The 57671-nt window shown below is 71.0% G+C and carries 42 protein-coding genes and 6 pseudogenes (2 of these 48 cut by a window edge); 21 read left to right on the top strand and 27 right to left on the bottom strand.

All coding sequences use genetic code 11. The features are described 5' to 3' along the window. Together IE263_RS03975 and lpdA are read right to left on the bottom strand one after the other, a co-directional pair. Positions 1–411, bottom strand: partial view of a DUF7144 family membrane protein gene (locus IE263_RS03975; RefSeq protein ID WP_189932233.1) — the 5' portion only. It extends 63 nt beyond the left edge of the window; the window shows 411 of its 474 coding nt (coding positions 1–411); the start codon lies at positions 409–411; the stop codon falls past the left edge of the window. Between the two features lie 112 nt (positions 412–523). Beyond that, complete coding sequence (gene lpdA / locus IE263_RS03970) at positions 524–1936, bottom strand: dihydrolipoyl dehydrogenase (protein ID WP_189932231.1); 1413 nt, start codon at positions 1934–1936, stop codon at positions 524–526. A gap of 84 nt (positions 1937–2020) precedes the next feature. Between lpdA and IE263_RS03965 the strand changes: the two genes are divergently transcribed. Next, positions 2021–2347, top strand: a complete 327-nt coding sequence (locus tag IE263_RS03965; RefSeq protein ID WP_189932229.1) for a DUF6980 family protein — start codon at positions 2021–2023, stop codon at positions 2345–2347. Between the two features lie 31 nt (positions 2348–2378). On the opposite strand, the gene IE263_RS03960 is transcribed toward IE263_RS03965, so the two are convergent. After that, entirely contained in the window at positions 2379–6296 is a 3918-nt protein-coding gene (locus IE263_RS03960; RefSeq protein ID WP_189932227.1) for a glycoside hydrolase family 2 TIM barrel-domain containing protein, read from the bottom strand. 160 nt (positions 6297–6456) lie between these two features. Next, positions 6457–10500 (bottom strand): bifunctional nitrate reductase/sulfite reductase flavoprotein subunit alpha, encoded by a 4044-nt coding sequence (locus tag IE263_RS03955; protein ID WP_373311880.1) that lies wholly within the window; start codon positions 10498–10500, stop codon positions 6457–6459. Between the two features lie 254 nt (positions 10501–10754). Between IE263_RS03955 and IE263_RS03950 the strand changes: the two are divergent. From IE263_RS03950 to IE263_RS03935, 4 genes and pseudogenes are all read left to right on the top strand, one after another. Then, a pseudogene (locus IE263_RS03950) lies at positions 10755–11026 on the top strand (helix-turn-helix domain-containing protein); the annotation flags it as partial. Positions 11027–11232: 206 nt separating this feature from the next. Next, positions 11233–11646 carry an SRPBCC family protein gene (locus IE263_RS03945; protein WP_189932223.1) on the top strand — a complete coding sequence of 138 codons (414 nt, stop codon included), beginning with the start codon at positions 11233–11235 and terminating at the stop codon, positions 11644–11646. Between the two features lie 82 nt (positions 11647–11728). Further along, positions 11729–12628 carry a polysaccharide pyruvyl transferase family protein gene (locus tag IE263_RS03940; protein WP_229910789.1) on the top strand — a complete coding sequence of 300 codons (900 nt, stop codon included), beginning with the start codon at positions 11729–11731 and terminating at the stop codon, positions 12626–12628. A gap of 67 nt (positions 12629–12695) precedes the next feature. Beyond that, a complete protein-coding gene (locus IE263_RS03935; protein WP_189932220.1) occupies positions 12696–13124 on the top strand; it encodes a DUF2267 domain-containing protein in 429 nt (142 codons plus the stop codon). Between the two features lie 345 nt (positions 13125–13469). Here IE263_RS03935 and IE263_RS03930 read toward each other — a convergent pair whose 3' ends face one another. Further along, a complete protein-coding gene (locus tag IE263_RS03930) occupies positions 13470–14312 on the bottom strand; it encodes a LysR family transcriptional regulator (protein WP_189932218.1) in 843 nt (280 codons plus the stop codon). 108 nt (positions 14313–14420) lie between these two features. On the opposite strand from IE263_RS03930, the gene IE263_RS03925 reads away from it, so the two are divergent. Next, the gene (locus IE263_RS03925) at positions 14421–15608 is read left to right on the top strand and encodes an MFS transporter (RefSeq protein WP_189933136.1); all 1188 of its coding nucleotides are present in this window, start codon (positions 14421–14423) and stop codon (positions 15606–15608) included. Between the two features lie 96 nt (positions 15609–15704). On the opposite strand, the gene IE263_RS03920 is transcribed toward IE263_RS03925, so the two are convergent. From IE263_RS03920 to IE263_RS03905, 4 genes are all read right to left on the bottom strand, one after another. Continuing rightward, complete coding sequence (locus IE263_RS03920) at positions 15705–16214, bottom strand: O-acetyl-ADP-ribose deacetylase (protein ID WP_189932215.1); 510 nt, start codon at positions 16212–16214, stop codon at positions 15705–15707. Between the two features lie 46 nt (positions 16215–16260). Continuing rightward, positions 16261–17673: a phytoene desaturase family protein gene (locus IE263_RS03915; protein ID WP_189933134.1), complete on the bottom strand. Its 1413-nt coding sequence runs from the start codon at positions 17671–17673 to the stop codon at positions 16261–16263. Between the two features lie 147 nt (positions 17674–17820). Then, positions 17821–18669, bottom strand: coding sequence for an inositol monophosphatase family protein (locus tag IE263_RS03910; protein WP_189932213.1), 849 nt, complete (start codon positions 18667–18669; stop codon positions 17821–17823). A gap of 86 nt (positions 18670–18755) precedes the next feature. Further along, the gene (locus tag IE263_RS03905) at positions 18756–20582 is read right to left on the bottom strand and encodes a gamma-glutamyltransferase family protein (protein ID WP_189932212.1); all 1827 of its coding nucleotides are present in this window, start codon (positions 20580–20582) and stop codon (positions 18756–18758) included. Positions 20583–20780: 198 nt separating this feature from the next. Here IE263_RS03905 and IE263_RS03900 point away from each other — a divergent pair, with 198 nt between their 5' ends. Next, complete coding sequence (locus IE263_RS03900; RefSeq protein ID WP_189932210.1) at positions 20781–21440, top strand: hypothetical protein; 660 nt, start codon at positions 20781–20783, stop codon at positions 21438–21440. Between the two features lie 120 nt (positions 21441–21560). Here IE263_RS03900 and IE263_RS03895 read toward each other — a convergent pair whose 3' ends face one another. The 9 genes from IE263_RS03895 to IE263_RS03855 all read right to left on the bottom strand — a co-directional run bounded on the left by IE263_RS03895 (position 21561) and on the right by IE263_RS03855 (position 32673). Further along, positions 21561–23087, bottom strand: coding sequence for an NCS1 family nucleobase:cation symporter-1 (locus IE263_RS03895; RefSeq protein ID WP_189932208.1), 1527 nt, complete (start codon positions 23085–23087; stop codon positions 21561–21563). A 127-nt stretch (positions 23088–23214) separates the two neighbouring features. Then, positions 23215–24237, bottom strand: a complete 1023-nt coding sequence (locus tag IE263_RS03890; RefSeq protein WP_189932205.1) for a TIGR03842 family LLM class F420-dependent oxidoreductase — start codon at positions 24235–24237, stop codon at positions 23215–23217. An 11-nt stretch (positions 24238–24248) separates the two neighbouring features. After that, positions 24249–25652 (bottom strand): dihydropyrimidinase, encoded by a 1404-nt coding sequence (gene hydA / locus IE263_RS03885; RefSeq protein WP_189932203.1) that lies wholly within the window; start codon positions 25650–25652, stop codon positions 24249–24251. Between the two features lie 97 nt (positions 25653–25749). Then, positions 25750–26592: a nitrilase-related carbon-nitrogen hydrolase gene (locus IE263_RS03880; protein ID WP_189932201.1), complete on the bottom strand. Its 843-nt coding sequence runs from the start codon at positions 26590–26592 to the stop codon at positions 25750–25752. Between the two features lie 182 nt (positions 26593–26774). After that, positions 26775–28358, bottom strand: coding sequence for a PucR family transcriptional regulator (locus IE263_RS03875; protein WP_189932199.1), 1584 nt, complete (start codon positions 28356–28358; stop codon positions 26775–26777). Positions 28359–28385: 27 nt separating this feature from the next. Next, positions 28386–29672: an aspartate aminotransferase family protein gene (locus IE263_RS03870; protein ID WP_189932196.1), complete on the bottom strand. Its 1287-nt coding sequence runs from the start codon at positions 29670–29672 to the stop codon at positions 28386–28388. Next, positions 29669–30511, bottom strand: coding sequence for a nitrilase-related carbon-nitrogen hydrolase (locus IE263_RS03865; RefSeq protein ID WP_189932194.1), 843 nt, complete (start codon positions 30509–30511; stop codon positions 29669–29671). The genes IE263_RS03870 and IE263_RS03865 overlap by 4 nt, the downstream gene beginning before the upstream one ends. A gap of 183 nt (positions 30512–30694) precedes the next feature. Beyond that, complete coding sequence (locus IE263_RS03860; RefSeq protein ID WP_189932192.1) at positions 30695–32266, bottom strand: hypothetical protein; 1572 nt, start codon at positions 32264–32266, stop codon at positions 30695–30697. A 155-nt stretch (positions 32267–32421) separates the two neighbouring features. Beyond that, the gene (locus IE263_RS03855) at positions 32422–32673 is read right to left on the bottom strand and encodes a helix-turn-helix domain-containing protein (RefSeq protein ID WP_189932190.1); all 252 of its coding nucleotides are present in this window, start codon (positions 32671–32673) and stop codon (positions 32422–32424) included. 32 nt (positions 32674–32705) lie between these two features. Between IE263_RS03855 and map the strand changes: the two genes are divergently transcribed. Further along, positions 32706–33509, top strand: a complete 804-nt coding sequence (gene map, locus IE263_RS03850) for a type I methionyl aminopeptidase (protein WP_189932188.1) — start codon at positions 32706–32708, stop codon at positions 33507–33509. 229 nt (positions 33510–33738) lie between these two features. After that, a complete protein-coding gene (locus tag IE263_RS03845; RefSeq protein ID WP_189933132.1) occupies positions 33739–36291 on the top strand; it encodes an ATP-dependent Clp protease ATP-binding subunit in 2553 nt (850 codons plus the stop codon). 15 nt (positions 36292–36306) lie between these two features. On the opposite strand, the gene ggt is transcribed toward IE263_RS03845, so the two are convergent. Continuing rightward, positions 36307–38106, bottom strand: a complete 1800-nt coding sequence (gene ggt / locus IE263_RS03840) for a gamma-glutamyltransferase (protein ID WP_189932186.1) — start codon at positions 38104–38106, stop codon at positions 36307–36309. 143 nt (positions 38107–38249) lie between these two features. Here ggt and IE263_RS03835 point away from each other — a divergent pair, with 143 nt between their 5' ends. Beyond that, complete coding sequence (locus IE263_RS03835) at positions 38250–39011, top strand: hypothetical protein (RefSeq protein ID WP_189932185.1); 762 nt, start codon at positions 38250–38252, stop codon at positions 39009–39011. 113 nt (positions 39012–39124) lie between these two features. Beyond that, on the top strand, positions 39125–40693 hold the full coding sequence (locus tag IE263_RS03830) for a CocE/NonD family hydrolase (RefSeq protein WP_189932183.1): 1569 nt from the start codon (positions 39125–39127) through the stop codon (positions 40691–40693). Positions 40694–40916: 223 nt separating this feature from the next. Here the strand turns inward: IE263_RS03830 and IE263_RS03825 are convergent, their stop codons facing one another. After that, the gene (locus IE263_RS03825) at positions 40917–41336 is read right to left on the bottom strand and encodes a DUF6278 family protein (RefSeq protein ID WP_189932181.1); all 420 of its coding nucleotides are present in this window, start codon (positions 41334–41336) and stop codon (positions 40917–40919) included. 315 nt (positions 41337–41651) lie between these two features. Between IE263_RS03825 and IE263_RS03820 the strand changes: the two genes are divergently transcribed. Next, on the top strand, positions 41652–42308 hold the full coding sequence (locus IE263_RS03820) for a TetR/AcrR family transcriptional regulator (protein WP_189932179.1): 657 nt from the start codon (positions 41652–41654) through the stop codon (positions 42306–42308). An 87-nt stretch (positions 42309–42395) separates the two neighbouring features. Here IE263_RS03820 and IE263_RS03815 read toward each other — a convergent pair whose 3' ends face one another. The 5 genes and pseudogenes from IE263_RS03815 to IE263_RS48230 form a co-directional block, all read right to left on the bottom strand. Continuing rightward, positions 42396–43175: an exodeoxyribonuclease III gene (locus IE263_RS03815; protein WP_189932177.1), complete on the bottom strand. Its 780-nt coding sequence runs from the start codon at positions 43173–43175 to the stop codon at positions 42396–42398. A 39-nt stretch (positions 43176–43214) separates the two neighbouring features. Then, entirely contained in the window at positions 43215–43850 is a 636-nt protein-coding gene (locus IE263_RS03810) for an MBL fold metallo-hydrolase (RefSeq protein WP_189933130.1), read from the bottom strand. 40 nt (positions 43851–43890) lie between these two features. Beyond that, positions 43891–45192: a bifunctional 3-oxoadipate enol-lactonase/4-carboxymuconolactone decarboxylase PcaDC gene (pcaDC, locus tag IE263_RS03805; RefSeq protein WP_189932175.1), complete on the bottom strand. Its 1302-nt coding sequence runs from the start codon at positions 45190–45192 to the stop codon at positions 43891–43893. 30 nt (positions 45193–45222) lie between these two features. After that, positions 45223–45771, bottom strand: coding sequence for an HNH endonuclease signature motif containing protein (locus tag IE263_RS48235; protein ID WP_373311879.1), 549 nt, complete (start codon positions 45769–45771; stop codon positions 45223–45225). A gap of 81 nt (positions 45772–45852) precedes the next feature. Beyond that, positions 45853–46005 (bottom strand): annotated as a pseudogene (locus IE263_RS48230) (transposase); the annotation flags it as partial. A 238-nt stretch (positions 46006–46243) separates the two neighbouring features. On the opposite strand from IE263_RS48230, the pseudogene IE263_RS49905 reads away from it, so the two are divergent. The 6 genes and pseudogenes from IE263_RS49905 to IE263_RS03780 form a co-directional block, all read left to right on the top strand. After that, a pseudogene (locus IE263_RS49905) lies at positions 46244–46348 on the top strand (hypothetical protein); the annotation flags it as partial. Positions 46349–46455: 107 nt separating this feature from the next. Continuing rightward, positions 46456–46583 (top strand): annotated as a pseudogene (locus IE263_RS03795) (IS5/IS1182 family transposase); the annotation flags it as partial. 657 nt (positions 46584–47240) lie between these two features. Continuing rightward, entirely contained in the window at positions 47241–50909 is a 3669-nt protein-coding gene (locus tag IE263_RS03790) for a S8 family peptidase (protein WP_189932171.1), read from the top strand. Positions 50910–50967: 58 nt separating this feature from the next. Further along, positions 50968–51969 carry a helix-turn-helix transcriptional regulator gene (locus tag IE263_RS03785; RefSeq protein ID WP_189932170.1) on the top strand — a complete coding sequence of 334 codons (1002 nt, stop codon included), beginning with the start codon at positions 50968–50970 and terminating at the stop codon, positions 51967–51969. Between the two features lie 106 nt (positions 51970–52075). Then, a pseudogene (locus tag IE263_RS48225) lies at positions 52076–52276 on the top strand (IS5/IS1182 family transposase); the annotation flags it as partial. Between the two features lie 717 nt (positions 52277–52993). Next, positions 52994–53612 (top strand): annotated as a pseudogene (locus IE263_RS03780) (serine/threonine-protein phosphatase); the annotation flags it as partial. A 311-nt stretch (positions 53613–53923) separates the two neighbouring features. On the opposite strand, the gene IE263_RS03775 reads toward IE263_RS03780, so the two are convergent. Together IE263_RS03775 and IE263_RS03770 are read right to left on the bottom strand one after the other, a co-directional pair. Next, on the bottom strand, positions 53924–54514 hold the full coding sequence (locus IE263_RS03775; RefSeq protein WP_189932169.1) for a DUF5994 family protein: 591 nt from the start codon (positions 54512–54514) through the stop codon (positions 53924–53926). A 246-nt stretch (positions 54515–54760) separates the two neighbouring features. Then, positions 54761–55594, bottom strand: coding sequence for a YhjD/YihY/BrkB family envelope integrity protein (locus IE263_RS03770; protein WP_189932168.1), 834 nt, complete (start codon positions 55592–55594; stop codon positions 54761–54763). A 160-nt stretch (positions 55595–55754) separates the two neighbouring features. Here IE263_RS03770 and IE263_RS03765 point away from each other — a divergent pair, with 160 nt between their 5' ends. From IE263_RS03765 to IE263_RS03755, 3 genes are all read left to right on the top strand, one after another. Continuing rightward, on the top strand, positions 55755–56111 hold the full coding sequence (locus IE263_RS03765) for a PRC-barrel domain-containing protein (RefSeq protein ID WP_189932167.1): 357 nt from the start codon (positions 55755–55757) through the stop codon (positions 56109–56111). A 36-nt stretch (positions 56112–56147) separates the two neighbouring features. Beyond that, the gene (locus IE263_RS03760; RefSeq protein ID WP_189932166.1) at positions 56148–56318 is read left to right on the top strand and encodes a hypothetical protein; all 171 of its coding nucleotides are present in this window, start codon (positions 56148–56150) and stop codon (positions 56316–56318) included. An 864-nt stretch (positions 56319–57182) separates the two neighbouring features. After that, positions 57183–57671, top strand: partial view of a ribonuclease J gene (locus IE263_RS03755; protein ID WP_189932165.1) — the 5' end (the start) only. It continues 1197 nt past the right edge of the window; only the first 489 of its 1686 coding nucleotides appear in the window; it begins with the start codon at positions 57183–57185; its stop codon lies beyond the right edge, outside the window.

Raw genomic sequence — 57671 nt, 5'->3', positions numbered from 1 at the left:
CACGACCGACCAGAGAGGTTCATGGGGCAGGAAGAGGAACTGGGCGACCAGGCTGAGCGAGGCGAGGAGGATGCCCGGGAGGCGGGCCCAGGCGGTGTCCTTGAGCAGGCCGGCGCCGGTGACGGCGGCGAGGACGCCGAGGACGAGGTGGAGGGTGCCCCAGCCGGTTCGGGTCAGTGCGTAGACGTAGGAGCCGACGCGGGCGTGCACGTCGTCCTCGGCGAGGGCCGCGATGCCCTGGAGGACGGCGAGGACGCCGCCGCACAGCATCAGGACACCGGCGAAGGTGACGCCGTCGGAGGCCCGGGCGTCGCGCGGGGAGGAAGTGCGGGGACCGCCGGGCGGCACGGACCAGGCGGTGCCGATCTCGCCCTGCGGGGAGCCGGTCGGGCGGCTCTGGTGGGAGGTCATGGACGGGCGTCCCTTCCGCGGGGCTCCGTTGCCCTCGGCATCCAGGACATCCCGGGCGTACGGCGGCGGCGAGCGCGGCGGGGCCGTCCGGGTGAACGGCCCCTTCACGCGCTCACATGTTGATCATGTGTCCGGCGAGGCCGTGGATCGCCTCCTGGATCGCCTCACCGAGCGTCGGGTGGCCGTGCACATTGCGGGCCACCTCGTGGACGGTGAGGTCCCACTTCTGGGCCAGGGTCAGCTCGGGCAGCAGCTCGGTGACCTCCGGGCCGATCATGTGGCCGCCGATCAGCTCGCCGTACTTCGCGTCGCTGATCAGCTTCACGAAGCCGGTCACGTCCCCGAGGCCGTGCGCCTTGCCGTTGGCGGTGAACGGGAACTTGGCCACCCTGACGTCGTAGCCGAGGTCGCGGGCCTGGGCCTCGGTGTAGCCGAAGCTGGCGATCTGCGGCTGGCAGTAGGTGGCGCGCGGGATCATCACGTAGTCGAGCTCCATGGTCTCCGCGTCCGCGAGGGTCTCGGCGGCGACCACGCCCATCGCCTCGGCGGCGTGCGCGAGCATCAGTTTCGCGGTGACGTCGCCGATGGCGTAGATGTGCGGGACGGAGGTGCGGCAGCGGCCGTCGACGTCGATGGCGCCGCGTTCGGTGACCTTGACGCCGGTGTTCTCCAGGCCGTAGCCGGTGACGTTCGGGGCGAAGCCGATGGCCTGGAGGACCTTGTCGGCCTCCAGGACCTGCTGGTTGCCGTCCTTGCCGGTGACGGTGACGCGGACCTGGGGGCCGGACTCGTCGATGGCGTCGACACGGGTGGAGGTCAGCACGTCGATGCCCAGCTTGCGGTACTGGCGGGCGAGTTCGGCGGAGACGTCGGCGTCCTCCAGGGGCGCGACGCGGTCCAGGAACTCGACGATCGTGACCTTCACGCCGTAGTTGTGCAGGACGTACGCGAACTCGATGCCGATGGCGCCGGCGCCCGCGATGACGATCGACTGCGGGAGGTCCTCGGCGAGGATCTGCTCCTCGTAGGTGACCACGCGGGAGGTGCGGCGGGTGCCGGGGAGGAGCTTGGGGGTGGCGCCGGTGGCGATGATGCAGTGGTCGAAGCCGAGGGTGCGGGTGTTGCCCTCGTAGTCGGTCACCTGGAGGGTGTGCGGGTCGAGGAAGGTGCCGCGTCCGTCGTACTCGGTGATCTTGTTCTTCTTCATCAGGTAGTGGACGCCCTTGACGCGGCCGTCCGCGACCTTGCGGCTGCGGCGGAAGGCCTCGCCGTAGTCGAAGGAGACCTGTCCGTCGACCTTGATGCCGAAGGTCTTCGCCTCGCGGGTGACGATGTGGGCGAGTTCGGCGTTGCGCAGCAGGGCCTTGGTGGGGATGCAGCCCACGTTGAGGCAGACGCCGCCCCAGTACTTCTCCTCGATGACGGCGACGCGTTTGCCCAGTTGGGCGGCGCGGATGGCGGCGACGTAGCCGCCGGGGCCGGCGCCGAGGACCACGACGTCGAAGCGTTCGTCCTGCTCGACCATGGGAGCTTCCTTTTCCGTGGAGTGCGTGACGGGTGATGCGTCGTTCCCGTCCGATTCTTCCGTGTCGTCGGGCAGAATGCGCGAGTGATCGAACACTGTTGTGACGCGATGAACAGGCAGGTGGACTGGCGGTGCGAGGTGCACGCCGATGTCTTCGAGTGTCCGGACGCGCTGGTGCGGTTCGTGCCGAAGTTCCAGGAGTACGGGCTGATCGTCCACGACGGGGGTACCGCGAAGATCGGGATCGACTACTGCCCGTGGTGCGGCGCGCGGCTGCCCGCGTCGCAGCGGGACCGGTGGTTCGACGAGCTGGAGGCGCGCGGGATCGACCCGTGGGAGGACGAGGTCCCTCCGGAGTTCGAGGACGGCCGGTGGCTGCGGGGGGACCTGGGCACGGTCACCGAGCGGTGACCGTGCCCGGGCCTGTTGCCGGAAGCAGCTGCTAGGACGTTGCCGTGGGGCGGCGTGAGGCCCTCATCGCCTCCGCGACGTCCTTCAGCGGGCGCAGCCGGTAGGTGTACGCGTAGTCGCGGTCGGCGAACAGCTTGTACTCGTCGTGGGTGTGCGCGCCCCAGCTGTTGTCGCCGCCGACGCCCATCTGCCGGTGGTTCAGGCGCAGGACGACTTCGGGGCGCGGGGTGAGCTGGTAGTCGTGGCGGGCCCCGACCGACAGGTCCTCGGGGGTGAAGTGCGAGGCGTTGACCTCCAGCAGGGGCTCACCGGAGACGAGCAGGCCGCGGCCGTGGCGGTCGGTGAGGGCGACCCAGCGGACGTCGGTCTTGTTGCCGTTCTCCTGGGGGCGCAGGTAGGAGGTCCACTGCCCGGTGACGGTGCCGGAGTACAGGCCCACGTCGGTGGCGTTGTTGCGGTCCCAGTGGTTCTCCTCGGGGCCGCGGCCGTAGTAGTGCAGGTGCTCCAGCCGCGCCGGCAGGAACAGCAGTGTGCCGACCTCCGGGATGTACGGCAGGTTCGAGGCGCCCGGGTGCAGGGTGTTGTCGACCTTGATCTCACCGTTTCCGAAAACGGTGTAGGTGGTGGTGTACGTCGATTCCGTCGTCGTGGGCAGTGTGCCGGCGACCTTGATCTCGACGGCCCGGTCGCGCACCGCCCGCACGCTCACGCCGGTGACGGTGCGGTGGGCTCCGGCGTCACGCCAGGTCTGGTTGCGGGTGTGGTGGCCGTTGCCCCGGTCGTTGTCGGTGGGGGCCCGCCAGAAGTTCGGGGCCGGGCCGGAGGAGATCAGGGGAGCGCCGCCGGCCTCGTACGACGTGATGAGGCCTGACTTCTTGTCGACGGTGACCGAGAAGCCCTTGCCGGTGACGGTGACCGACGTGTCGCCGTCCTCATGGCTGAGCGCCGGGACGCCGGCCAGGGACACGGGCGTGACGGCGGGGCTGCCGGCGTCGACGGCGAGTTGCTGTTTGGCCACCTCGAAGCCGGCCTTGGCCCACTTGGTGGTCTCCCTGGTGGTGAAGGACAGGTGCAGGAAGTACTCGGCGCCCGGCGCCGGGTCGCCCGGCACCTCGAACGGCACGATGATGTCCTTGCTCGACAGCGGTGCCACGTCCAGTTGGGCGCGGCTGAGCCTTCCGCGCCGCACCACCTTTCCGTCGCCGACGAGTTCCCACCGTCCGTCGAACGCGCGGAGGTTGGTGAAGAGGTACTCGTTGGTGAGGGTGACCGCCGCTCCGGGGGCGAGCCGGTCGCCGGAGGCCGGGGCGGCGTTGACGGCCTGGTAGATCTGCTTGACCTCGGCGGACTTGCCGGTGGGTCCGCGGTCGGCGGTGACGATGCCGTCCCCGGAGAAGGCCCCGTCGTTGGGGTTGTCGGCCCAGTCGCCGCCGTAGGCGTAGAACGTCCTGTCGTGGGGCCGTTTCTCGATGAGGCCGACGGTGGCGGCGTCGAACCAGAACCGTACGCCGTCGTCGCCGGGGCCCCGGCTGTCGGAGGCCAGCTCGGCGGCGCTCAGCGCGCGGGCGTACACGCGGGCCCGGCGGATGGTGCCGCTGAACTCCCGGGTCGGGTTGTCGACGTCGGTGGCCAGGGACAGGGAAGCGGTGTTGTTGCCGGGGCGCCGGGTGGTGGTCCGGGTGGCGCGCGCGGAGCCGTCGACGTGGAGGGTCAGAGTGCCCGTCTCCGCGTCGAAGACGCCCGCGACGTGGTGTTCGCGGCCGGTCCAGTCGTCCGGGAGCGCCCAGCTCACGGTGATCCACTGGCCGCCGCCGTGGATGAAGAACTCCAGCGTCCTGTCGGTCTGTTTCAGGGCGTACTGGGTGTCACCCTTGGCGAGGATCGGCTGATGGTAGCCGGTCACACGGGGGGTGATCCAGGCCTCGAGAGTGAGGGAGCCGGTGAGGTCGAGGCGCGTGTCGCGGGCGAAGACGGTGCCGCCGGAGAGGCCCTTGTCGCGGGTGAAGGTGCCGCTGGGGGCGATGATCTCGCCGCGGAGCGCGGCCGGCCCGGACTCGGTGAGCAGCTTGCGGGTCGGGGTGGGCCAGCTGAGGGCCTGGTCGACGAAGTCCCAGATCCAGCCGCCCTGCAGCACGGGGTAGCGGCGGACGAGGTCCCAGTACTTCTTGAAGTTGCCGTTGGAGTTCCCCATCCCGTGGGAGTACTCGATCATGACGTACGGCCGGGTGTCGGTCGTGTCCTTCGCCCGTGCCTCGACACGGGAGGGGCTGTCGTACATCTCGGAGCGGATGTCGCTGATCCCCGGGCGGTCGTCGCCCTCGTACTGGATGACGCGGGTGGGGTCGTAGGAGCGGATCCAGTCGTACATGGCGTTGAAGGTGCTGCCGCCGCCCGCCTCGTTGCCGAGCGACCAGATGACCACCGAGGCGTGGTTCTTGTCGCGGTGGACCATGTTCTGGGCGCGGGCCACGCACGCGGTGGTCCACTCGGCGTGGTTGCCGGGGTACTCGCTTCTGATGCCGTGGGTCTCGAGGTTGGTCTCGTCCACGAGGTACAGGCCGTACTCGTCGGCGAGTTCCAGCCACAGCGGGTTGTTGGGGTAGTGCGAGGTGCGGACGGTGTTGATGTTCAGCCGTTTGATGATCTCGATGTCCTGCACCATGTCCGCGCGAGTGAGGGCCGAGCCGTGGACCGGGTGCATCTCGTGCCGGTTGGTGCCCCGGAAGGAGACCGGCTTGCCGTTGATCCGCATCAGGCCGTCCTTGAGGGCGAACTCGCGCAGGCCGACGCGGTGGGAAAGGGTTTCGATCACCTTGCCGGCGGGGTCACGCAGGCGGAGGACGGCGGTGTAGAGGTACGGGTCCTCGGCCGACCAGAGCCGGGGCGCGGGGACGGCCCTGGCGGCGCGTACGGTCGCTTCCCCGCCGGCTTCGAGGTCGACGGTCTGCTGGAGGGGGCGGGGCCAGACGGGGTGACCGTCGGCGTTGTACAGCATTGTGTCGACTGTATACCGACTACCGGATCCCCCACCCTCCCCCGCCCCGTAGTCCCGCACGCTCGCCGTGACCGACAGCTCGGCCGCCTTGTAATCGGCGCTCAGCGGGGTGTCCAGTTTGAAGTCGCGCAGGTGCACGGTCGGTGTGGAGTACAGGTAGACCGAGCGGAAGATGCCGCTCAGCCGGATCATGTCCTGGTCCTCCAGCCAGTCGCCGTCGGAGTAGCGGTAGACCTCCACCCCGATCTGGTTGGTGCCGGGCTTGAGATGGGGGGTGATGTCGTACTCGGCGGGGTCGTAGGAGTCCTCGTGATAGCCGACCAACTCCCCGTTGATCCAGACGTAGTGGGCGGACTTGACCCCTTCGAAGTGGAGGAACGTCCGCCGTCCCGACCAGTCGCGCGGGACCGTGAAGGTGCGGCGGTACTGGCCCACGGGGTTGTAGCGGGTGGGGGCGACCGGCGGCTGGGCGTCCTCCCCCAGGCCGTTGGGACCCCACCACGGGTAGGTGATGTTGATGTAGATCGGGCGGTCGTAGCCGTGCAACTGCCAGGCGGAGGGGACGGGGATGGTGTCCCAGTCGCTGTCGTCGAGGTCGGTGCGGTGGAAGTCGACGTCGCGGTCGTCGGGGCGGTCGGCGTACGCGAATTTCCAGGTGCCGTCGAGGCTCAGCCGGTACGGGGAGCGGGTGCGGTCGGCGGCGAGGGCCTGGCCGACGGTCGCGTACGGCATGAGCGTGGTGTGCGGGGGTTCGGCGCCGAGGCGGAAGACGTCGATGTGGCCGTTCCACTCGGGGGTGCCGTCGGCCGCGGCGGCCCGGTGGACGGTGGACGGTGCGGAGAGGGCGAGCGCGCCGAGGACGGCGGCCGATCCCTCCAGGAGACGACGACGGCTGACGAGCGCCCGCTGGGGGCGGTCCGGCCGGTCCATGGGCGACACGTGCGGGTGCGACATGACCATGACCTTCCTCGGGGCGAACCGTGCGGCTGCACGGACGGAGGGTGCGTCAGATCTTGTCGGATAGTGTTGAGAAATCGAACAGGGGCGCGCCGCGATGGCCGAATATCAACTCTCTTCGGCGCAACGCGACTTGGCTCACTCCCGTCACCGACCGTCAGTACACGTCCCGCACGTACCGCTTCTCGGAGGCGAGCTGCTTGACGTACGCGGCGGCCCGCTCCTCGTCCAGGCCGCCGTGGACGACGGCGATGTCGTGCAGCGCCCGGTCGACATCCTTGGCCATGCGGGAGGCGTCGCCGCAGACGTAGAAGTGGGCGCCGTCCTGGAGCCAGGACCACAGCTGGGAGCCGTGCTCGCGCATCCGGTCCTGCACATAGACCTTGGCACGCTGGTCGCGGGAGAAGGCGGTGTCCAGACGGGCGAGGCTGCCGTCGGCCAGGAGGGAGGTCAGCTCCTCCTCGTAGTAGAAGTCCGTCGTCCGGCGCTGCTCGCCGAAGAACAGCCAGTTGGGCGCCCGGTGCCCGCGGGCGCGGCGCTCCTCCAGGAAGCCGACGAAGGGTGCCACACCGGTGCCGGGGCCGATCATCACCATGGGCGTGGCGGGGTCGGCGGGCGGCCGGAAGTGCGGGGAGCGCTGCACGTGCACCGGCACCTCGGTGCCCGGCTCGGCGTCCGCGAGGAAGGGCGAGCAGACGCCCTGGCGGGGGCGGCCGGCCAGGTTCTCGTAGCGCACGACGGAGACGGTGAGCGAGACGAGGTGGGGGTCGGTCAGCGGGCTGGAGGATATGGAGTACAGGCGCGGCTGGAGCCGGCCCATCACCTCGGCCCATTCCTGGGCGTCGGCCCGGATCCCGAACTCGGCGGCCACGTCGACGGCCTGCCGGCCCCAGGACCACTTCGCCAGCTCGCCCTTGTTGTCGGGGCGCAGCAGTTTGCGCAGTTCGCGCGGGTCGCGGGTGCGGTCGGCGGTGAAGCGCAGCAGGGCGGGGCTGACGCGGGTGATGTCGAGGTGGCGCAGCAGGGCCTCGCCGAAGCCGACGTCACCGACCCCGTTCACCTGCACGCGCGCGTGCGCGTCGAGACCGGTGACGGCCAGCCACTCCGCCACCAGCTCCGGGGAGTTGAGGGGGCGCACGCCGAGAGCGTCGCCGGCCTCGTAGACGAGCGGGGTCTCGCTGTCGCGGGTGTCGAAGGTGAAGCGGCGCACCTCCTTGCCGGAGCCGGGCAGGCTCAGCAGCCGGTTGCCGACGAGGCGGGCGGTGACGGGGGCGGGACGCCTGGAGCGCGCCGGGGCGGCCGGCGCCAGGGCCACGGGCGCCGGGCTCACGGCCTGCGTGGTGGTCTCCTCGGCCTCCTCGGCCTCCCCGGACTCCTCCGCCTCCTTGAGCGCGATGAGCACCTGTTCCAGCCAGGCCTCCGCCTGCGGTTCGTATTCCGGCTCGCAGTCCGTGCGCGGCGCCAGCCGTACGGCGCCCAGCTCGTCCATACGACGGTCCAGCCGGCGACCGTGCCCGCAGAAGTCGTCGTAGGAGGAGTCGCCGAAGGCGAGGACGGCGTACCGGCGGCCTTCCAGGCGGTCGGCGTCGGATGCGGCGAGGCCCGCCCAGAAACCGGCGCCGTTGTCGGGGGCGTCGCCGTCGCCGAAGGTGCTGGTGATCAGCAGCAGGTCGGCGTCGGAGGGCAGCGCGGCGGGGTCGGCCTCGTCCATGGCGACGAGGGAGGCGGTGTGGCCGCCCGCGGTGAGCCGCTCGGCGGTGGCGGCGGCGAAGTCCTCGGCGTTGCCGGTCTGCGAGGCCCACAGGATCACGACCTGGCGCCCTGCGGGCCGCTGGGGGGCGGCGGCCGTGCGGGAGTACATCCCGGCGAGCGTGCCGTTGACCCACAGGGCGTGCTCGGGGCTGAAGGGCGCGTCCGGCGGCAGCACCGGGACGCCGGGGGCACCGGCCTGGATGCCGGCGAGGAAGCCGACCAGGTACTGCCGTTCGCGCTCGGTCAGGACGGGCGGCGGGGTGGGCTCCAGGCCGAAGACGGAGGCGGCGGAGGGCTGGACGGCGGTGGGGACGAGGACCGGCGCCTCGGTGACCGGTGTCTCCCGCGCCGGGGTCTGCAGGCTCACCGGTGTCGACACCTTCGTCAGCGACACCGCGCACACCTTCAGCTCGGGCTGGAAGGACAGCGGGTCGACGGCGTCGCTGGTCACCGCGTTGACGCTGAGGTACTCGCCGAACAGGTCGTTCCAGTGGAACGGCGCGAAGCAGGATCCGGGCAGCACCCGGTCGGTGACGACGGCGGGCAGGACGGCCCGCCCGCGGCGCGAGGCGACCTCCACCGAGTCGCCGTCGGCGATCCCGAGCCCGGCCGCGTCCCGCGGGTGCACCTCGACGAAGGGGCGCGGGTTGAGCTTGTTGAGCTTGGCGACCCTGGCGGTCTTGGTCAGGGTGTGCCACTGGTGCTGGAGGCGGCCGGTGTTCAGCACGAACGGGTAGTCGTCGTCCGGCATCTCGGCGGGCGGGACGTGCGGACGGGCGTGGAAGACGGCACGGCCGCTGGGGGTGGCGAAGGTGAGCGAGCCGTCAGGGTTGACGTACCGGACGGGGTTGCGGGCGGGGCCGTCGGCGGTGGCGGCCGGCCACTGCACGGGGGTGGCGCGCAGCCGCTCGTAGGTCACGCCGCGCAGGTCGTAGCCGGTCTGCGGGTTGTAGGCGCCCTTGATCTCCTCGAAGATCTGCTCGGCGCTGTCGTAGGAGAAGCCGTCCTCGTAGCCCATGGCGCGGGCGACGGCGGCGATGAGGCGCCAGTCGGCCGTGGCCTCGCCGGGCGGGTCGACGGCGGGCCGGGCGAGGGTGAGGTTGCGCTCGCTGTTGATGAGGACGCCCTCGGTCTCGGTCCACAGGGCGCCCGGCAGGACGACGTCGGCGTACGCGTTGGTCTCGGTGTCGGCGAAGACGTCCTGGACGACGACGAACTCGGCGGCCTCCAGGCCCTCGATGACGGTCTTGCGGTTCGCGACGGAGGCGACGGGGTTGGTGCAGATGATCCAGCAGGCCTTGATCTCGCCGTCGGCCATCTTCCGGAACATCTCGACGGTGCCCTTGCCGACGCCGTCGGCCCGGATGGTGCCGGGCTTCAGCCCCCACAGCTCCTCGACGAAGGCGCGGTCGGCGTCGGCGAGGACGGAGCGCTGGCCGGGGAGTCCGGGGCCCATGTAGCCCATCTCGCGCCCGCCCATGGCGTTGGGCTGGCCGGTGAGGGAGAAGGGTCCGCTGCCGGGCCGGCAGATCTTGCCGGTGGCGAGGTGCAGGTTGACCAGGGCGTTGGTGTTCCAGGTGCCGTGTGTGGACTGGTTGAGGCCCATGGTCCAGCAGCTGGTCCACTCCCCCGCCTCGCCGATCAGCCGGGCGGCCTCGCGCAGGTCGGCCTCGGGGATGCCGGTGATCCGGGCGACGGTGGCGGGCGGGTAGTCGGCGAGGAACTCCGGCATCGCCTCCCAGCCCTCGGTGTACGCGGCGACGAAGTCGGGGTCGGTGTGCCCGTTCTCGTGCAGCAGGTGCAGGAGGCCGTTGAGCAGGGCGAGGTCCGTACCGGGGGTGACCTGGAGGAACAGGTCGGCCTTCTCGGCGGTGGCGGTGCGGCGCGGGTCGACGACGATCAGCTTGGCGCCGGCCTTGACCCGGTCCATCATCCGCAGGAAGAGGATGGGGTGGCAGTCGGCCATGTTGGAGCCGATGACGAGGAAGACGTCCGCCTTGTCGAGGTCGTCGTACGAGCCGGGCGGCCCGTCGGCGCCGAGGGACAGCTTGTAGCCGGTGCCGGCGCTCGCCATGCACAGCCGGGAGTTCGACTCGATCTGGTTGGTGCGCAGGTATCCCTTGACCAGCTTGTTCGCCAGGTACTGCGCCTCCAGGCTCATCTGGCCGGAGACGTAGAGGGCGACCGCGTCGGGCCCGTGTTCGTCGACGATCGCCCGCAGCCGCCGGGCCGTCTCGGCGACCGCCGCGTCCACGGAGGCGGGCTCCGGCTCCTCCCCGCGGTCCGCGCGGACGAGGGCGGTGGTGAGCCGGCCCGGTGCGGCGAGCATCTCGGCCGTGGTCGCACCCTTGGTGCACAGCCGGCCGAGGTTCGCGGGGTGTTCTTTGTCACCGGACGCTTTGAGGACCGTACGCCGTCCGTCCGGTCCTGAGCCGATGTCGAGGACCATGCCGCAGCCGACACCGCAGTACGAGCAGACCGTGCGCACCTTCGTCGTGCTGTCGGTCCGCGGGTCCGGCACGGCCACGGGCGCCCCCTTCGTTCTGACGATCGGCCTGGTGAGAGCCACGATGACAGTACGAAGTGTGCATTACGCAGGTGTCTCCCGGACCGGACACCGGGAGTTAAGCCCGGCGCACAGCGGAGGGTGGGCGGGTGTGAGCGCAGCCGCTCGCCGGGGTCCGCGAGGAGCAGGGCCGCGGCGAACTCGCGGTCGTGGACGTGCCGTTCGTCGACGAGTGGCTGCGGACGGTGGCCCGGCGCCTGAGCTCCGGCCCGGACCTCGTCGTCACCCTCGACGCCTGCTACCGCTGCGACATGAACCGCGGCGCCGCGGCGACCGCCCTCAACGTCCACCCGCGCACCCTGGACTACCGTCTGCGCCGGGTACGGGAACTCACCGGCGTCGAACCGGGCTCGACCAGGGCGTGCGCATCCTCAGCGCGGTCGTGACGCGCCGGCTGTCGGCCCCGTAGAACACCGCTGGAACCCCGTAGAACACTGGTGGAACCCCGTAGAACACCGGTGGGACGGCAGAAGCCACGTCCGAGCGGCAGATCGCGTCGGCCTGCCGCAGGCGGGTGGCGCGGACCGATTCACGGCCCGAGCCGCGGGGTACCCGGGCCGTCCGGCCAGGAGCAACGGTGCGGACGACGGACCCGAGCCGAGGAGCAGGACCGCGATGACCGAGTGCGAACGTTCCCACACGATCCCCGCACAGCCCGAGCAGGTCTTCGAGGAGGCCTCTGACGTCGGCCGGCTGGACAGCTGGCTGCCGGAGGCCCTGCACGTGGACGCCGGGGACCTGCCCGCGGTCACCGTGCACGAGGACCGCACCGACGAGGACACCGCCGCCCTGTTCCGCGCCCGGCGCGACCAGATGCGGCTGGAATGGGGCACCCGCGACCAGGGGAGCTACACGGGCTGGCTCCAGGTCGCCGGCATCGGCAGCGGGGCCAGCGAGGTGACGGTGCACCTGTCGTTCTTCGACGACAGCCACGACCCGGGCGAGGAGACCGTACGCGACGCCCTGGACAGCAGCCTGCGACGCCTCGAAGAGCAAGTGCGGCTCCACGGCGACACCGCGTCCGGCTGACCGGCGCTCCGCCCGCGGCGGACGCGACCGGGAGTCCGGGCCCAGGTGATTGCCGCCCGGCCGGCAGGGCACCCGGGGCGCTGTGGGAGAGCGGCCACGGATCCTGCTGACCGGGTGGTTCGGCTTCCTGAACGGGGAGGCGACCGCCGGAGACCTGCTGGCGCTGGACCGGGCGCGGGAGGTGCTGCGAGGGGCGGGCCTGGCCCACGACGTCGCCTGGAGCCCGGGATTCCGGCCCGCCGGGCCGTCTCTGGCGGAGCTCCGCCCCGAGGACTACACACACCTGCTGTTCGTCTGCGGTCCGCTGCACGGGCCGCACATCGAGGAGCTGCACCGACGGTTCGCGCACTGTGTGCGGATCGCCGTGGGCACCTCCGTCGTCGACGCCGCAAGCCCGGCCGTCACCGGCTTCCACCATGTGCTGGCGCGGGACGCCCCCGGCACCGAGCCGACACCCGACCTGGCGGCCCGTGCCCCCGCCCTGCCCACCCGGCCGGCCGTCGGGGTCATCCTCACCCACGGCCAGCACGAGCACGGGGCACGCCGACGGCACGAGCGGGTCGCCGAGAAGGTGACCCGCTGGCTGTCCGGCCGGGACTGCGCGTGCCTGGAGCTGGACACCCGGCTCGATGTGCACGACTGGCGGCTGAGCGCGACCCCCGCCCAGCTGGAGTCGGTGCTCGCCCGGCTCGACCTGGTGGTCACCGACCGGCTCCACGGCATGGTGCTCGCCCTGCGCGCGGGGGTGCCCGCGCTGACCGTCGACCCGGTCGAGGGCGGCGCGAAGGTGACGGCGCAGGCGCGCGCCTGCGGCTGGCCCGCGGTGGTGGCCGCCGAACGGCTCGACGCCGGCGCACTGGACCACTGGTGGGACTGGTGCGCGAGCTCCGGCCGAGGGCTCGCCCGGGAGATCGGGGCCGGGTTCCGCCGGGGTACTCGGACAGACAGCGCGGACGACCTCCTGCGGACCCTTCGGCCGTGACGAGGACGGCACGAGGTCGCAACGCCGGGCACCCCTCATCAGCACAGTACGGAAAGGAGCCTCGGCCATGCGACACGACGAAATGATCGGCAATGTGCAGGCCCTCGCTCACCTCCCGGACCGTGGGTCCGCCGAGCGCGCGACCCGGTCGGTGCTGCGCACCCTGGCGGAAAGGCTGCCGACCGGGCTGGCCGACCACCTGGCCGCGCAGCTCCCCCACCATCTGGCGGCGGACATCCGCGAAACGACGGCCTCCGCCGCCTCGGACGAACGGCCGAGAGGCGTGGGAGAGCGCTTCGGTCTGACGACGTTCGCCGGCCGGGTCGCGGTCCGGGCCGGAACGACGGAGGACACGGCGCTCGAGTACTCCGCCGCGGTGCTGGAGGTGCTCGACGCCGCTGTCGCACCGGAGGAGATGCGGAAGGTCGCCGACGCCCTGCCCGCCGACATCCGCGAACTCCTGCCCACCGGACGCGCCGACGAGCCCCGGGCTTAGGGCCTGTCTTCCGGCCTCGGGGATCAATCGAACCGTGGTTGGCGCTGAGATTGATCATGGCCCGGGAGTGGACGCAAGGGCGTTGATGCGGTTCGCGTATGCGCGGCTGGCTACGAGCGCCCCGGCAGGCACTGCACGGCCTTCCGTACCGCACCCGCACTGTCGCGCGACGTCCTCGCGGTGCGCTCAGGAAGCGGAAACTCAGCGTCCCCGAGTACCGATACGACGGTCAGAAAGGGAAGGCGCCCCCCCACGGAGCCGGTACGTCCCTGGCGCCGGCGCATGGGCGCCTGGCCCATTCCTCTTGCTGGTTGGACGCGAATCGGCGCGCCGGCCGGCCGAAACTCAGATCATGCGTCGTAGAGCGGTCTCCACGGCATCGATCAGCGGATCACCTTCGGACCGTGGGTGCCGTGCGAGGCCGAGCTCGACGTCCGGCAGGGTGGGCAGGGCGTCCGCGTCGTGGCAGGCCATGGCCGGTTCAAGGTTCGTGGGCATGAGCGCCGCGACGCCGAGCCCGGCCCGTACCGCGGCGAGCACACCGACCAGGCTGTTGCTTTCGAAGGCCACCCGCCAGGGCCGATCGGCGCGTTCCAGGGTTTCCAGCACCGACGTACGCCAGGAGCACGTGTTCGAGAACAACACCACCGGCAGCGGATCGGCAGCCACGTCCACGCCCTGGCCGATCGCCCAGACCAGCGGGCGGCGTACGGTCCAGCGCGGCGGTCCGGGAATGGCCGGCACCTCGTCGAGCACGAGTTGGACGCGGCCCGTGTCGTAGGCCTCCCGCATCGCGGCGTTGGACATGCTGAGCACCTCCAGGGTTGCGCCGGGGTGCAGCCGGGCGAGGTCGGCGAGGGCCTGCGGAAGCTGGGACGCGGCGAGGTCTTCGAGCAGCCCGACGCCGCAGCGGCCGGTAAGCACGCGCCCGGTCTCGGTGAGTGCCTGTGCGGAGAGCGAGAGAATGCGTTCGGCGTACGGCAGGAGCTCCTCGCCCGCCCGGGTCAGCGAGACACCGGACGGTGATCGGTGAAGCAGTGGACGGCCGACGGCCCTCTCGAGCTTGCGCACCTGCTGGCTGAGTGCGGGCTGGGTATGTCCGAGCGTGGTCGCGGCGCGGCTGATGCTGCCCGCCCGCACGACGGTGACGAAGGACCGCAGCAACGCGGTCTCAAGATCCCTGGCCATAACGATTCATTATGTCAGCCCGAGAAAATGAACGACTACCTATGGCGTGACGGAGGATCTAGCGTCACGCAAGTGACCGGATACCGGCAGATACTCGCCGTGCCAGGGATGGCATCGCTGCTGGGCGTTTCCTTTCTCGCCCGTACCGCGATCACGGCTGACGTGATGGCACTGACCATGTATGTCGTGCTGGGCCTGAAGATGAGCTATGCGGCAGCCGGCGGTGTCGCGGCGGCTCTGACCACCGGGCTGGCGCTGGGCGGGCCGCTGCTCGGCCGCATGATCGATCGGCGGGGCCTGCGTACGGTGCTGCTGGTGACTGTCGTGGTGCAGGTCGTGTTCTGGCTGAGCGTGCCGATCCTGCCGTACGGGATCCTGCTGGGTGCCGCCTTTGCGGCGGGTCTGCTGATGGTGCCGGCCCAGCCGGTGACCAGGCAGGCGATCGCCGCGATGACGACGGCGGAACAGCGCCGGGCCGCGTTCGCGCTGGAGTCGGTGCAGGGCGAGCTGTCGTACGTGGTGGGCCCGGCGGTAGTGGTCCTGTGTGCCGCGAAGGTGTCCCCCGGTGTGGTGGCGTGGGGGGTCGGCGCCGCGATCGTGGCCGGCGGAACCGGGATCGCCTGGCTCAACCCGCCGCTGCGTGCCGAGGGCGAGGCGGATGCCGGCGCGGCCGGACGGCCCCCGCGACGGGAGTGGCTGGGCGTCGGCATGATGGCCGTACTGACGATGGCGTTCGGTACCACGACGCTGCTCAGCGGTGTCGACCTCGCCATCGTCGCCACGCTCGAAGAAGCAGGTCAGGTGTCCTGGGCCGCCCTGGTCCTGGCCGTGCTAGGCGTGGCCTCTGTCGCCGGCGGGCTGCTCTACGGCGCGGTGTCCCGATCGCTGCCCACGTGGTTGCTGCTCGGCTTGCTCGGGCTCGTGACGATTCCCGCAGGGCTTGCCCGCGACTGGCCCTGGTTGTGCGTGGCCGTTGTCGGCACCGGGTTTCTCGCCGCGCCGACCCTTTCCGCGGTGGCCGACGCGGTGAGCCGACTGGCGCCGGCCGGCGTGCGGGGTGAGGCGACAGGTCTGCAATCCTCGGCGCAGAGTGCGGGTTTCGCGCTCGGATCCCCGATCGCCGGGGTGGCGATCGACGTCTCCGTGCCGGCGGGCGGCTTCGCGGCGGCCGGGCTGGCCGGCCTCGCCGCCGCGCTGACCGGATGCCTGCTGTCCCGCCGCTGTCCGTCGCCTCGGCCGCCCACTTCAGCTCGTCGCGAGTCGGCGAGAGGAGCAGATGCCACTCATGTTCAGTGATCAGCCGCTTGAACCGCGGGGCACCGAGCCAAGCGGGCGACGGAGCTTTCCGGGCGCGCGGACGCCCGGACCGGGGTGGACCGGCCGAGGCCGCCCTCAGCCGAGTCGGTCGGCGAACGCCGTGTACGCCTGCTCGTCGAAGAGGACGAACCTGGCCTCCTCCACCGCCGTGGGCGTCGCCCGTACCGTCTCGATCGCGATGCGGGCCGCGTCGTCCATCGGCCAGCCGTAGATGCCGGCGGAGACGGCGGGGAACGCCACGGTGCGGGCGCCGAGTTCGTCGGCGACGCGCAGCGACTCGCGGTAGCAGGAGGCCAGCAGGTCGGAGCGGTCCTCGGTCGCGCTGTACACGGGGCCGACGGTGTGGATCACCCAGCGCGCGTCCAGGGCGCCGGCGGTGGTGGCGACCGCCTGGCCGGTGGGCAGGCCCCGGCCGTAGTGGGAGGCGCGCAGCTTGCGGCACGCGTCGAGGATCGCGGGGCCGCCACGGCGGTGGATGGCGCCGTCGACGCCTCCGCCGCCGAGCAGCGAGGAGTTGGCGGCGTTGACGACGACGTCCACGGACTGGTCGGTGATGTCGCCCTGGACGAGGGTGATGGTGGTCATGACGGGCTGCCTCTCTCGTCGGTGTGCGACGGCGGGACCGGACGTGCTACGCCGCCTGCCGCAGCCTCCGCCAGACGGCCTTCGCCGCGTTGTGGCCGGACATGCCGTGGACGCCCGGGCCCGGCGGGGTGGCCGAGGAGCAGATGAAGACGGCCGGGTGCGGGGTGGAGTACGGGAACAGGGAGAGCCTGGGGCGCAGCAGGAGCTGGAGGCCGGCGGCCGCGCCGGAGCCGATGTCGCCGCCGACGTAGTTGGCGTTGCGGGCGGCGAGTTCGGCGGGGCCGGCGATCGCGCGGGCGAGGACGCGGTCGCGGAAGCCGGGGGCGAAGCGCTCCAGTTGGCGTTCGATGACGTCCGTGAGGTCGCCGGTCCAGCCGTTGGGGACGTGGGCGTACGCCCAGAAGACCTGCTTGCCGTCCGGTGCGCGGGTGGGGTCGACGACGCCGGGCTGCACCGTGATCATGAAGGGCCGCTCGGGTGCCCGGCCCTCCCGGGAGGCGGCGCGCAGGGCGGCGCCGATCTCCGCGCTGTCGGCGCCGATCTGGACAGTGGTGGCGCGGTGCGCCTCCTTCGCGGTCCAGGGGACCGGGCCGTCCAGCGCGTAGTCGATCTTGAAGACACCGGCGCCGTACTTGTAGTTGTCGTAGAAGCGGCCGAGGCCGGCGATGCGGGCGAGGGCGGTGGGCGAGGTGTCGAAGACGTAGGCGCGGGCCGGGGGCAGGTCGTCGAGACGCTTGACCTCGTAGTCGGTGTGGATGCTGCCGCCGAGGTCCGTGAGGTAGCCGGCCAGGGCGTCGGAGATGGCCTGGGAGCCGCCGCGGGCCACCGGCCAGCCGCGGGCGTGCGCGGCGAGGGCGAAGACGAGGCCGATGGCGCCGGTGGCGAAGCCGCTGAGCGGGGCCATGATGTGGGCGACGAGACCGGCGAAGAGGGCCTTGGCCGGTTCGTCGCGGAAGCGGCGGGTGAGCCAGGTGGACGGGGGCAGGCCGACGAGGCCGAAGCGGGCCAGGGTGACCGGGTCGCGGGGCAGCGCGGTCAGCGGCAGGGACATGAAGTCCCGGGCCAGGGTGTCCCACTTGGGCAGGAACGGCGCGACGAGCCTGCGGTAGGCGCCCGCGTCGCGGGGGCCGAACGAGGCGGCCGTCTCGGCGACCGAGCGGGACAGCACGGCGGCGGTGCCGTCGGGGAAGGGGTGCGCCATGGCCAGGTCGGAGTGCAGCCACTGCAGTCCGTAGCGCTCCAGGGGCAGGGCGCGGAAGGCGGGCGAGTTGATGCCCAGGGGGTGCGCGGCGGAACAGGGGTCGTGACGGAACCCCGGGAGGGTGAGCTCCTCGGTGCGGGCTCCGCCGCCCACGGTGTCCCGGGCCTCGAAGAGGGCCACGGAGAAGCCGCGCCGGGCCAGCTCCACGGCAGCGGTCAGGCCGTTCGGCCCCGCTCCCACCACGACCACGTCAAGCATCGGCACGTCGGACCCCTTCGTCAGCCGCTGGCCTCCGGGTTCAGGATATGCCGGGGGTCCGACAGCGCTTGCGGCGCGGTGGGCCCGATGCCGCTGGGGGACGGCGGCTCAAGGCACCGGGGACGAGACCTCAGGGCACCGCGGCCGTCAGGGCCGGGTCCCCGACAGCAGTTCCGCCACCCGCCGGGCCGTCGCCGCGTCCCGGGCCGCCGTGAACGGCAGGGTGTTGCCGCCCGTGATCCGGAAGGGCTCGCCGGTGAGCGTGAGGTGGGCGCCGCCCGCCTCCTCGACCAGCAGCAGGCCGGCCGCGTGGTCCCAGGCCGCTTCCCAGGAGAAGGCCGTGGCGTCCGACTCGCCCCGGGCGACGGCCAGGTACTCCAGTCCGGCGGATCCGCACGCGCGCGGTGCGACGCCGTCCGTCCACAGGCCGAGCAGGGCGTGCTTCTGCTCGTCGGTGGTGTAGTCGGGGTGGGAGGTGGCGACCGTCAGGTCGTGGCCGGGCGTGGGCGGGCCGGCGAACAGCCGCTCGCCGTCCAGGAAGGCGCCCGCCCCGCGGACGGCCGTGGCGAGCTGGTCGCGGGCCGGGGCGTAGGTCCAGGAGGCGAGCACGATGCCGTGCCGGGCGAGCGCGACCAGCGTGCAGAAGCCCTCGTCGCCGTGCACGAACTGCCGTGTCCCGTCGACCGGGTCGACGATCCACACCGGGGCGTCGCCGTGTATGGCCTCGTACGTCGCCGGATTGGCGTGCACCGCCTCCTCGCCGACGACGACCGAGCCGGGCAGCAGGGTGCCGAGGGCGTCGGTGAGGAACAGCTCGGCGCCCCGGTCGGCGTCGGTCACCAGGTCGTGGGGCCCGTTCTTCTGGTCGATCTGGTGCGCGGCGAGCCGGCGGAAGCGGGGCATGATCTCGGCCGCGGCGGCCTTGCGCACCGCCTCCTCCACGTCGGCCGAGTGGCGGGCGAGAAACTCGTCGATGGTTTCCGTGTCTTGGATCATGCCCTCCATGAGAGCACGCCCCACTGACAATCCCTGCCCCGCCGGTGCACTCCGGGTGGAATCGGCATGAATACCCGGGCGGGGGGTCACCGGCCCACCGCGTATCCCTGCATGCCCCGCGGGTTGGCGGCCGCCGACAGGATCCCGGTCCGCGGGTCCCGGGCGACCGCGCAGAGCCGGCCCTCCGACCAGGGCGGTCCCACGGTCACCTCGTGGCCCCGGCGCCGCAGCTCCGCGGCGATCCCCGGGTCCATGCGCGCCTCCACGGTGACGCTGCCCGGCCGCATGCCGCGCGGGTAGAAGGAGCCGGGGAAGCTGTCGTTGTGCCAGTTCGGGGCGTCGATGGCGCCCTGGAGGTCGAGGCCGCCGCGCACCCGCGCGCGGAGGGCGACGCCCAGGAAGAAGTGCAGCTGCCACTGGTCCTGCTGGTCGCCGCCGGGCGTGCCGAACGCCAGCATCGGCACCCCGTCGCGCAGGGCGATCGACGGGGTGAGGGTGGTGCGGGGGCGGCGGCCGGGCGTGAGCGCGTTGGGCAGGCCCTCCTCCAGCCAGGTCATCTGCAGCCGGGTGCCCAGCGGGAAGCCCAGCTCGGGCACGACCGGGTTGGACTGCAGCCAGCCGCCACTGGGCGTGGCCGCGACCATGTTGCCCCAGCGGTCGACGACGTCGAGATGGCAGGTGTCGCCGCGCGTGCCTCCCTCGGCGGTGACCTCGGGCTCCCCCGGCACCGGCGAGGTCGGCACCTTCGCGACCGTCGGCTCGCCGGCACCCATCGGGCTGAAACCGGGCTCGTCCGTGACGACCACCCGCGCGTGCGCGCTCAGCCGGGGCGTGCGCCCGCCCGGACTGCCCGGCCGCAGCTCGTACGACGCCCGGTCGCCGACGAGCAGCCGCCGCCCGGCGTTGTAGGAGTCCGAGAGCAGCTCCGCCAGCGGCACCTCCGCGGCGTCCCCGTACCAGGCCTCCCGGTCGGCCATGGCGAGCTTGCAGCCCTCGATCAGCAGGTGGACGTAGTCGGCGGAGCCGTGGGCGGGCAGCTCGGGCGGCAGCAGGGCGAGCTGCTGGAGGAGGGCCGGGCCCTGGCTCCAGGGGCCGGCCTTGCACACGGTCCAGCCGTTCCAGTCGTACGTCGCCGGCGCCTCGTAGCTCGCGGACCAGCCGGCGAGGTCGGCGGCCGTGAGGGTGCCGGTGTGGTGCTCGCCGCTGGTGTCCAGGGTGGGCCGGCGCGCCTGCCGGACCAGTGCCTCGGCGATGAACCCGCTCCGCCAGACCTCCCGCGCGGCCTCGATCCGCGCCTCCCTCTCCCCCGCGCCGGCGGTCTCGGCGAGCAGCCGCTTCCAGGTGGCGGCGAGGGCGGGGTTGCGGAACAGCCGGCCGGGGCTCGGGGCCTTCCCGTCGGGCAGGTACACGCGCGCCGACGAGGTCCACTCCGTCTCGAAGAGTTCGCGGACGGTCTCGACGGTCGCGCCGACGTTCTCCACGGGCGCGTGGCCGTGCTCGGCGTATCCGATGGCGTACTTCAGGACGTCGGCGAGGGACTTGGTGCCGTGGTCGCGCAGCAGCAGCATCCAGGCGTCGAACGCGCCCGGGACGGCGGCGGCCAGCGGGCCCGTGCCGGGTACGAGGTCCAGGCCGAGCCCCCGGTAGTGCGCGACGGTCGCGCCGGCCGGGGCGACGCCCTGTCCGCACAGGACCCGCACCTCGCCGCCCGCGGGGGCGAGCAGGACGGGCACCTCGCCGGCGGGACCGTTGAGGTGGGGTTCGACGACGTGCAGCACGAAGGCGCCGGCCACGGCCGCGTCGTAGGCGTTGCCGCCGTCCTCCAGGACGGCCATCGCCGACTGCGAGGCGAGCCAGTGCGTGGAGGACACCATGCCGAAGGTGCCCTGGAGCGTGGGTCGGGTGGTGAACACGGGGGCTCCTCACGTCTGCGGCGACCGATCCGATGATCACACGCACGCGTGGCGCCCTGCTACGGTCACGCCTACGTCTCCGTCACCGCGCCGCCACGGAGCGAGTTCACCCTTCCGGCCCCACAGGGACTCGTGTGACACTGGCGTCCCTGTCCGCACCGCGGGCCCCGTCCGCACCATCCCCCACGAAAGTGCGCCGTGCGCTCTCTGCCTCTGCCGCTCGCCCTCACCGCGCGCCTGTCCCCGGTCGTCGTGCTCGCCTGTGCGGGCTGGGCGCTGACGTCCGGGCCCTCCACGGAGGACACCGCGGCCCAGGACACGCCGAAGCCCCAGTCCGCGTCGGCGTCCGCCCCCTCCTCCACCGCGGTGTCGAAGACGTTCGCCGCCGCGCCCGCGCCGTGCACGAGCGTGGCCGCGAAGACGGTCTCCTCGCTGGTGCCGGGCGCCAAGACGGCGGGCAAGGAGATCCCCTCGACGGACACCACCCTGCGCCGCACCTGCTCCTGGAACGCGCTCAAGGGCTACGACTACCGCTGGCTCGACATCTCCTTCGAGCTCATGGAGTCGGACGAGGCGGCCCAGACCTCGTACAAGGAGCGGATCGGGGAGAAGAGCGGCGGCGGGGCGGTCCCCGGGCTGGGCGACGAGGGCTACTCGGTGGTGAACCTGACCACCGAGGACAAGCAGCAGACCCGTGAGGGCACCGTGTTCGCGCGGGTGTCCAACGCGCTGGTGGTCGTCACCTACAACGGCAGCGACTTCGAGTCGAAGAAGGCGCCCAGCACGGACGAGATCAACAAGGGCGCCATCAAGGCGGCGAAGGAAGCGGTGGCCGCGCTGAAGGCCTCGGCGAACTGAGGCGAGGGGGGCCGCCGCCCCGCCCCGCTCCCGTCGAGCCCGGACGACGCGCGGGGCGGCCGGAGGGAGTTCCAGCCCTCCGGCCGCCCTGTGGTCCTTCCAGGCGTCACGGTCCAGGCATCACACCGTGGCCTTCTCGCGGCCTCTGAGGAGCATCAGCGCCAGGTACAGGACCATGGAGGTGCCGAGGCCGACCGCCCAGCCGTAGTCGGCCAGCGGCTCCAGCGCCGGGATGGGCCGGCCGTCGATCAGCGGCTTGAAGCTGGCGCCGCCGATGGCGAGGACACCGCCGACGGCGAAGGCGACGACGGCCCGCCAGTTCCAGCCGCCGTCGTACCAGTAGCGGCCGCCCGTGCGGTACAGGTCGGTCAGGTCGAGCCGGCCGCGGCGCAGGATCCAGTAGTCGGCGATGAGGATGCCGGCGACCGTGCCGAGCAGACCGCCGACCAGGCCGAGCCAGGTGAAGATGTAGCCCTGCGGGTCGGAGTACAGCTTCCACGGGAAGATCAGCACGCCGAGGACGCAGGTGGCGAGCGCGCCGGCCCGGAAACTGATCCTGCGGGGCGCGACGTTGGAGAAGTCGAAGGCCGGGGAGACCAGGTTGGCCGCGATGTTCACCGACAGGGTCGCCACCAGCACGGTGACCAGTGCGAACAGCAGACCGACGACGTTGTCCGTCTTGGCGGCGAGCTGGACCGGGTCCCAGATGGTCTCGCCGTACACGGCCTGCGAACCGGAGGTGACCATCACCGACAGCAGCGCGAAGAGGGTCATGGTGGTCGGCAGGCCGAGCGCCTGGCCCCAGGTCTGCGCCTTCTGGCTCCGGCCGTAGCGGGTGAAGTCCGGGATGTTCAGCGACAGCGTCGACCAGAAGCCGATCATGCCCATGAGGGAGGGCCAGAACAGCTTCCAGAAGTCGCCGCCCCAGCCGAGCTTGGAGGGCTGGTCGAGCAGCGGGCCGAAGCCGCCGGCCTTGTTGCTCATCCAGATCAGCATCACGAACGCGCCGACGAGCACGAAGGGCGCCGCCCAGTTCTCGAAGCGGCGGATCGTCTCCATGCCCCGGTAGATGATCGCCACCTGGATCGCCCAGAAGATCGCGAACGACAGCCACATCGTCCAGGCGTAGCCGCCGATCTTCCCGGCGTCGGACCAGCCGTTGCCGATCAGCTTGCCGGCGAGGAAGTAGATCGCCTCGCCGCCGATCCAGGTCTGGATGCCGAACCAGCCGCACGCCACCAACGCCCGGACGACCGCCGGGAGGTTGGCGCCGCGGATGCCGAAGGAGGCACGTGCGAAGACCGGGAAGGGGATGCCGTACTTCGGTCCCGCGTGCCCGGTGAGCAGCATCGGGACCAACACGATCACATTGGCCAGCGCGATGGTGAGGACCGCCTGCTTCCAGTCCATGCCGACGGCGATCAGACCGGAGGCGAGCGTCCACGACGCCGTGTTGTGGGCCATGCCGACCCACAGCGCGGAGAAGTTGTACGTGGTCCAGGTGCGCTTCTCCACGGGGACCGGCAGCAGGTCCTCGTTGGCGTAGGGGCCGCTGGGCTGCGGCGAACCAGGGGCGATCTCCACCCGGCCGTCGGCGAGGGTGACTTGAGAGGTCGGCGGTATGGCCGTGGGAGCGGTGTCGGTCATGGGCAGGCCAATCAAACGAGGGGCGGATCCGGAAAGGCCGTGCGGGGCTCCGGCCCCCTCCCCCGGGGAGGTGGGAGAGGGGAGAACTGGAGTGGGGGGTGGGGGAGGTGAGCGGTGGTGGGAGGGGTCAGCCGTTGACGGCCGGGATCACCCGCGATCCGTAGGCGTCGATGACGGCTTCCTGGGCGTCGTGCATGTCGTAGACGGCGAACTGGTCGACGCCCAGCTCGCGCAGCGCGTTCAGCTTCTCGATGTGCTTCTCGACCGGTCCGATGACGCAGAACCGGTCGACGATCTCGTCGGGCACGAACGCCGTGTCCGGGTTGTCGGCGCGCCCGTGGTGGGAGTAGTCGTACCCCTCGCGGGCCTTGATGTAGTCGGTGAGTTCCTCGGGTACGGCCGCCGAGTGCTCGCCGTACTTGGAGACGAGGTCGGCGACGTGGTTGCCGACCATCCCGCCGAACCAGCGGCACTGGTCGCGCGCGTGGGCGAGCGCCTCGGGCGAGTCGTCCTCGGTGACGTAGGCCGGGGCGGCGACGCAGATCCTGACGTCGGCAGGGTCCCGGCCGGCCGCCACCGCCGCGTCCTTCACGGCCTTGACCATGTACTCGGTCAGATACAGGTCGGCGAGCTGGAGGATGAACCCGTCGGCCTCCTCGCCGGTCATCTTCAGCGCCTTGGGGCCGTACGCGGCCATCCAGACGGGGAGTTCGGCGCCCGGCTTGATCCAGGGGAACCTGACGACCGTGCCACCGCCGAGGTCGGCCTCCTCGCCGCTGCCGAGGGCCCGGACGACCTTCATGGCCTCGCTGATGCGGGCCAGGGTGTTGGGCTTGCGGCCGGCGACGCGCATGGCGGAGTCGCCGCGGCCGATGCCGCAGATCGTGCGGTTGCCGAACATGTCGTTGAGGGTGGCGAACGTGGAGGCGGTGACCTCCCAGGTGCGGGTGCCCGGGTTGGTGACCATGGGGCCGACCTTCAGTTTCGTGGTGTTCGCCAGGATCTGACTGTAGATCACGAATGGCTCCTGCCACAGCACGGCGGAGTCGAAGGTCCAGCCATGGGTGAAGCCGTTGCGCTCGGCCCGCTTCATCAGGCTGATGACACGGGAGGCCGGCGGGTCGGTCTGCAGGACGAGTCCGAAGTCCATCTGCGCCACTCCTAGGTGAGGTACTGACAGGTGGAGCGCGGGGTGTAGACGCCGTGACCCTTGTGTCCGGTGTACTCCCGCTCGGTGATGACGAGTTCGCCCCGCGAGAGCACCGTCTCGACGCGGCCGGTGAGGCGCTTGCCCTCGTACGCCGAGTAGTCGACGTTCATGTGGTGCGTCTCGGCGGAGACGATCTGCTCGGCGTGCGGGTCGTAGATGACGACGTCCGCGTCGGCGCCGGGGGCGATGGTGCCCTTCTTCGGGTACATGCCGAACATCCGGGCCGGGGTGGCGCAGGCGATCTCGATCCAGCGGCGACGCGAGATGTGCCCGTCGACGACGGCCTGGTGGAGCAGGTCCATGCGGTTCTCGACGCCCGGGAGGCCGTTGGGGATCTTGGAGAAGTCGCCGCGGCCGAGTTCCTTCTGGCCCACGAAGCAGAAGGGGCAGTGGTCGGTGGAGACGACCTGGAGGTCGTTCGTCCTGAGCCCCTGCCACAGCTTGGCCTGGTGCTCCTTGGGCCGCAGCGGCGTCGAGCACACGTACTTGGAGCCCTCGAAGTCGGGCTCGGCGAGGTTGTCGGTCGACAGGAAGAGGTACTGCGGGCAGGTCTCACCGAAGACGTTCAGGCCCTCGTCGCGCGCCCTGGCCAGCTCGGCGACCGCCTCCATCGCCGAGACGTGCACGACGTAGAGCGGGGCGCCCGCGACCTGCGCGAGCTTGATGGCGCGGTGGGTGGCCTCGGCCTCCAGCAGCGCCTTGCGGACCTCGCCGTGGTAGCGCGGGTCGGTCTCGCCGCGGGCCAGCGCCTGCTCGACCAGGACGTCGATCGCGATGCCGTTCTCGGCGTGCATCATGATCAGCCCGCCGTTCTCGGCGGAGCGCTGCATGGCCCGCAGGATCTGGCCGTCGTCGGAATAGAAAACGCCTGGATACGCCATGAATTGCTTGAATGACGTGACGCCCTCTTCGACCAGAAGGTCCATTTCCTTCAGCGTCTCCTGGTTCACATCGGAGACGATCATGTGGAAGGCGTAGTCGATCGCGCAGTTGCCCTCGGCCTTGGCGTGCCAGGTGTCCAGGCCCTCGCGCAGGGTGTGGCCGACGCTCTGCACGGCGAAGTCGACGATCGTGGTCGTCCCGCCCCAGGCGGCGGCCCGGGTGCCGGTCTCGAAGGTGTCGGAGGCGAAGGTGCCGCCGAACGGCAGCTCCATGTGGGTGTGGGCGTCGACGCCGCCCGGGATGACGTACTTCCCGGTCGCGTCGATGGTCCGCTCGGCCGTGAAGGCATCGGCGGCCGGGGTGCCGGAGGCGGCGAGGGCGGCGACACGGCCGTCCTCGATCAGGACGTCGGCATGGATCTCGTCGGACGCGGTGATGACAAGGCCACCCCGGATGACGGTACGGCTGCTCATTCTCCCTCTCCTGCCGTGATCAACACTGGTGGGGTACTGGTCGGTCGGTGCCGCCGGCCCGGCCCCCGTGTGCCGGGCCGGCGGACGTCCCGGTCGGCTACGGAGCGGTCAGCGGGGGGTAGGCGTCGGGACGGCGGTCCCGGTAGAACTGCCAGCGGTCGCGGACTTCGCGCAGCTTGGCCATGTCGAGGTCGCGGACGACGAGCTCGGTCTCCTTGTCGCTCGCCACCTCGCCGACGAACTGGGCCTCCGGGTCCACGAAGTACGAGGTCCCGTAGAAGTCGTTGTCGCCCAGTTCCTCGACGCCGACGCGGTTGATCGCGCCGACGAAGTACTCGTTCGCCACGGCCGCCGCCGGCTGCTCCAGCTGCCACAGGTAGGCGGACAGTCCGCGCGAGGTGGCCGACGGGTTGAAGACGATCTCGGCGCCCTCCAGCCCCAGGGCGCGCCAGCCCTCGGGGAAGTGGCGGTCGTAGCAGATGTAGACGCCGACCTTGCCGACGGCGGTGTCGAAGACCGGCCAGCCGACGTTGCCCGGGCGGAAGTAGAACTTCTCCCAGAAGCCCTTGACCTGCGGGATGTGGTGCTTGCGGTACTTGCCGAGGTACGAGCCGTCCGCGTCGATCACGGCCGCGGTGTTGTAGAGGACGCCGGGCTGCTCCTCCTCGTACATCGGCAGGACGAGGACGATGTGGTGCTCGCGGGCGAGCGCCTGGAAGCGCTGGACGATCGGACCGTCCGGGATCTGCTCGGCGTACTCGTAGAACGCCGGGTCCTGGACCTGGCAGAAGTACGGCCCGTAGAACAGCTCCTGGAAGCACAGGACTTGAGCACCCTGGGCGGCCGCGTCGCGCACCGCCTGCTCGTGCACCTGGATCATCGACTCCTTGTCGCCGGTCCAGGCAGTCTGGAAGACGGCGGCACGGATCACTCTGCTCATCGGGACCTCCGGTCGCTCGGTGTGCGAGGAGACTAGGAAGCCGTCGAGCCCGCTTTGAGGTGCAGCGTGTCACGTCTGCGCGTGTGCGGCGTGCCACCGTGTCACGTCTTCGCCGCCCCATGTTTCACCGCCGTTTTCGCAGGTCGTCACGTGTTTCCTGGCTGTTGCGCAGGCCCCGCGGGTCACGTCTGTTGCGCGTCGTGCGCGAGCAGCGCGATGTGCACCGAGGCGGCCTGTTCGAAGTCGTCGAGGTCGACGCCGAGCCGTGCCTCTATCGCCGCCAGCCGGCGGTACAGCGCCGGCCGGGAGACATGGTGGAGCTGGGCGGTGCGGGACTTGTTGCGGCCGGTGGCGAGGTACGTGCGCAGAACGGCGAGCAGGTCGTCGCCGTCCGCGCACAGCAGCCCGTCCAGCTCCCGCTCCGCGAACGACTGCACATGCGGGTCGTCCCGCAGCAGCCGTACGAGGCCGCGCAGGTGGACGTCCTTGAGACGGACGACGGCCGGGAGGTCGAGGGCGGCGGAGGAGTCGGCGACGGCGTCCGCGACGTGCTGTGCCTCGCGCAGTCCGGCGGGCACGTCGTCCCAGGCGATCCGGGGACCGGCCGCGGCGACGACCGTACGCGTCTCCCCCGACTCGGTGCGCAGCCGGGCCGCGAAGTGCGCGGCGAGCGCCTCGGCGTCCTGGTCGCGGGCGAGGCTGAGCAGCACGGCGGTGGCCCCCTCGGCGAGCTCGGCGACCAGGCCGGGCAGGCCCAGCAGGCGGAGCATGCGGTCGAGCCCGGCCGGGTCGGCGTCGCGGACGACGAGCGGGACGAAGGTGCGCCGGTTGACGGGCAGTCCGGCCGCGCGGGCCCGGGGCAGCAACTGGCGGGCCGGTACGACGCCGGAGACCAGGTCGGTGAGCAGGCCCTGCGCGGACTGCTCCTCCCAGCTGTGGGCGGAGCCGCCGCCGAGCATCCGGTGCAGGACGAGGGCCTCGGCGGCCCGGTCGGCGAGCAGCCGCCCGCCGGCGGTGTCGCCGCGGTACCCGCACAACATGATCTGCCCCCAGCGTTCCCCGCGTCCGCCCAGCTCGGCGCGGATCCAGCCGTCGCCCTCGCTGCCGCCGGCCTGGCGGGCGATGCGCTCCCAGTCGCGCAGCACGTCGTCGACGGCGGACCGCTCCCCCGCGGTGGCCAGCACCCGGTGGGCCAGGTTGGTGACGACGACGGGACAGCCGGTGTGGTGGGCGACCTCGTCGAGCAGCCGCTGCAGCGGGGCGCCGGCGGTGATGAGCCCGGTGAGCGCGGTCCGTACGGCCTCCGAGAGGCTGACGGCGGCGAACTTGCGCCGCACGAGCCGGGACTGGACCTCCTCGGTCAGCTCGGCGAAGGGGAAGGGGCGGTGCAGGACGACCATCGGCAGCCCGCACCGCTCGGCCGCGCGCCGCATCACGTCCGGCGGGGCGGGGAAGGCCCGGCCGAGGCCCAGGACGACGGCGGCGGCCTCCGCGCGGTGCAGGGACTGGATGTACTCGGCCTGCTTGCCCTCGTCGCCGGCGAGCAGCACACCGGTGGTGAGCACCATCTCGCCGCCGCTGAGCATCACCCCGACGTCGGCGGCCTCGGCGACGTGCACCCAGCGCACGGGCCGGTCGAGCTGGGCCGCGCCGGCCACCACCTCGGGCTCCCCGGCCAGCACGCGTTCCAGCGAGAGGACCTGACGGACCGACAGGGCGGGTTCCAGGGGCTCCACGGGCCCCCAGTACTCCGAGGTGGTGGTCATGACGTAGTTCCCTTGCTCGGGGTGGTGCTACTGCGTGCTCCTCAGCGCGTTTTCGAGGATCGCGGCGCCTTCCTCGGCCTCCGCGACGGTCAGGGACAGCGGTGGCGCGATACGCAGGGCGCTGGTGTTGTGGCCGCCGCCCTTGCCGATCAGCAAGCCGCCCGCGCGGGCGGCCTCCAGGACGGCGGCGGCCCGCTCCGGGTCGGCCTGGTCGGTGCCCGGTCTGATCAGCTCGACGCCGATCATCAGCCCGCGCCCGCGTACCTCCCGCACGCCCGGATCCTGGGCGGCGAGGGCCCGCAGCCGCTCGATGAGCAGGCCGCCGACCCGGCGGGCGTTGCCCTGGAGGTCGTGTTCCAGCAGGTAGGTGAGGTTGGCGAGGCCGGCCGCCATGGTGATCTGGGTGCCGCCGAAGGTCGAGATGCTGTTGGCGTCCAGGCAGTTCATGATCTCGGAGCGGGCGATGACCCCGCCGATGGACATGCCGTTGCCGATGCCCTTGGCGAAGGTGACGATGTCCGGCGGACCGCTCTGGCCGTGTGCCTGCCAGCCCCAGAAGTGCTCGCCGGTGCGGCCCCATCCGGTCTGCACCTCGTCGGCGATCCACAGGATCCCGTATGCGTTCAGCACCTCACGGAATGCTGCATACAGTCCGTCCGGCGGCGAGGTGAAGCCGCCCACGCCCTGGATGGGCTCGGCGATCAGGGCCGCGGGCGGACGGGTGTGGCCGAGGAGGTCCTCGAGGTCCTCGACACAGGCCGCGATGAACTCGGCGTCGCTCAGCGAGGCGTACGGGCCGCGCGTCCGCACGCCTCCGTGGACGTAGAGCGTCTGCAGCGGGGACAGCGACGTCGGGGACCAGCCGCGGTTGCCGGTGATGCCGACCGCGCTGAAGGAGCGGCCGTGGTAGCTGTTGCGCATCGCCAGGACGGTGTTGCTGCGCCGGTACGTCGTCGCCAGCAGGAGAGCCGTGTCGTTGGCCTCGGTGCCGGAGGTGGTGAAGAAGACGCGGGCGTCCGGGATGCCGCTCACCTGGGCGACGCGCTCGGCGAGTTCGACCATCGGCCGGTTGAGGTAGAGCGTGGACGAGTGCAGGATCCGCCCGGCCTGATCGCTCACCGCCTTCGTCACCTCGGGCAGTGCGTGCGCGGTCATCGTGGTGAGGATGCCGCCGAAGAAGTCGAGGTACTTGTTGCCCTCCGCGTCCCAGACATGACGGCCCTCGCCGTGGGTGATCTCCAGCGGGTTCTCGTAGTAGAGGGCGAGCCAGTCCGGCAGGACGCTGCGGTGGCGGGCGTAGAGGTCGTTGGTCACGGCTGCACCAGTCCTTCATAGGCGTCGGGTCGGCGGTCACGGTAGAAGGCCCAGGTCTGCCGCACCTGCTCGACCAGATCGAAGTCGAGATCGCGGACGACGAGTTCCTCGTCCTTGTCGCTGGCGAGCTCCCCGACGAACTGCCCGCGCGGATCGACGAAGTACGACGTCCCGTAGAAGTCGTTGTCCCCGTACTCCTCGACTCCGACGCGGTTGATCGCGGCGACGAAGTACTCGTTGGCCACGGCCGCCGCGGGCTGCTCCAGCTGCCACAGATGCGCGGAGAGCCCGCGATGGGTGGCGGACGGGTTGTAGACCAGCTGAGCGCCGTTCAGGCCGAGTTGGCGCCAGCCCTCCGGGAAGTGGCGGTCGTAGCAGATGTAGACGCCGACCTTGCCGACGGCGGTGTCGAAGACCGGCCAGCCGAGGTTGCCCGGCTTGAAGTAGTACTTCTCCCAGAAGCCCTTGACCTGCGGGATGTGGTGCTTGCGGTACTTGCCGAGGTACGAGCCGTCCGCGTCGATCACGGCCGCGGTGTTGTAGTAGAAGCCGGACTGCTCGATCTCGAAGACCGGGACGACGACCACCATGCCCGTCTCGCGCGCGAGCTCCTGCATACGACGCACGGTCGGCCCGTCGGGAACCGGCTCGGCCCAGCGGTAGTGCTCCGGCTCCTGGACCTGACAGAAGTAGGGAGCGTTGAAGACCTCCTGGAACCCGATGATCTTCGCGCCCTGCCGGGCCGCCTCACGGGCGTGCTCCTCGTGTTTCGCCACCATGGACTCGGTGTCGCCGGTCCAGGTGGCCTGGACCAGAGCGGCACGTACGACGTTGGCCATGAGCTGCTCCTTCGACGGGAAACGTCAGAGCCTCTACGCCCGTAGAAGCAGGCTGTAGAGGCACGAACGTAAGCCTCCGGGACGGGCTTGCCAAGACCATCGTCGTCAACCCGCGGAGTCCAACGTGTTTCGCACCCCTGCGGGTGAGCCGTACGGCGCACGGCGTACGGCGAGGTGGCCCGGTCAGGTGGTGAACCCCGCGACCCGGAGGGCGTGCGCCAGGTCCCGGCGGCGGGTGTCCGAGACGCCCCGGGCGGCCTCCAGCAGCAGCGGGACCAGCACCTGCGGGTCGGGGGCGGCGCTGCGGGCCACCTCCTCCGGGGCGCGGCCGCGGACGTACGCCTCCAGCAGCGCGCGCCCCTCACGGCGGCGGCCCTGGGCCATCAGCCCGCCGACGGCCTCCCCGATCTCCTCCGCCGGCCGGACGACGCCCTGCCGCAGGATCTGCTCCCCGTCGGCCGTACGCCCCGCCTCGACCAGGGCGTCCGCCGCTGCGACGAGCCGGTCGGCGGGCAGCGAGGCGGCCTCCCAGAGGAGGGTCGTCCAGTCGGCGGTGAGTCCCGCGCGCTGCAGTTCGGCGGCGAGCAGCGGGATACGGGCGGCGGGCCCGTAGGCCAGCTCCACGAGCAGCGCGTGCGCCTCGCCGCTGCGCCCCTCACCCCGCAGCCGCACCAGCCGCTCCACCGCCTCGGCGGTCTCCCGCCGCGCCATCACGTCCGACGTCTCGGGCTGCGGCTCCGGCCGCGCCTCCACCGCCTCGCCGACCCCGGCGAACCGGGCCCCGCGCGGGCTGCGGCGCGAGGCCGCCGCGGGCGCGGGCAGCACCGGATCGGCGGCGGGCGGGACGACGACGGGCGCGGCCTCCTCCTCGACCATGCCGGCGAAGCGGGCGCTGCCCCGACGCCGTTTGCGCTGCTTGGGGGCGGGGGCGGCCCGGGCGCTGTCGGCCGGAGCCGGGCCGGCGGCAGCGGGTCGGGGAGAGGAGCCGCGGTGCGTCGCGTAAGCGCTGTCGAGGGATTCGACGGAGGCCCGGACGTCGTCGTACGAGGCACCCGCCCCGGAAGCCCCGGCGCCACCGTACGAGGCACCCGAAGCCCCGGCGTCCCCGTACGAGGAAGCCGGCGCGGAGTCAGCCGTCCCGGAGGTCCCGGCGTCGCCGTACACGGAGGCCGTGGCGCTCACGGCGACGCCGCCGTTGCCGCCGGTCCCCTGTGCCGGCCGGGACCCCTGCACCGGCCCGCCCGCCGCACGTCGGTCGAACTCCGCTATCCGGTAGCGGAGTTCGGCGCAGCGGGCGGTGGCCCGTTCGTGGTCGTCGTGGGCCCAGGCGAGGTCGAGGCGGAGGGCCTCGGCCTCCTCAGGGGTGCTCGCGGCGGCGAGCAGACGGCCCAGTTCGGCCTGCCGCTCGACGGCGTAGCGCTGTTCGCGGAGCATGACGTCGAGCCGGCCGCCGAGGGCGTCACGCCCGCCCGGACGACCGTCGTAGGCGGTGAGGGCGGCGAGGTGCAGGGGCCGGGCGCGTTCCGCCTCCCGGGCGGCGAGGGGTGTGCCGTGCTCCGTGGCGAGGTCCTGGAGCAGCGCCTCCACCACGTCCCAGGGGGGCACCTCACGCCCCTCGAGACAGGCCCGCATACCGTCCGGGTCACGCTGCCAGAAGACCGCGCACCAGCCGGACCTCTGGTCCAGGCGCGCCAGCAGGCCGTCCAGGTAGTTCGCGAACTCCCGTATCTGTCCCGGGAGTTGGTCCAGAGCCATCACCCAACTCCCGCCCGATCCGGAACACTCCGGTCCGTAGAAAACACCAGCCGTGTTACAGCTGGGCTACGAAGAGTTTTCAAAGGGGACGCGACGGTCTCATCGCGCGATTCCGGCCGCTGAGCGGCGGACCGGCCGCTCGCGCCGTCGAGCCTCTACGCCGCGACGAGCGCGCACTGCCCCGCCAGCTCGTCCATCGACAGCCCGAGGGTGGCGGCCAGGGCGGCGACCGTGAAGAAGGCCGGGGTCGGGGCGCGGCCGGTCTCGATCTTGCGGAGGGTCTCGGCGGAGATGCCGGCACTCGCCGCGACCTCGGCCATGGTCCGGCCGCCACGGGCCTCACGGAGCAGCCTGCCGAGCCGCTCGCCGCGTTCGCGTTCTTCGGGGGTCAACGGGGTGCGCACCATGCCGTCATTCTAATACCGGTATAGTAATTGGCATGGTGGAGCTGAAGACGGACACATCGATCGACGCCATGTACGAGGCGGGCCAGGTGGTCGCGCGCGCCCTGACGGCCGTGCGGGACGCCGCCGACGTGGGCGTTTCCCTGCTGGAGCTGGACGAGCTGGCACACGGGGTGCTGCGCGAGGCTGGGGCGACCTCGCCTTTCCTCGGCTACCGCCCGTCCTTCGCCCCGACGCCGTTCCCCGCGGTGATCTGCGCGTCGGTGAACGACGCGATCGTGCACGGCATCCCCGCCCTCCCCCACAGCCCGAAAGGGCGTGGGGGGACCCCCATCCGCCTGCGCGACGGCGACCTGGTCTCGATCGACTTCGGCGCACAGCTGAACGGCTGGGCCGGCGACTCCGCGATCAGCTTCACCGTGGGTACCCCGCGCCCCGCCGACCTCCGCCTGATCGAGACCGCCGAGCGCGCCCTCGCGGCCGGCATCGAGGCGGCGGTCGTGGGCAACCGCATCGGCGACATCGCCCACGCGATCGGCACGGTCTGCCGCGCGGCCGGTTACGGCATCCCCGACGGCTTCGGCGGCCACGGCGTGGGCCGCCGCATGCACGAGGACCCCCCGGTCCCCAACGAGGGCCGCCCGGGCCGCGGCCTCCCCCTGCGCCACGGCATGGTCCTGGCGATCGAGCCCATGCTGATCGCCAGCGGCAAGGACGGCTACCACGTGGCCCAGGACGGCTGGACCCTCCGCACGAACGACGGCTCAAGGGCGGCCCACGTGGAACACACGGTGGCCATCACAGAGACAGGCCCACGGATCCTTACTGAGCGACGGTAGAGCAGTGCCGCAAAGGGGCGCGGGGCTGCATCAATGTACGGCTCCGCCGCGTGGGCGCGAGCAACCACACACAACCCGCACCCGCCGAACCACAAAAACCCCACAACATGCCGCCCCCCAGCGACCGTGACAAGGTGGAAAACGGTGCCCCGCCCCGCCTCACCGGTGTAAGCGCCGCAGGCAAGGGCACTCGTCGTCACCGGCAGTGCAGTCGATGGAACGGAACACCATGACCAGCGGCTTCACCAGCCCGGAGGGCTACAACGACCCCTTCGGTGAATTCCTGGCCCGCTTCTTCGGCGGGCCCCGCCCCGGCCCGCGCCAGATCAACATCGGCCAGCTCCTCAGTCAGCCGGCCAGGGAACTGGTGCGCGGCGCGGCCCAGTACGCCGCCGAGCACGGCAGCCGCGACCTGGACACCGAGCACCTGCTGCGCGCGGCGCTCGCGGCGGAGCCGACGCGCAGTCTGCTCAGCCGCGCCGGCGCGGATCCCGACTCCCTCGCGTCGGAGATCGACGAGCGCTCGGGCCCGGTCCAGCACCAGCCGGGCGAGGCGCCGCCGCCCACGTCGCTGTCCCTCACCCCGGCGGCCAAGCGCGCCCTGCTGGACGCGCACGATCTGGCGCGGTCGCGCGGCGCCGGCTACATCGGCCCGGAGCACGTGCTGAGCGCCCTCGCGGCGAACCCGGACTCCGCGGCCGGGCACATCCTGAACGCGGCCCGTTTCGCACCCTCGGGCGGCCCTCCCGAACCCTCGGAAGCCACGCTCACGCAGGCCCGCCCGGAGCGGCCCTGGCCCGCCGCCACGCCCACGCTGGACAAGTACGGCCGTGATCTCACCGACCTGGCCCGCCAGGGCCGTATCGACCCGGTGATCGGCCGCGACGACGAGATCGAGCAGACCATCGAGGTGCTCTCCCGGCGCGGCAAGAACAACCCGGTGCTGATCGGTGACGCGGGCGTCGGCAAGACCGCCATCGTGGAGGGACTCGCGCAGCGCATCGCGGACGGCGACGTGCCGGACGTCCTCTCCGGGCGGCGGGTCGTCGCCCTGGATCTGACAGGCGTGGTCGCCGGCACCCGCTACCGGGGCGACTTCGAGGAACGCCTGAACAACATCGTCGACGAGATCCGCACGCACTCCGACCGGCTGATCGTCTTCATCGACGAGCTGCACACCGTCGTCGGCGCGGGCGGAGGCGGCGAGGGCGGCTCGATGGACGCGGGCAACATCCTCAAGCCGGCCTTGGCCCGCGGTGAGCTGCACATCGTGGGCGCGACGACGCTGGAGGAGTTCCGGCGGATCGAGAAGGACGCGGCGCTGGCCCGCCGGTTCCAGCCGATCCTGGTGCCCGAGCCGTCGGTGCCGGACACGGTCGAGATCCTGCGCGGGCTGCGGGACCGCTACGAGGCCCATCACCAGGTCCGCTACACCGACGAGGCGCTGGTGGCGGCCGTGGAGCTGTCCGACCGCTATCTCACCGACCGCCGCCTGCCCGACAAGGCCATCGACCTGATCGACCAGGCCGGCGCCCGGGTGCGGCTCGGCGCCCGGACGAAGGGCACGGACGTGCGGGCGATGGAGCGCGAGGTCGAGCAGCTCGCCCGCGACAAGGACCAGGCGGTCGCGGACGAGCAGTACGAGCAGGCCACCCAGCTGCGGGACCGTATCGTCGAGCTGAAGCAGCGGATCGCGGCCGCGTCGGGGGACGACGAGGCCGACGAGGGGCAGCATCTGGAGGTCACCGCGGAGGCCATCGCGGAGGTGGTGTCGCGGCAGACCGGCATTCCCGTCGCGAGCCTCACCCAGGAGGAGAAGGACCGGCTGCTCGGCCTGGAGGAGCATCTGCACGAGCGGGTCGTCGGGCAGGACGAGGCCGTGCGGGTCGTCGCGGACGCGGTGCTGCGTTCCCGCGCCGGGCTCGCGAGCCCCGACCGGCCGATCGGCAGCTTCCTGTTCCTGGGCCCGACCGGGGTCGGCAAGACCGAGCTGGCCCGCGCGCTCGCCGAGGCGCTGTTCGGCAGCGAGGAGCGGATGGTCCGCCTGGACATGAGCGAGTACCAGGAGCGGCACACCGTCAGCCGTCTGATCGGCGCCCCGCCCGGCTATGTCGGCCACGAGGAGGCGGGCCAGCTCACCGAGGTGGTGCGCAGGCACCCGTACTCGCTGCTGCTGCTCGACGAGGTGGAGAAGGCGCACCCGGACGTCTTCAACATCCTGCTGCAGGTCCTCGACGACGGGCGGCTGACCGACTCGCAGGGCCGCACGGTCGACTTCACCAACACGGTCATCGTGATGACCAGCAACCTGGGCTCGGAGGCGATCACCCGGCGCGGGGCCGGCATCGGCTTCGGCGCGGGCGGCGCCGAGGCCGACGAGGAGGCGCGGCGGGAGCAGATCCTGCGGCCGCTGCGCGAGCACTTCCGGCCGGAGTTCCTCAACCGCATCGACGAGATCGTCGTCTTCCGCCAGCTCACCGGTGAGCAACTGCGGGAGATCACCGACCTGTTGCTGGAGCGGACCCGCCGTATGGTGCACTCCCAGGGCATCGCGGTCGAGTTCACCGGCGCGGCCGTCGACTGGCTCGCCGAGCGCGGCTACGAGCCCGAGTACGGTGCCCGCCCGCTGCGCCGCACCATCCAGCGGGAGGTCGACAACCAGCTGTCGAGGCTCCTGCTCGACGGCCGGGTCAAGGAGGGCGACCGGGTGACCGTGGACGTGGACGGCGGGCGGCTCGCGTTCCGTACGAGTACCGGCGAACCGCCCGCTCCCGAGCTCTGATCCACTCCCCGCGCCCTACGGCGCCGGGTGCACCACCTGCGCCGAGCCGCCGCCCCGTCGGACGGTCTCGGCGGCGGCGAGCCACTTGCCGTTCGGCAGCCGCTGGACGCCGGTGGCCGCGCCGATCTCCGGGTTCAGCCGGAAGGAGTGTCCGATGGCCTCCAGTCGCTTCGCCGTCTCGCTGCCGTAGAGGCCGGGTTCGAGTTCGGTCTGGGCGGCGTTGCGCTGGCTGGCGCGGGGTGCGGCGATCGCGTCGACGAGCGGCAGTCCGCGGTCGAGGAACCCGGTGAGGGTCTGCAGCACGGTGGTGATGATGGTCGCGCCACCGGGCGAACCGAGCGCCACCACCGGCTTGTCGTGCTTGTCCAGCACGATGGTCGGCGAGATCGACGAGCGCGGCCGCTTGCCCGGACCCGGCAGGTTCGGGTCGTGCACGGCCGGGTTGGCCGGCGCGAAGGAGAAGTCCGTCAGCTCGTTGTTGAGGATGAAGCCGCGGCCGGGGACCGTGATGCCGCTGCCGCCGGTCTGCTCGATGGTGAGGGTGTAGGAGACGACGTTCCCCCACTTGTCGGCCACCGTCAGATGTGTGGTGTTCTCGCCCTCGTACGTCGTCGGCGCCGCCGTGCCGCCGGTGGCGCAGGCCGCCGGGTTGCGCGGGTCACCGGGCGCCACCGGGCTGGTGAGCACCGCGTCGTCCTTGATGAGGCAGGCCCGCGAGTCGGCGTACCGCTGCGACAGCAGCTGCTGCGTCGGTACGTCCTCGAAGGCGGGGTCGCCGACCCAGCGCCCGCGGTCGGCGAACGCGATACGGCTGGCCTCGATGAAGCGGTGCAGGTACTGGACCTCGCTCGCCTTCGACAGGTCGGTCTTCTCCAGGATGTTGAGCGCCTCGCCGACGGTGGTGCCGCCGGAGGAGGAGGGCGCGATGGAGTAGACGCCGAGGCCGCGGTAGGAGGTCTTCGTGGGTGCCTGGAGCTTGGTGCGGTAGGCGGCGAGGTCCTTCTCCGACAGCTTGCCGGGACGGGCGTTCCACCCCGAAGCCGGGTCCACGGGCGGCTGGTTGACGGTGTCGACGATGTCCTCGGCGATGTCTCCCTTGTAGAGCGCGCCGACGCCCTTCTTCCCCAGCTCCGCGTAGGTGCGGGCGAGATCGGGGTTCTTGAGGGTCGAGCCGACGACCGGGAGCTGTCCGCCGGGCAGGAACAGCTCGGCGGTGTCCGGGAAGTAGCGGAAGCGGGTCTCGTTGGCGGCGGTCTGGCTGCGGAAGGTGGCGTCGACGGTGAAGCCGTCACGGGCGAGGCGCTCGGCGGGCTTGAGGACCGAGCCGAACTTCTTGCTGCCCCACTTGTCGAGCGCGGTCGCCCAGGTGGCGGGCGTGCCCGGGGTGCCGACCCCGAGGCCGCTGCTGACGGCGTCGGCGAAGGCGAGGGGCTTGCCGTTCTCGAGGAAGAGGTTCGCGTCGGCGGTCAGCGGCGCGGTCTCCCGGCCGTCGATGGTCTGCACCTTGCGGGACTTGGCGTCGTAGTAGACGAAGTAGCCTCCCCCGCCGATGCCGGAGGAGTAGGGCTCGGTGACGCCGAGGGCGGCGGCGGTGGCGACGGCCGCGTCGACCGCGTTGCCGCCCTTGCGCAGGACCTCGATGCCGGCCGCGGAGGCGTCCGCGTCGACGCTGGCGACGGCACCGCCGTAGCCGACGGCGACCGGGACCTTCTCAACGGCCGTTCTCTGGGCGGCGGGTGGCGCCGCGGCCCCCACCGAGACCACGGCGGCCGAGACCGCCAGGACCGACAGTTTCCGCGCGACAGGGCGACGCATCCGTACCTCCAGTCCGGGACCGTCCGCGCAGCGTAACCAGATCGCGGGGGCCCCGACAGCCCCCTTCCGGGCACTGTCATACGAACGGCACACTTCGAACACGGGTACGTTCCGGCCATCGGCGCCCGATAGCATGCGCGCCCATGAATGACGACGTGCGCAACATCGCCCTGGGCGTGATCGCGGCCGGCATCAGTGCCGCGCTCGGCTGGGTGGCCCGCACCTATCTGTGGAAGCGGAAACTCCGGCGCAAGCAGGCGTTCTTCGGGCTGCCGGACAACTCGGAGTCGCTGCTGGTGGTCAACCGCGAGGCGGGCGGGCCCGAGCTCACGGTGATGCGCCACGACGTGTTCGCGCTGCTCGAACTCTCCGCGCTCATCAAGGACTGCAACGCGCACGCGCAGGTCGTCGCCCACGACGCGGCCCAGCAGGGCTTCGGTGAGCGCACCGAGTTCTGTGTGGGCGGCCCGGCCTCCAACCGCCGGATGATGGCCCACCTCGGGTCCCTGCTGCCCGGCGTCCGGGTCAATGTGGACGCCGAACCCGGCCCGGACCGGGGCGCCTTCCAGATCGGCGGCGAGCGCTACCGGCTGGAGCCGGGCCGCGCCGAGTACGTGATCCTCGCCCGTCTGACCGCCGGGGAGCGCCGCGAGAGCCGGCCGGTGTTCCTCTTCTGCGGGCAACGCGCCATCACCAACCAGGCGGCGACCCGCTATCTCGCCCGCAACCACGAGCGGCTGCACCGCAAGCACGGCAACAACTCCTTCGTGCTGCTGCTGAAGGTGGTCAACTCGCAGGCGTACGGCCCGGACGTGGTCGAGCTGGTCGCCGATGTGACACGGGCGGCCCAGTCTCCGCTGCCGGCGCAGGCGACCGCTCCACGGACCTCCCACCGCGCGTCCTGAGTTCCTTCACAGGACAACGATCGTTACTGGCACGTAACTTACCGACGGGTTACCTCCGGTAAAGATCACGGCTACCGTCTGGTCACTTTGCACGACACGCGTGAGGAGTGACCGTGGGACACCACCGCAAGGCCCTGCGTACGACGGCTGTCGGCGCCGTCTCCGCATCCCTGGTCGCCGGTGGCGTCCTCGGCCTGGCTCCCACCGCGCAGGCCACCGGCCACAGCGTCCGCTTCGTCGACATCCGCGGGGACGGCGGCACCGTCCTCAAGGCGAACGTCGTCACACCCGCGGGCGCCGACGCCACGCACCGCCACCCCCTGATCGTGCTGCCCACGGCCTGGGGCTTCCCCCAGGCCCAGTACCTGGCGCAGGCGCAGAAACTCGCCGACTCCGGTTATGTCGTGGTCGGTTACAACGTGCGGGGCTTCTGGCAGTCCGGCGGCGAGATAGAGGTCGCGGGCCCGCGCGACGTGGCCGACGCCTCCGAGGTCGTCGACTGGGCGCTCGCCCACACCCCGGCCGATCCTCGTCGCATCGGCATGGCGGGCGTCTCCTACGGCGCCGGCATCAGCCTGCTGGCCGCCGCGCACGATCCGCGCATCAGGGCCGTCGCCTCGCTCAGCGGCTGGGCGGACCTGATCGGCTCGATCTACTCCGGCCGCACACAGCACACCCAGGCCGCGGCCCTGCTGCACACGGTGGGCACCGTCGCCGGCCGCGAAAGCGCGGAGACCCGGCGGATGTTCTCCGACTTCCTCTCCGGAAACCTGGCCCGGGAGCAGGAGATGATCGCCTGGGGGAGGAAACGTTCCGCCGGTACCTATGTGGACCGGATCAACAAGAACGGCACGGCGGTTCTGCTCGCCGGCGCCTGGGGCGACACCGTCTTCCCGCCCAACCAGAGCGCCGACTTCTACGAGAAGCTGACCGGCCCGAAGCGACTGGAGCTGCGCCCCGGCGACCACGCGACCCCCGAGCTCACCGGCCTGTTCGGCCTGCCCAACGACGTGTGGACCGACACCGGGCGCTGGTTCGACCGCTACCTCAAGGGCGAGGACAACGGCATCGACCGCGAGCAGCCGGTGCGGCTCAAGTCCCGCTCCACCGGCGGCTACGAGGGCTATCCGGACTGGAAGTCGGTGGCCGCGACCACCCGCAAGGTCGCCCTCGCGGGCACGACCACCCTCCACACGAACGTCGACTCGGGTGCGGACGGCGGGATCGTCTTCCTGTCCAGCATCCTCGACCAGGTGGCCCAACTGCCCCCGGTGGCCTCGATCCCCCTGCTCCCCCGCCGCTGGGCCGCCGTGTGGCAGTCCGAGAAGTACGTCACGGCCCAGCACATCCGGGGCACGGCCGGGCTGCACACCACCGTCACCCCGACCGAGGAGAGCGGCACCCTCGTCGCGTACCTCTACGACGTGGGGCCGCTCGGCCTCGGCAAGCTGGTCAGCAACGCGCCGTACACCTTCCACGGGCGCACCCCCGGCAAGCCGTTCGGTCTCGACCTGGAGCTGTACTCCACGGCTTACGACGTCCCGGCAGGGCATCGACTCGCCCTGGTCGTCGACACGGTCGACCCGCTCTACCTCGAGCACAACCCGTCCGGCGCGCGGCTGACCTTCTCCTCGCCGGCGAACGACCCGTCGTACGTGTCGATTCCGCTGCGCGAGCAGTGATCTGCGACCGCGGCCGGGCGGGTGGAGCTCTGCGAACTGCCGCCTCTACGGCCCGGATGAACGGCATAGCGTAGTCGATGTCGCCGGTGCTTGAGGATCTTGGGGAGAAGTCCCTGGCCCGGCCGCTGTGCGGTGCGGTGCGGAACTCGTCGGGCCGCGGGTGCAGGTCGTACGCCCGTCGGCCGTGAACACCACGCCGTGGGCAGCCGGGCGCGCCGAGCACTCAGGTCTCCGCGACCTCGCCGTACAGCTGGGACAGTTCGGGAACCCCGCTCGCGGCCCACTCGTGGCCGGCCGTCACCACGTCGAACTCCCGTCCCGACGCCAGCCGTACGACGGGCCGGCCACCCGGCCAGACCTGCCAGGCGGCGCCGGGGACGGTGCGCACGATGACCGTGCCGAGGTAGAGGCCGGCGTCGTTGCCGAGGAAGGGCAGGATCTCCTCGTCGTCGCGCCAGCGCGGCAGGAGTTGGTCGAGTGCCTCCAACGCGGACACCGTGTCGTCGAGTCGGACACCCTCCTGGGCCGCCAGGGAGCGCAGCAGCTCACATTCGGAGAGGAGTTCGGCAACCCCCTCGGGGTCCGCGGCGAGTGTCGCTTCAGCGTCCTTCTTGCGCTTGCTGCCCAGGAAAGGGATGTTCATACGCCCAGCGTGACATTCGCACCGGCGTGCGCACCACAGGCGCGCGGGCCGCACCCCTCGCCGCGGCCCGGGCGGGCCGGAGCCTTGCCAAGGCTATTCACGCCTCGTAGAGTTCAACACCTAGTGAGTTCAACGCATGGGGACTTTGCTCCGTCCCCCGACGGCGTGAGCGGGCCCGGTGAAGATGGAGGATGTTTTCACTTTGCGGTGAATTCATGGAACTGCCCCCGCGTGAAGTGCAGGGATCTCATGACCTCCAGGAATACGGAAGACTCGGCGAACACTCCTCGGCAGACCCGGCCCGTCCGGACCCCCGTGGCCAAGGACACGCGCCCCCGGCGCGCACGCAGCGGGCGACGCCCCGGAGACAGCGGCACCCGGGAGCAGATCCTCGAATCGGCGCTCCGGCTGTTCGCCGATCGCGGTTACGCCCGCACCACCATCCGTGCGATCGCCGAGGACGCCCAGGTGGACCCGGCCCTTGTCCATCACTTCTTCGGCAACAAGGAAGGGGTGTTCGACGCCGCGATCAACTCCAGGTTCAGCGTGTCCTCCGCCTTCGACACGATGGCCACGGGGGAGATCGACGCGTCCATGCCGGAGGCCGCCTGGCTGGCCCGGACCTACCTGTCCTTCTGGGAGGACGAGGTGAGCCGCCAGGCGATGATCGCCGTCCACCGTGCCGGGCTCGCCGACAGCAGCACCTCGCAGGCTCTGCGGTCCCGGATCGAGGCGAGCACCAAGGCGTGGGCCGGACGGTCCGGCTACAAGGACCGTCCGGAATCCGAGACCCGAGCGGCCCTGGCTTCCGGCCATCTGGTCGGCCTCGCCATGATGCGGTACGTCCTCAGGATCCACCCGCTCGCCGAGATGGACTTCGAGGAGTTCCTCGACTGGGTGGTGCCCGCCCTCGAACTGCGGCTCTCCACCGCGCCGGAGCACCGCGCGAAGAAGGCGGACCCCGGCAGATGACCGTCACGGGGCGGGGCGGCCAGGTCGTCGCGGCAGCCGAGGCGGGCGACGCACGCGTCCTGTCCGGCAGATCATGCCGGTCAGGCCCTACACCTCCAGGTCGACGACGACCGGCGCGTGGTCCGAGGCGCCCTTGCCCTTGCGCTCCTCGCGGTCGACGTAGGCGTCCTTGACGGCCTTGGCGAAGGGTGTGTTGCCGTAGACCAGGTCGATGCGCATGCCGCGGTTCTTGGGGAAGCAGAGCTGACGGTAGTCCCAGTACGTGAAGGGGTGTTCGTACTTCAGGGGGCGCGGGACCACGTCGGACAGGCCGGACTCGCGCAGGGAGGCGAGGGCGGCGCGCTCGGCGGGGGTGACATGGGTGGAGCCCTCGAAGGCGGCCGGGTCGAAGACGTCGTCGTCGGTCGGCGCCACGTTGTAGTCGCCCAGCACGGCGAAGGGGCGGCTGCCCGCCGCGTCGCCGGCGACGGCGGCCTTCAGGGCCTCGAACCACTGGAGCTTGTAGGCGTAGTGCGGGTGGTCCACCTCCCGGCCGTTCGGCACGTACACCGACCAGACGCGGACCGGGCCGCAGGTCGCGGAGATCGCGCGGGGCTCCGGGGCGCCGTCGTAGCCGGGGTCGCCGGGCAGGCCCTTGACGACGTCCTCGATGCCGACGCGGGAGAGCACCGCCACGCCGTTCCACCGGCCGGTGGCGTGGACCGCCGCCTCGTAGCCCAGCTCGCGCAGCTGGTCGAACGGGAACTGCTCCTCGGCGATCTTGGCCTCCTGGAGGCAGAGCACGTCGGTGCCACTGCTCTCCAGCCAGGCCAGGAGCCTCGGCAGGCGGGCGGTGATCGAGTTCACGTTCCAGGTCGCGATGCGCATGCCTCACAACCTACCCGGAGGCTCTGACAACGCGGTCCGTCAGACCTCCGCCGAGACTCCCGACGCGAGCCGGTGGTGCTCGGCACCGCCCAGATTGCCGAGGTGGGTGTCGTAGATGGGGCGGGCGAGGTCGGTGAGGAGTGCGTCGTGGATGTCGTAGACGCGTCGGGGCTTGACCTCCCTGATGAACTCGATGACCTCGGCGATCTTGCTCCAGGGGGCCTGGACGGGGGCGAGCAGGGTCTCCACCGGCTGGTCGGGGACGGTGAGGGCGTCGCCGGGGTGGAAGACCCGGCCGCCGTCGATCAGGTAGCCGACGTTGGTGATGCGCGGGAGGTCCGGGTGGATCACGGCGTGCAGTTCCCCGTGGACCTGGACGTCGAAGCCGGCGGCGGTGAAGGTGTCGCCGTGGCCGACGGTGTGGACGCGGCCCGGGAAGGCGGCGGAGATCTTCTCCGCGACCGACCTGAGCGTCCAGATCTCGGCGGCGGGGTGGGCCTCCAGGGCCGCCCGCAGCCGCCCCTCGTCGAAGTGGTCGGGGTGCTCGTGCGTGACCAGGATGGCGTCCGCGCCGATCGCGGCGTCCTCCTCGGTGAATCCGCCCGGGTCGAGGACGAGCGTGCCCCCCTCCTTCTCCAGGCGGACGCAGGCATGCGACTTCTTCGTGAGCTTCATGAGCGTCATGGCTCCATCCTGCCTCCGCCGGGCACGCGGCTCACTCGGTGGGCGTGGTCTCCTCGCGGATGATCTGCTGCGCCACCCGGAAGGCGCTGTTGGCCGCCGGGACGCCGCAGTAGACCGCCGCCTGGAGCAGCACCTCCTTGATCTCGTCCGGGGTGAGGCCGTTGCGCAGGGCGGCGCGGGTGTGGAAGGCGAGCTCCTCCAGGTGACCGCCGGCGACCAGCGCGGTGAGCGTGACGCAGGAGCGCGAGCGCCGGTCGAGGCCGGGCCGGTCCCAGATCTCGCCCCACGCGTAGCGGGTGATGAACTCCTGGAAGTCGCCCGAGAAGTCGTCGGCCTGCGACAGCGCCCGGTCCACGTGGGCGTCGCCGAGCACCTCGCGGCGCACCTTCAGCCCGGCGTCGTAGGGGTCGGGGCGGCCCATGACCTGCGGCGGGGTGACCTGGGCGGCGGGCGCGATCTCGGCGATGGGCGCGGACTGCGGGGGTGCGGCCAGGACCGGCTTGAGGGGGACGCCGGGGAGGGCGGTCTGGCCCGTGCTGTGGTCGTAGGCGGGCTGCCAGGCGGTGGAGAAGTGCCGGACCAGTAGGTCGGTGACGGCGGCGGGCTGCTCCACCGGGACCAGGTGGGAGGCGCCGGGGACGACGGCGAGACGGGCGTCCGGTATGCCGGCGACCAGGGTGCGCGCCTCGGCGGGGCCGGTGACCTGGTCGTCCGAGCCGACGAGGACCAGCGTCGGCACGCCGACGTGCCCGAGTTCGGCGCGCACGTCGAACGCGGCGAGCGCCTCGCAGGCCGCGATGTAGCAGCCGGGGTCGGTGGTGCGCACCATCTGCACCGCCCAGTCGGTGATCGCGGGCTGCGCGGCGGCGAACCCGCTGGTGAACCAGCGGTCGGGCGAGGTACGGGCGATGGGGTCGAGGCCGTTGGTGCGGACGATCACGCCTCTCTGCCGGAACTCGTCCGCCGTGCCGAAGCGCGGCGAGGCCGCGATCAGCGCGAGCGAGGCGACCCGCTCGGGACGGCGCAGGGCCAGTTCGACGCCGACCGCGCCGCCGAGCGCGCAGCCCGCGTAGCCGAAGCGCTGCACGCCGAGCGCGTCGAGGGTGGCGAGCAGCCGGGCGGCGAGGTCGGCGACGGAGCCCGCCGGGTGCGCCGGGGCGCCGCCGTGGCCGGGCAGGTCGAAGCGGAAGACGCGCCACTGCTGGGCGAGCTCGGGGACCTGACGGTCCCACATGTGCCATGTGGTACCCAGGGAGGGACCCAAGATCAGGACGGGAGCCTCTTCTGGCCCGTCAAAGCGGTATTGCAGGGTGTTCGACGGTGTCTCACTCACGCCTCAGACCCTCTCACGTATCACGAAATCTCACACAGCCCGGGGAACCCGGCGGCTCCTGACCCTCTCGGCGCGGCACGTCCGGCGCTGCCGGAACCCTCGGGGATCCAGATACGAGTTCTCCGACGTGTACGCGTGGCCGTAGGGACAGTGCGTCCTCCTGGCTCGCGCGCTGTCCCAGTCCCTGCGCCGCAGAGCTTCCTTCTTTGGCACGGCTTCCAGGTGGTCCGGGTTGCAGCAAAGCGTAAAGTGCCGTCCCCAAGGATCGGCATGACGCACCTGGAAGCCCTCCGGAATCTCACCGACCAACAACCTGAACACCACACGGTGGACAAGCTGTGTCTTTCCCTCGTAGGAGACCTGGCCGTAGCCTGGCTGCCCCTTCCTGTTGCAGCTACCGGTCCACAGCCAGCAGCCGGTCTCCGGGTCCACCTCGATCTTGCTAGCCATACGCCTGGGCAAGTCGCCGGGCTGGTAGACCGCCTGGCTCACGCTTGCCCCTCCGTTGCACTCCCGTGCAAGCCATCCCACATCGTGGCGGCTTCGCGAAGATCCTCGACGTCCGGCTTCACGTACCACTTCTTGGTGGTCTTCACATTCGTGTGTCCGGCCCACCGCGCAAGGATGTGATCTGGCACGCCGTTGTTGGCCAGGTACGTGACCGAGGGCTTTGACCAGGTCGTCGACGGAGCGGGTCGAGACCCCGTGGACGTATGCCTCCATGACGACCGCGTAGAGGGCCTGGTCGATGCGGCGCCGGCGTTCCAGCAGGCTGGGGAAGAAGCTCCCGGCCCGCAGTTTCGGGATCGCAATCAGGAGTCTCGCGATGAGTTCCCTCTGGGGATAGTCCACCCGCACCGGATGGTGTCCCGTGTCGTGGTGTAGCTGATCTTGGCTGGGAAGTGAGCCGTTTCCGTGCCCTCGTGTGCATCGGCTGCCGGTGAATGCTCCCTGAGAACGGGGCAGGCCACCATGCAACTGTCCTTGGTGAACGGCCAGTTCAGTCCGCGCCCTCGCCGATCTTGCACATGCCGGATGGCAGCCTTCCGACTGGGCGCGCGTCATGCTTCACCGGCGACGCAAAACTGTCGTGGCCTGCGACATCTGCCACGACCGTATCCACTCAGAACGGCCAGCCAGACCACTCACGCAGTAGTCACTGGAGAGCCGGATGACCGGGAAACCGTCATGTCCGGTTCGGCGGGAGGCCGCGCGGAAAAGGACCTGTCACGGCAGACACCTCGCCGCGCGGCCGACCCAACCTCCTGGCTGTCCGGCTACCGCCGACTCAGCCCCCGCGCTACGAACGCCACCCCCGCAACTACCTCGCCTTTCTCTACCTCGCCGCAGCCCTGTGCTGCTACAAGCGACTGCTCCGCCTCACCACATAGGACACCGTCCAAGGACACAACTGTCGGAGCTCTCGATCACGAAGGGCGGTGCCAGGACCGTTTGCGGCAGTGGGGAGAGCAGTACCGTGCCGAGGCAGGGCGGTCCAAGCCGACCGTCCAACTGGCCCCGCACTCCGGGCAATCAGCCGTCCGGGCCGCTTGGACCGCCTCGGTCCTCGCCCTCGCACGCCGCAGCTGCTGCCAGTGCTGCGAACGGCATACCGACGAGCAGAACATCGCCGTCGACTTTGCCACCGGCATCAGCGGACCACCGCACCTGCGGCACGACCGCGGCCCGGTGTCGCAGTCCGCGGGCGTGGCCAGCTTCAGTCGGGGAGACCCCGTCTTTGCCCATACCAGCACCGTAGAAGCAAGAATCGTTGTCGGCAGCCCCCGCGCCCAATCTGCCCCACGGGCCCCATGAGTGCGCCGTGATCCGGCTGCGCCTGAGGATGCGGCGGCGCACCCCGTCACCGTCGCAGGACGAGCCCCGCCGACGACCTGTCCGCCCGTCAGCCCTCGTGGCCGAGAAAGGCATTGGCACTCCCCGGCCACAGCAATCCCTTGAGTCGCTTTGCGCGCTGCACGCACTCTGAGCACTGGCTTCCGCTCCACGAGGGCGGAGGCGTTTCAGCGTTCAGGGGAGGACGTCCACACATGCGAAGACTCCACGCCCTTTGGGCCGTGGCAGGAGCGGCCGGGCTGGTCGCCGGGGCGGTCACGCCCGCGGCGGCAGGTCCCGTGTCCCCGACCATCCGACCGGGCAGCACGCAGACACCACACACCGACACCCAGGCCGTCACCCTCATCACCGGCGACACGGTTTCCGTCACCACTGGGCCCGACGGCAAATCCGCCGTCGAGGTCGAGCGCGGCAAGGGCCGTGAGGCGGCCACCTTCCTTTCCACCGAGCGCGACGGCGAGGTCAGCGTCCTGCCGGCGGACGCGATCCCGCTGGTGAAGGCGGGCCGTCTCGACCCGGCCCTGTTCAACGTCACTCAGCTCGTGAAGCAGGGGTACGCGGACTCGAAGACCGGCACCACGCCGGTGATCGCGACGTACAAGAGCGGCAGCGTGACCCCCGAGGGCGCACGCCGGACGCTCACGCTGCCCGGGATCGACGGGGCCGCGTTGAGCGCGAAGAAGTCGACCTCGTTCTGGGCCGACATCGCTCCCGCCCTCGGCACCGCACCCACCACGAAGGCCGCGAAGCAGCTCGGCGAGGGCATCGACAAGCTCTGGCTCGACGCCCAGGTGAAGGCATCCCTCGACGTCAGCGTGCCCCAGATCGGCGCACCCGAGGTGTGGCAGGCGGGCTACGACGGCAAGGGCGTCAAGGTCGCCGTCCTGGACACGGGCGTGGACACCGGACACCCGGACCTCGCGGGGAAGATCGCCGAGTCGACGAGCTTCGTACCGGACCAGGCGGTCCAGGACGGCCACGGCCACGGCACCCATGTGGCATCCACGATCGTCGGCTCGGGCGCGGCCTCCGACGGCAGGCTCAAGGGCGTCGCCCCGGGCACGGAACTGCTGGTCGGCAAGGTGCTGGGCAACGACGGTCGCGGCCAGTCCTCCTGGATCATCGCAGGCATGGACTGGGCGGCCCGCTCCGGTGCGAAGATCGTGTCGATGTCGCTGGGCGGTGACGCCACCGGCCCCTCCGACATCCTGAGCGAGACCGTCGACGAGCTGTCCGCGTCCACCGGCACCCTCTTCGTGATCGCGTCGGGCAACTCCGGTCCGGCCGAGCAGACAATCGGCACCCCGGGCATCGCCGACTCGGCGCTGACGGTCGGCGCCCTCGACAAGTCCGACAAGCTGGCCTCGTTCTCCAGCCGCGGCCCGCGCCTTGGTGACTCCGCGGTCAAGCCGGAGATCACCGCGCCGGGCGTGGCCATCACGGCGGCCCGCGCCGCCGGCACCACCATGGCCGGCAGTACGCCGGTCGACGACTACTACTCGACGGCGAGCGGTACGTCGATGGCGACCCCGCATGTCGCGGGCGCCGCGGCGCTGGTCGCCCAGGCCCACCCCGACTGGACGGGCCAGCAGATCAAGCAGGCGCTGGCGACCACGGCGAAGACCATGCCGGACGCCGACGTCTTCCAGCAGGGCGACGGCCGGGTCGACGCCGTACGGGCGGTGAATCAGGGCGTCTTCGCGACCCCCGCACTGAGCTTCGGCAAGTACGAGGACGCCGACACCGAGGTCGCCACCAAGGACATCACGTACACCAACACCACGGACAAAGCGGTGGAGTTGAAGGTGTCCTCGTCACTTCGCGACGCCGCACTGAACGCGGACACGGTCACCGTCCCGGCGAAGGGCACCGCCACCGTCGCGGTCACGGTCGACCCGGCCAAGGAGGCGACGGGCCGGTACACGGGCCACATCACCGCGAGCGCCGACGGTGTCCTCGTCACCACCGCCATCGGCTTCGAGAAGCTGCCGAAGACCTACGACCTGAAGGTGTCGCTGCTGGGCCGCGACGGCAAGCCGTCCACGTCCGCGTCGCTCTTCATGCTGCAGGAGCTGAACGGCGCGTACGCGGACACCTACGGGTTCATCGGCAGCGGCTACACCTTCAAGGTGCCGGCCGGTACATATTCCATGGCGTCCTGGATCTCCAAGCGGGACGCGGCCGGACTGGAGGTCGACACCTCGATCGTCGGTGATCCCGAGATCAAGGTCGACAAGGACACCGAGGTCGTCCTCGACGCCCGCAAGGCGGTCGAGATCAAGCCGAAGACCAAGGAGGACTCCGAGTTCCGGGGCTTCACCACCACCTGGCACCGGGAAGGCCCGGGCACTGGCTTGGGGGTGACCTACAGCCAGGGCTGGTGGACCGACCACGTCTATGTGGCGCCCACCGAGAAGGTCACCCAGGGCGTGTTCGAGTTCTCCTCGAAGTTCCGTCTGTACGCCAAGGAGCTGACGGCGAGCGTCACCGGTCCGGAGAAGTACGCGCTTCCCCTCGACTACGCGCAGACGTACAGCGGCCTCCCCGTGAAGGTCAGCGGTGATCACACGGTACGGGCGGTGGACGCGGGCGCCGGAACCGCGGCCGACTTCAAGGGACTCGACGTCAAGGGCAAGGTGGCGGTCGTCCACGTGGGCGCCGGTAAGACGGCGGACGAGGCACTGACCAACGCGACGGCGGCCGGGGCCGGTTACGTCCTGGCCTACCAAGAGAAGCCCGGGTATTGGCTCGGCTCCGTGCAGAGCATGACCATCCCGCTGATGCTCGCCACCGGCGAGGACGGAGCGAAGCTCGGCGCCCTGCTGAAGAGCGGTAAGAAGGTCAAGCTGAAGCTGACCGGCACTCCGGTCAGTCCGTACGTGTACAACGTGATGTTCCCGCAGGTGGGGGCCGTCTCGGCCAACCAGACGTACAACCTGAACAGCTCCAGCACGGTGAAGCAGACGGTTCGCTACCTCGGAGCCCGGGCCGGTGATGTCGGCAAGGACGCCGTGTACCGGTACCGTCCCTGGCAGTCGGCCGACATCGCGACCACCAACAACGTGCAGCTCGGCACGGAGCGCACCGAGTACTACAACGTCTCCGACACCCGGATCTGGCACGCCGTCTATCCCCACTGGAACGCGAGCCGGCCTCAGTGGGGTCCCGTGCGGACCTTCGACAAGGCGGGCAAGCAGCCCGCCGAGGACTGGCTGGGCCAGGTCGTCCGCCCGGCGACCGCCCAGCAGTACGGCCTCTCCCAGCGCACCGGTGACAAACTCACCTTCCGGATCCCGGAGTTGAGCGATTCCTCACCGGGCCACTACGGATTGGTGGACGGCACCCAGGACACCGCGAAGGGCAAGCTGTACGCGGACGGGCAGTTGGTCGGCGACACCGCACTCGGCGGCTACGGCACCTTCACCGTCCCGGCGGCGAAGTCCTCGTACCGCCTCGTGGTCGACACACAGCGCACGGCCGACTGGGCGGCGTACTCCACCGGCACCCACACCGAATGGTCCTTCGCCTCGGCGCACACGGACCAGCAGACGGCGCTCGGGCTGCTCTCGGTCGACTATGACGTGGCCGGGCTCAACCTCCTCAACAGCGCTGAGGCCAGACACACGTCGAAGCTCGGCCTCTCCGTCCGGAACCAGTCGGGCGGCGTCACCGCCCGTTCCCTGAAGGCCTGGGTCTCGTACGACGACGGCACCTCCTGGAAGGAAGTGAAGGTCAAGAACGGCAAGGCGGAGCTCAAGCACCCGAAGAAGAGCGCCGGGTTCGTGTCGTTGCGCGTACGGGCCGCCGACCGGGACGGCAACACGGTCGACCAGACGGTCGTACGGGCGTTCGGCCTGAAGTAGACGACCTCCGTAAAACAATGCGAAAATTCTTAACAAAGATCGTCTACCGTGCCGGGCCATGGTGAACACGGCATACGACACGGCAAGGGAGACCCCTGCCGCGAGCCCCTGGGCCGCGGTGGGGGTCTCCGCGTTCGACGAGCTGTTGTACCAGGCCATCCTCAACCAGCCCGACGCCGGCGCGGCCGGCTGGGCGCTGCTGACCGGTGCCTCCCCAGCCCGGGTCCGCGAGGCCTGCAACCGGCTTCTCACGCTCGGTCTGCTGCAACCCCCGGACTCCATGGGCGGATTACGTGCGGTCGACCCCCGGGTGGCGATCCGCGCGCTGATCCGGCGGCGCGAGACGGAGTCCGAACTGCTGGCCGCCACCGCCGAGGAGATGGCGACCGCGTACGAGGCGGGACTGCTGCGCGAGGAGCCGACCCGTCTGGTCGAGGTGGCGTCCGGCGAGGGCGCCATCGCGGCACGCCTGGAGGAGATGTACGCGCGCGCGGAGCACGAGGTGTGCCTTTTCGACACACCGCCGTATCTCGCCCCGGCCGGTCCGCAAGTGGATCTCCAGGCCGATCTGCTCAACCGCGGGATCGTCTCTCGCGGGATCTACGCGGCGACCGGCCTGGAGGATCCGAAGGTCCTGTCCCGCGCCTTGAGGATGGTCGAACTCGGCGAGCAGGCCCGGGTACTGCCTTCCGTGCCGCTCAAGCTGCTGGTGGTCGACGGATGCCGGGCGCTGCTGCCGCTGACCGCCTCCGTGGCCGGCGGCTACTGCGCCGTCGTGGTCTGGCACTCGGCGGTGACCGAGGCCCTGCAGAAGCTCTTCGAGATGGCCTGGCAGCAGGCGACTCCGCTGGGCCAGGCGGCGGACGACAGTGAACTCTCCGAGAGCGAGAGGACGTTGACCCGGCTGCTGGCGACCGGGATGAAGGACGAGGCGGTGGCTCGCCATCTGGGGGTGAGTCTGCGGACCCTGCGGCGGCGGGTGAGCGAGCTGCAGGAGCGACTGGGGGCGGCGAGCAGGTTCCAGCTGGGGATGCGGGCTTCTCAACGCGGCTGGGTGTAGCCGTTGCGGACCCTTTGAGGCGACGGGCCGCGCCCTGGCCGGGAGCGCGGCCCCACTCCATGAACTGCGTGGCCGAAGGGTGCATTGGCACGCCCCGGCCACAGGAATCCCCCGCAAAGGCATCGAGTCCAGCGAACGATTGGGCCGTCGCAGGTGGGTGATCGAGAAGACGATGCCAACGTCGTAGCTGTCCGGCTACCGCAGACACAGCCCCCGCTACGAGCGTCATCCCCGCAACTACCTGGCCTCTCTCGGGCTCGCCGGGGCTATCTGCTGCTACAAGCGCCTCGTCCGCCGCACCACATAGGACACGGTCTAAGTCGAATTTTGAACGCCGGCCATCGGCCTGCCCTATACGAACGGCGTCGGACCTGCCGGCCAGGGCTCTTGGCCCGTCGGCGAGGACAGCGTCGAGCTCGCGGCTCCCGCCGCGGTCATCCGGCTGAGCGCCGAGAGGCGCTCAGAACAGTGGCTCCACCGCGGGTGTCCGCGGCTGACAGCTAGTGTCTGCGGACGACCGGCGTACCTCGACCGCACACGCGACAGCGACGCACAGGGCGACCGCGATCATGCCCACCCCGATCACGGTGTAGGCCCGTCAGCCGTACATGACCCTCAAGACCCCGTCCAGGACCTGAGATCTCTCCTCGTCGGCCATCAGCCGGTCGCGGAGGCCGCGCTGACCACTGACACCGCGACCGGTTCGGCACACAGCACCGCAGGAGTCACGCCCTTGTCGGCGAAGCACACCGCGGGCGGAGGCCGCCGTCACCTTGGGTTCGGGATCGGCGGAGCCTGCCGAGCCGCAGACCGTCTCTCAGCCTGATGCGCTCCCTGGAGGACGGCATCCGCCAGGTCCGGCGCGGTGGGAGTAGCTGATGGCGGGGTTGACATGCAGCAGTCGGCGTAATGGCCCTGCACGGCAGAAGTACGGCGACAATCTGTACGGACTGTGCTCGCCGGGGGCCCACCCTGCCTCTCTCCGGATACGTGCACGGGGCCGCTCAAGGACGCTGGGAGGAGGGTGGGTCATGGCGGAAGGGGACCGGCGGCCTCCTCGGAACATGCCGACCGGTCGGAAGGGTTCGGTGAGCGGCTCCTGGGCCTGCTGCTGGACCGGGCCCACGAGATGCCGCCGCAGCTGATCGCTCCACTGGTCGCGGAGGAGGTGGCCAGGATCGGCGTCCGTGAGGTGTCGATCCTGCTGCAGGACTACGGACAGGAACTGCTGGCGCCGCTGCCGGGTAGGGGGCTGCTGGTCGGCGGGCCCGAGCCGATCGCTGACTCCCCCGCAGGCAGGGCTTTCCTCAACGCGACCACCGTCGAGGTCCCGCAGGCGGGCGGTGTCCGGATGTATCTGCCCATGCTGGACGGCAGCGACCAGGTGGGGGGTACTGGCCGTCACCCTCGACACCGTCGTCGACGACGACCGGCGCCTGCTGCGCAGGCTCGCCGGGCTGGTCGCCGACATGATCGTCACCAAACACAGCTACACCGACCAGTTCTTCCAGGCCAGACGCCGCGAACCCATGAGCGTCGCGGCGGAGATGCAGTGGTCCCTGCTGCCGCCGCTGATGATGACCGTGCCGCAGGTCACGGTCGCCGGGATCCTCGAACCCGCCTACAGCATCACCGGCGACAGCTGCCGGTGTCGGCCAGAAGCCTTATGGGGATCATGAGGACCCCACTGCCTTCCGGGTACGGCGCCTGGGCCGGAGTGGCCCACGTCCCCCGTCACGATGGTCACGGCGGTCACCGATGCCGCCCGCCCCGGCCCGACCGCGTGCCCTCTGCGGAACCGACGGCACCGGTCCCCGGACAGCCGACCGGGAGCGGCCGTAGCGAAAGGCAGCGATGCGCTCATCGTGCTGCGAGTTGAGCAAGTGAATGAGGAACACACCCAGAGCGATCATCGCCACGATCACGAACACGGTCACGAAGATCTCCATCGTCCTCACATCCCCTTCGGCTGATTCGGTGCCGCAGCGGTGACTGCGGGGATCCGTGTACGTGCGGCCGGATCGCGGGCCTCATGCCCTCCTTCGGAGTCCCAGACCGCTTCCACGGCCCGGTCGGTCTCGACCACCGTCCGCAGACGCGCCGCCTCGTCCATCAACCGGCTCGCGGTCGACGTGCCCAGCGGGTCGCTCGCGGCGGCCATCAGCCACGCGGCCGAGACGGCAGGCGTCTGCGGCGGGATCACCAGCAGGTTCCAGCGGCCCGCGTGGTACGAGAGCAGCAACACCTCGTGCTCGTCCTGCTCGGCCAGGAACCAGCCCACGTTCACCACATGCCCGGCGACGCGCACCTTGCGCGGGATGATCGGCCAGTGAGTGGGATTCACCGTGACCCGCGTGATCCGCCCCCACAGCGGATCGAGCACGGCCGTCAGCGAGGGGAGCTCGGCCTCAAGATCGCGGGAGCGGGGCCACCAGGCGCTGTCCAGCAAAGCAGGCGCAGAACCAACAGGAGCCAGCGACAGGCGCAGATACGGAGAGGAAGACCGGTCTTCGAGTGTCGGAGGGCGGAAAATGGTCGCGGTCATGACGCGAACCCTGCCCCGGGCCGGTCACCCGGCCCGGTGTCATCGATCGCCGAAAACGACACAAGCATGGAGGCCGGTGCACGAAATGCCCTCGGTACTCTCACTGTACTCCTCGGACCAAGCCGAACGGACCGTACGGCCAAAGGACGAACCGGCCCCCGCATCCCTCCCCGGAACCGTCGCCACCGAGTAGCGACGGTGAGAGGCCATCGGCCCAGGCGAACCGACCAGATGCGGGGGCGCATCTCAGCTGCGTCGTTTCAGTGTGTGGGCCATGCGCGGGAGTTCTTCGCACACCAGTCGGCCGACCAGCGCCCCGCCGAAGACGACGACACCCACACCGACCAGCCAGGACTGGATGACCAGGACGGTTCCCACGGGGCCGTAGGTGACGGCGTTGGAGGCGATCAACGGCGAGAAGACAAGCCGGGAGAAGACCCTCAGGCCGAGCAGCCCGACCACGGTCGCCACGGCGCCGGGCAACAGCGCACGCCAGCGGATCCGCCCGCCGAGCAACACGCGCTGGGACCACCACAGGAACAGCAGGGCACTCAGCGAGGCCACGGCCCCACCTGCCAGAGGTTCACGCCGCAGCGTGGTGGTGGCGGAGACGTAGAAGTATCCGGTGAGGACGCCGAGCCACACCACATGCCGCCACCTGGCCCACCAGCGGGCCGGCGGCAGGTCCCAGACCTTCTCATAGCCGGTCTGCACCGCCGCCCCGAAGGTCAGGCCGAACACGGCAAGGGCGGCGATACCGAACGCGGTCGTGGTCCGCAGGGCCTGGCCGGGCCGGGTGAACAACTGCTCGACCTGCCGCATGGAGGCTGTCGACACGCCGAGCCCTTCTCCCAGCCACTGCGCGAACCCCCGCCCGTGCTCGGGGTCGGCAGAGGAGACAATGATCAGCAGCGGCACCAGCGTGAGCAACCCCAGCGCCGCGAAGCCCAGCGAGCGCGACCACAGCTCAATTTCCCTGCTCCGCCGCCATCCGCGCCCGATGGGAGAACGGCTGATCACGCGGTGCAGCGGCCCGAACCGAGATGAACGGTCCGCGGCGCCGGAAGGCTTCATCGGCATGCCTGGCGACTACCACGTTCGGAACCCTTGCCGCGCGAGGGCGCGGCGCAGAGATTCCCGGATAACCTGGAAGAACGATGGGCTACCGGGCTCAGCGGGCTGCGACTGCCCGCAGGGGGCGGCTCGTACCGGCCCGGATCAACGGCTCAGGAGGCAGGCCATGATCCATTCAGCCGACATCCGCGAGTGGCGCAACCGCAGCGTCGTCGACCCCAAGGGCCACAAGATCGGCGTGCTCGAAGCGGTCTACGTCGACACCACCACCGACGAACCAGCCATGGCCACGGTCCGCACCGGACTCCCAACCCGCCACCACCTGGCCTTCGTCCCCCTCGACGAGGCCACCCTCGGACCGGACTACGTCAAGGTCTCCTACGCCAAGACGCTGGTGAAGAAGGCGCCCTCGGTCGGCATGGACGACATCCTGCCCGCCGAGTCAGAGGAAGCGATCTTCCAGCACTACGACATGCCCTACCAAACGGGCGCAGCCGGCGAGCGGCAACTCGCGCGCCGCTGATCGCCCGTTCAGCCACCCAAGGGAGGGGGACGCGCCATGGCCCTCTTGCTGTTTCTCGTTCTGGTCGCCGTCGTGCTGGGAATCATCGGAGTGGCGGCGGAGGGGGTGGGCTACTTGTTGATCATCGGCATCGTGATCCTTGTGGCCGCGCTGGGCCTCATCGCCGTGCGCTGGTCCCAGCGCACCGGTCGCCGCCCCCTCCGATAACACCGGCAGCGCACCCCGCGTCGTCGGCACCACAGAAAAGCCGACCACGGCCTGGGCAAGATCCGCCAGAGAGGCGAACCTTGGGTGTGTGCCATCGAAGTTCGTGGGCGTCGCCGTGATGACCACGGCACTCGACGACCCCGACGCGGGTCTCCCCGGGCGTGCGCACGAACCTGGCCGACCGTCAGCGCGCCGCGGTGTCGTCCGCTCGTGACCCGCATTGACAGCCACCCGCATCACCCGCCGCACCAAGGAGAACACAGAAGCCACATCAGCGTCGCGGTGCGTGTCCACTCCAAGGACCACCTCCCCCGACGGCCGGCGTCGGCGGGTACGCGGGGCAGGGGACATACCGGTCATGCTCATTCACCTTCCGGCCCGATGGCGCATCGCGTAGCCGGCACCGGACCGCGCGGACGGTCAGAACCGTGACGACGCCTGATCGGCAAGCCCCTACGAGACACACCCGGCCGACCCGGCACCAGCAACACACCATCCCCGGCCAACAGTCGACACAGCGTGAGCAAGACACCCCGGTCAGAGATCTCAAGAGTCAGACCCCGCCGCAGGACAGCACCCGCCAATTCTCCCCAGACTCAGGGCCCCCGGCCCAAGACCGCAGAACGTGCACGATCCCAGCTCATGGAACACCCTGGATCCGGCTCCGGCCGACCACAACGGGCCGCGAAGGTCGACATCACATGCAACCTCGATACTTCAGCCACCGTGAGTGCATGCCCGGGCCGTCCGCCGGCGTGATCCGATCGTCCCGGGGCACCCACTGCGGACGCCCCGCTCCGTCGGGAAGAAGAGATCACACAGGCAATGGATCATGCCGTCCCGCTCTCCGGGTACCGTCAGGGTATGAGTCATCCGCACCCCGAGCTGAAAGCCGCCCCGCCCCTTCCCGCAGGAGGGCTGCGTGTCGTCGCCCTGGGCGGCCTGGGTGAGATCGGCCGCAACATGACCGTCTTCGAGCACGCCGGCAAGCTGCTCATCGTCGACTGCGGCGTGCTGTTCCCCGAGGAGACCCAGCCCGGCGTGGACGTCATCCTGCCGGACTTCACCTCGATCCGGGACCGGCTGGACGACATCGTGGCCGTGGTCCTCACCCACGGCCACGAGGACCACATCGGCGGCGTGCCGTACCTGCTGCGCGAGCGGTCCGACATTCCCGTCGTCGGCTCCAAGCTGACGCTGGCGTTCCTGGAGGCCAAGCTCAAGGAACACGGCATCCGGCCGCGCACGGTGCGGGTGCGGGAGAACGACCGGCGTGGCTTCGGGCCCTTCGACTGCGAGTTCGTGGCGGTCAACCACTCCATCCCGGACAGCCTCGCGGTCGCGATCCGCACC

Origin of the sequence: Streptomyces aurantiogriseus (genome assembly GCF_014649375.1) — a bacterium.
Classification (GTDB): domain Bacteria; phylum Actinomycetota; class Actinomycetes; order Streptomycetales; family Streptomycetaceae; genus Streptomyces; species Streptomyces aurantiogriseus.
Note: the sequence above shows the minus strand (reverse complement) of the source record. Positions and strands in the feature narration are given on the sequence as shown.

Coding starts and splice junctions, on each gene's coding strand:
- lpdA (WP_189932231.1), bottom strand. CDS start 1,936: ATGGTCGAGCAGGACGAACGCTTCGACGTCGTGGTCCTCGGCGCCGGC.
- IE263_RS03960 (WP_189932227.1), bottom strand. CDS start 6,296: ATGTCGCACCCGCACGTGTCGCCCATGGACCGGCCGGACCGCCCCCAG.
- IE263_RS03955 (WP_373311880.1), bottom strand. CDS start 10,500: ATGGTCCTCGACATCGGCTCAGGACCGGACGGACGGCGTACGGTCCTC.
- IE263_RS03945 (WP_189932223.1), top strand. CDS start 11,233: ATGACCGAGTGCGAACGTTCCCACACGATCCCCGCACAGCCCGAGCAG.
- IE263_RS03935 (WP_189932220.1), top strand. CDS start 12,696: ATGCGACACGACGAAATGATCGGCAATGTGCAGGCCCTCGCTCACCTC.
- IE263_RS03930 (WP_189932218.1), bottom strand. CDS start 14,312: ATGGCCAGGGATCTTGAGACCGCGTTGCTGCGGTCCTTCGTCACCGTC.
- IE263_RS03925 (WP_189933136.1), top strand. CDS start 14,421: ATGGCATCGCTGCTGGGCGTTTCCTTTCTCGCCCGTACCGCGATCACG.
- IE263_RS03920 (WP_189932215.1), bottom strand. CDS start 16,214: ATGACCACCATCACCCTCGTCCAGGGCGACATCACCGACCAGTCCGTG.
- IE263_RS03915 (WP_189933134.1), bottom strand. CDS start 17,673: ATGCTTGACGTGGTCGTGGTGGGAGCGGGGCCGAACGGCCTGACCGCT.
- IE263_RS03910 (WP_189932213.1), bottom strand. CDS start 18,669: ATGATCCAAGACACGGAAACCATCGACGAGTTTCTCGCCCGCCACTCG.
- IE263_RS03895 (WP_189932208.1), bottom strand. CDS start 23,087: ATGACCGACACCGCTCCCACGGCCATACCGCCGACCTCTCAAGTCACC.
- IE263_RS03890 (WP_189932205.1), bottom strand. CDS start 24,237: ATGGACTTCGGACTCGTCCTGCAGACCGACCCGCCGGCCTCCCGTGTC.
- hydA (WP_189932203.1), bottom strand. CDS start 25,652: ATGAGCAGCCGTACCGTCATCCGGGGTGGCCTTGTCATCACCGCGTCC.
- IE263_RS03880 (WP_189932201.1), bottom strand. CDS start 26,592: ATGAGCAGAGTGATCCGTGCCGCCGTCTTCCAGACTGCCTGGACCGGC.
- IE263_RS03875 (WP_189932199.1), bottom strand. CDS start 28,358: ATGACCACCACCTCGGAGTACTGGGGGCCCGTGGAGCCCCTGGAACCC.
- IE263_RS03865 (WP_189932194.1), bottom strand. CDS start 30,511: ATGGCCAACGTCGTACGTGCCGCTCTGGTCCAGGCCACCTGGACCGGC.
- IE263_RS03860 (WP_189932192.1), bottom strand. CDS start 32,266: ATGGCTCTGGACCAACTCCCGGGACAGATACGGGAGTTCGCGAACTAC.
- IE263_RS03855 (WP_189932190.1), bottom strand. CDS start 32,673: ATGGTGCGCACCCCGTTGACCCCCGAAGAACGCGAACGCGGCGAGCGG.
- map (WP_189932188.1), top strand. CDS start 32,706: ATGGTGGAGCTGAAGACGGACACATCGATCGACGCCATGTACGAGGCG.
- IE263_RS03845 (WP_189933132.1), top strand. CDS start 33,739: ATGACCAGCGGCTTCACCAGCCCGGAGGGCTACAACGACCCCTTCGGT.
- ggt (WP_189932186.1), bottom strand. CDS start 38,106: ATGCGTCGCCCTGTCGCGCGGAAACTGTCGGTCCTGGCGGTCTCGGCC.
- IE263_RS03835 (WP_189932185.1), top strand. CDS start 38,250: ATGAATGACGACGTGCGCAACATCGCCCTGGGCGTGATCGCGGCCGGC.
- IE263_RS03825 (WP_189932181.1), bottom strand. CDS start 41,336: ATGAACATCCCTTTCCTGGGCAGCAAGCGCAAGAAGGACGCTGAAGCG.
- IE263_RS03815 (WP_189932177.1), bottom strand. CDS start 43,175: ATGCGCATCGCGACCTGGAACGTGAACTCGATCACCGCCCGCCTGCCG.
- IE263_RS03810 (WP_189933130.1), bottom strand. CDS start 43,850: ATGAAGCTCACGAAGAAGTCGCATGCCTGCGTCCGCCTGGAGAAGGAG.
- IE263_RS03790 (WP_189932171.1), top strand. CDS start 47,241: ATGCGAAGACTCCACGCCCTTTGGGCCGTGGCAGGAGCGGCCGGGCTG.
- IE263_RS03785 (WP_189932170.1), top strand. CDS start 50,968: ATGGTGAACACGGCATACGACACGGCAAGGGAGACCCCTGCCGCGAGC.
- IE263_RS03775 (WP_189932169.1), bottom strand. CDS start 54,514: ATGACCGCGACCATTTTCCGCCCTCCGACACTCGAAGACCGGTCTTCC.
- IE263_RS03770 (WP_189932168.1), bottom strand. CDS start 55,594: ATGCCGATGAAGCCTTCCGGCGCCGCGGACCGTTCATCTCGGTTCGGG.
- IE263_RS03765 (WP_189932167.1), top strand. CDS start 55,755: ATGATCCATTCAGCCGACATCCGCGAGTGGCGCAACCGCAGCGTCGTC.
- IE263_RS03760 (WP_189932166.1), top strand. CDS start 56,148: ATGGCCCTCTTGCTGTTTCTCGTTCTGGTCGCCGTCGTGCTGGGAATC.